We start from the raw sequence: 57671 nt of genomic DNA on the forward strand, positions 1-57671 counted from the left end.
CTCGGTGCAGCTCGGCGTGGACCTGGACACCGCGCTGCTGGACGAGCGGATAGCCCTGCGGGTGGACCGGATGTGGGCCGACGGGCTGGTCGCCGAGACCCGGGACCTGGTGGGGCGCGGCCTGCCCGAGGGACGTACGGCCAGCCGCGCGCTCGGCTACCAGCAGGTGCTGCGCTTCCTCGCCGGGGAGCTGACCGAGGCCGAGGCGCACGACGAGACCGTCCGGGCCACCCGGCGCTTCGTCCGGCGGCAGCGGTCCTGGTTCCGCCGCGACCCCCGGATCCACTGGCTGGACTCGTCGACGCCGGAGCTGGTCCCGGCCGCCCTGCGCCTGCTGCCCGCCGCTGCGCGATGATGGGGGCGTGCAGTTCACCAAGGGCCACGGCACCGGCAACGACTTCGTCATCCTCCCCGATCCGGACAACCGGCTCGACCTGACACCGGGGCTGGTCGCGGCCCTCTGCGACCGGCGGCGCGGCCTCGGCGGCGACGGCGTGCTGCGGGTGGTCCGGGCGGCCGCGCACCCGGAGGGCGCCGCGACGGCCGGCGAGGCCGAGTGGTTCATGGACTACTGGAACGCCGACGGGTCGTTCGCGGAGATGTGCGGCAACGGCGCCCGGGTCTTCGTGCGCTACCTGGTCGCCTCCGGGCTGGCCGAGCCGGCGGAAGGGGCGCTGCCGGTGGCCACCCGGGCCGGCGTCGTGCGCGCGCTGGTCACGGCCGACGCCATCGCCGTCGAGATGCGCCGCCCCCGGCTGTACGACACCGCGACCGCCACCCTCGGCGGGCTGACCCTGCCCGGCACGGCAGTGGACGTGGGCAACCCGCACCTGGTCTGTGCGCTGCCGGCCGGGCTGGAGCTGACCGCGCTCGACCTCACCCGGGCCCCCGACGTCGACCCGGCGGTCTTCCCCGCCGGGGTGAACGTGGAGTTCACGGCCCCCGGCGAGCCCGTCGACGACACCGACGGCCACGTGCTCATGCGCGTCTACGAGCGCGGCTCCGCCGAGACGCTCTCCTGCGGTACGGGCGCCTGCGCGGTGGCTGCGGTGGCCCTGCGCGACGCCGGCCGGGACACCGGCGTGCTGGCGGTGGACGTCCCCGGCGGACGCCTCTCGGTCACGGTGACGGAGGACTCCTGCTGGCTGGCCGGCCCGGCCACCCTGGTAGCCACCGGCACCCTGGACCCCACCACCCTCACCACGTCCCCCTGACCCGCCCCACCTCGGCCCCCGCCCTCGCCCCCCTGCGCCGCCCCGCCCTCGGCCCGCCCCGCCCTCGCCCCGGGGCCGACTGGCCCCCTGACCCTGTTGATCATGAAGTTATTGCCGGGGAGGACGCTTTCCTGGGGCAATAACTTCATGATCAACGCGCTCGGGGCGCTCGGGGCGGGTGAGAGGTCGGGGCGGGGTGGGGTGAGGGGTCAGGGGGTGGCGCTGGCTTCGGCGGCGATCTCGGGGAGGTCGGCGGGGCCCGGGTCGGCGGCCGGGGCCGGAGCCGGGTTCTGGGCGGCGGCGCGGACCGCCGCGGCGACCGCCGGGGAGACCCGGGAGTCGAAGACGCTGGGCACGATCACCGTCGGGTTGATCTTGTCCTCGCCGACCACGTCCGCGATGGCCCGGGCCGCCGCGATCGCCATCTCCTCGGTGAACTCCTCGGCGTGCGCGTCCAGCATGCCCCGGAAGACACCCGGGAAGGCGAGCACGTTGTTGATCTGGTTCGGCTGGTCGGAGCGGCCGGTGGCGACCACGGCGGCGTACTTGCGCGCCTCCCGCGGGTCGACCTCCGGGTCCGGGTTGGCCAGCGCGAAGACGATCGAGTCCTTGGCCATCGTGGCGATGTCGTCGCCGGTGAGCAGGTTCGGCGCGCTCACCCCGATGAAGACGTCCGCGCCGCGTACCGCCCCGGCCAGGTCGCCGGAGTAGTTCTCCTTGTTCGTGTTCTCGGCCAGCCACTGCCAGGCCGGGTTGAGCCCGCTCTGGCCGCGGTGCAGGGCGCCCTGCCGGTCGTACGCGATGATGTCGCCGACGCCCTGGCGCAGCAGCAGCTTCATGATCGCGGTGCCGGCCGCGCCCGCGCCGGAGACCACGACCCGGACGTCCGCGAGCTGCTTGCCCACGACGCGCAGCGCGTTGGTCAGCGCGGCCAGCACGCAGATCGCGGTGCCGTGCTGGTCGTCGTGGAAGACCGGGATGTCCAGCGCCTCGCGCAGCCGCGCCTCGATCTCGAAGCAGCGCGGCGCGGCGATGTCCTCCAGGTTGATCCCGCCGTACGCCGGGGCGATCGCCTTGACGATCTGCACGATCTCGTCGGTGTCCTGGGTGTCGAGCACCACCGGCCAGGCGTCCACCCCGCCGAAGCGCTTGAACAGCGCGGCCTTGCCCTCCATCACGGGCAGCGACGCCGCCGGCCCTAGGTTGCCCAGGCCCAGCACGGCGGAGCCGTCGCTGACCACGGCCACGGTGTTGCGCTTGATGGTCAGCCGGCGGGCGTCGGCCGGGTTCTCCGCGATCGCCATGCAGACCCGCGCCACCCCCGGGGTGTACGCCCGGGACAGCTCGTCGCGGTTGCGCAGCGCCACCTTCGAGCTGACCTCGATCTTGCCGCCGAGGTGCAGGAGGAAGGTCCGGTCGGAGACCTTGCGCACGTCCACGCCGTCCAGCGCCGTCAACGCGTCGACCACCTGGTCGGCGTGGCTGGCGTCAGCGGTGTCGCAGGTCAGGTCGACGAGCACGTGGGTCGGGTCGGAGTCCACCACGTCGAGCGCGGTGACGATCGCCCCGGCCTCACCCACGGAGGTGGTCAGCCGGCCGATCGAGGACGCGTCCGCCGGCACGGCGATCCGAATCGTGATCGAGAATCCGGCACTTGGAAGTCGGGTGATGGCCACGGGGTCCCTCCGTCGACGCTGAACGGCTGCCCCGCATTTCTACTCGCCCCGGCGGGCCCCTCCGGCATCCGCCCCCACTTTTGTGGCCCGTTCGAGCGGGCATATAGCGGGTGCGTTCCGCGTTGGCACATGTCAGGATTGCTCGGTACGTGACAGAACGGACAGGAGACCGGCTTGCACAACCAGGAGACCCTTCTTCCCTACGAGGACGACGAGCTCGACGCCACCACCGGTGAGTTCGAGCTGTCGGAGCGGCAGGCGCTGCGGCGGGTCCCCGGCCTCTCCACCGAGCTCGCGGACATCACCGAGGTCGAGTACCGCCAGCTGCGCCTGGAGCGCGTGGTCCTCGTCGGCGTCTGGACCGAGGGCTCGCAGAGCGACGCCGAGAACTCCCTCACCGAGCTGGCCGCGCTGGCGGAGACCGCCGGCTCGCAGGTGCTCGAGGGGCTGATCCAGCGGCGCAACCGCCCCGACCCCGCCACCTACGTCGGCCGGGGCAAGGTCGACGACCTCGGCTCGGTGGTGCTCTCCACCGGCGCCGACACGGTGATCTGCGACGGTGAGCTGTCGCCGTCCCAGCTGCGCAACCTGGAGCAGCGCACCAAGGTCAAGGTGGTCGACCGCACCGCGCTGATCCTCGACATCTTCGCCCAGCACGCCAAGAGCAAGGAGGGCAAGGCGCAGGTCGAGCTGGCCCAGCTCGAATACCTGCTGCCGCGCCTGCGCGGTTGGGGTGAGACCCTCTCGCGGCAGACCGGTGGTAGCGGTCGTGGCGGCGGCGCCGGCGGCGGCGTGGGTCTGCGTGGCCCCGGTGAGACGAAGCTGGAGACCGACCGGCGCCGGATCCGCCACCGCATCTCCCGGCTGCGCCGAGAGATCAAGGGCATGCGGACCGTACGCCAGACCAAGCGCGCCCGGCGTTCCCGCAACGCCGTGCCGGCCGTGGCCATCGCCGGCTACACCAACGCTGGCAAGTCGAGCCTGCTCAACCGGCTCACCGGGGCGGGCGTGCTGGTGGAGAACGCGCTCTTCGCCACCCTCGACCCGACCACCCGCAAGGCCACCACGGCCGACGGACGGCTCTACACCCTCTCCGACACGGTCGGGTTCGTCCGGCACCTGCCCCACCAGATCGTCGAGGCGTTCCGCTCGACCCTGGAGGAGGTCGCCGAGGCCGACCTGGTGGTGCACGTCGTCGACGGCACCCACCCGGACCCGGAGGAGCAGGTCCGGGCGGTCCACGAGGTGCTCGCCGAGGTGGGCGCCGACCGGCTGCCCGAGCTGCTGGTGGTCAACAAGACCGACGCGGCCGACGAGGAGACGCTGCTGCGGCTCAAGCGGCTCTGGCCGGAGGCGGTCTTCGTCTCCGCGCACTCGGGTCGCGGGATCGACGGGCTGCGCGAGGCCGTCGAGGCGCGGCTGCCCCGCCCGGCCGTGGAGGTCCGCGCGGTGCTGCCGTACGACCGGGGCGACCTGGTGGCCCGGGTGCACCGTCAGGGCGAGGTGCTGAGCACCTCCCACCTGCCGGAGGGCACCCTGGTGCACGTGCGGGTCGGTGAGGCGCTCGCCGCCGAGTTGGCGCCGTTCCGGGCGGACGAGGACCAGGCGGTCGCGGGCGCCCGGTGATGCCCTCCCGGCGTCACGCGTCGGAAACGCCCGGCATGCGACACTGATTCAATGCGCCGCGCTGTTTCTTCGGTCACGGTCGCCCTCGGCTTGCTGGGGGCGACCGTGGCGTGTACCGGAGTCGCCCTGGCGGCGGCGCCCGCCTCGGCCGCGTCCCCACTCGCGGCAGCTCCCGGCAAGAAGCGGTGCACGGTCACCGACGAGCGGCTGCGGGAGCTGTCGGGCCTGGTGGCCACCAAGAGCGGCTACATCGTGATCAACGACGGCACCGACGTGGAGAGCCGCAAGCGGGTCTTCTTCCTCGACACCAAGTGCGGGATCGCGAAGGAGCCGGTCCGCTACTCGGGTCAGGGGCCGTTTGACACCGAGGACCTGGCGCTCTCCCCGGACGGCACGACGATCTGGATCGCCGACACCGGTGACAACGTCACCAGCCGGGAGCGTCGCCCGCGGGTGGCGCTGTGGAGCATGCCGGTCAACGGGTCGAAGCGGCCGGTGCTGCACCGCCTCTCCTACCCGGAGGGCAAGCCGCACGACGCCGAGGCGCTGCTGATCGGCGACGACGGCAACCCGTTGATCATCACCAAGGTGATGTCCGGCAAGGCCCAGATCTTCACCCCCGCCGAGAAGATGAAGAGCGGGGACACCCCGGCCGTACCGATGAAACAGGTCGGCGAGATCAGCCTGCCGGAGACGGACACGGACAACCGGCTCGGCGCCCCCGGCCGCGTCGCGATCACCGGCGCGGCCCGGTCCCCCGACGGCTCCCGGGTGGTGGTGCGCACCTACGCCGACGCCTTCGAGTACGACGTGACCGACGGCAACGTCGTGGCGGCCCTGACCAGCGGCAAGCCCCGGGTGACAGCGCTCGCCGACCCGTTCGGTGAGGCGATCACCTACAGCCCCGACGGCAAGACCTTCCTGACCGTCTCCGACGGCGGCCAGCTCGACGAGGACGCGCCGATCGACATCCTCGGCTACACACCCTCCGCGGAGGGCGCGAAGCCGGTGGCCGGCGGTGGCGGCGCGCCGAAGAAGGCCGGCCAGTCCTGGGTCGACGGCCTGAGCCTGAGCGACATCACGTACCTGATCGCGGCCGTGGGGGTGATCGGCGCGCTGATGGTGGCGGCGGGTGTCTTCGGCATCCTCCGGTCCCGGCGCAAGCCGGCGCCTCCCCGCGACGACGACGGTGCCGACCGCGACGACGTCCCCGCCGACGACCGGCGTGGGCCGGCGGACGACGGCTTCCTTCCGCCGGGCGACCGGGGCCGGGGCGGCGTCTACGGCGGTGCACCGGCGGCCGGGGTCTACGGCGGCCCGGCCGGTGGGCGCGGCGGTCCCCCGCCGGCCGGCGGGGGACCCGGTGGCGCCCGCCCGGCCGGCGGGGGCGTCTACGGTGGCGCCCGTCCGGCTGCTGGCGGCGGGGTCTACGGCGGCGGTCGTCCGCCTGTGGACGGGCCGCCCGGCCTGGGTGGGCCGCCGCCAGGCGGCGGCGGGCGTCAGGGTGGCGGTGGTGGCCGTCAGGGCGGTGGCCGTCAGGGCGGCGGCGGGCGCCAGGGTGGTGGCGGACGCCAGGGTGGCGGTGGTCGCCAGGGCGACGGTCGTCCCGGTGGCGGTGTCTACGGGGGCGGCGGGCAGCCGGGCGGTGGCGTCTACGGCGCTGGCCGGGCGGAGCCGCCGCGTCGGGGCGACGAATCGGACCCCCTTGGCCAGCGGCCGGTCCGCCGGCGCGACGACGGCCCCGACGACGGTCGCGGTTACGGTCACGTGCCAGGTGGTGGCCGGGGCTACCGGGGCGACCGCTACCGAGGCGACCGCTACTGAGGCTGGGCCTGCCGGAACGACGGCTAGTGAGACTGGGCCTGCCGGGGCGACCGCTACCGGGGCGCTGGGCCCTGCCGGAGACGGCAAGGGACGCTCAGGGCCCGCAGCCGAGCGGCACGGCGCCCGGGTGACCGCCGACGGCGGCCACCCGGCGCGGTGGCGGATCAGATGCGGCGCAGCACCGCGACGACCCGGCCCATGATCGTGGCGTCGTCGCCGGGGATCGGGTCGAAGGCCGGGTTCTGCGGCATGAGCCAGACGTGCCCGTCGCGGCGGCGGTAGGTCTTCACGGTCGCCTCGCCGTCGAGCATGGCGGCGACGATGTCGCCGGCCTCGGCGGTCGGCTGCTGCCGGACCACGACCCAGTCGCCGTCGCAGATCGCCGCGTCCAGCATCGAGTCGCCCTTGACCTGGAGCATGAAGACCTCCCCCTCACCCACCAGCTCGCGGGGGAGGGGGAAGATGTCCTCCACGGCCTGCTCGGCCAGGATCGGGCCACCGGCCGCGATCCGGCCCAGCATCGGCACGTAGGCCGGGGTGGGACGCTGCGAGCGGGCCAGCTCGTCGTCGACCTCGGCGGGCGCCCGGACGTCCACGGCGCGCGGCCGGTTGGGGTCGCGGCGCAGGAAGCCCTTCTTCTCCAGCTCCTTGAGCTGGTAGGCGACGCTGGACGGCGAGACCAGGCCGACGGCCTCGCCGATCTCGCGCACGCTCGGCGGGTAGCCGTGCCGCTCGACCCAGCTGCGGATGAACTCCAGGATCCGGCGCTGCCGGGCGGTGAGATCCACCGTCGCGGGGTCGGGGAAGGCACTGACCACCGGGGTGACCGGGCGCACGGCGGGCTGCCCGGTCCGGCTGCGCGCGGCGCCCCGGCGTCGGGTGGCCGGCGGTCCCGCCTCGGTGATCTGCTGCGGGCTCTTCGGCCGGCTGGCCCGATCCTCGGTCACGTCCGTCCTCCCTGGTCGGCGCTGGGTGCCTTGGCGGCTCGTGGTGCGTGCGGGGGTGCTGGTGTGCGGTGATGCTGGTGCGTGCGGTGGTGCGAGGTGACCGGTGGACGGAGGATTCCGCGCCCGGCTGTTCAAGACCGTATAGGTGAGATCGGTCATTTTCAAACATCTGTACGACCTTGCTCGGCGTGTCGGGGTGAAAAACCGCTCCGCTCGTACTCGTGTTCTGATAAATGGTACGCCGGGTCGAACGGGTGTTCGACTTTCGTCCGATCGTCGGCCGTTTCGCACCGGCCGGACCGGTAACCCGCGGGGGCGTCGGACGGTTGGTCCTGCGGCGGGCGGCGGTGCCGGTCGATCCCGGAGTCGGGTGACGCGCCGGACACGCCGGCCAACTTGACCTCCGATCCGCAGCGGCCTACGGTCAACCCCTAGATGTAGTAGTCACACGGGCGTAAGTCGCCTACAGGTTGGGTTCGACTACCCACCGCACTCCGGCACCGTCGACACGGCGAAGACCATCGGCAGATGGCTCCGTCGCGCTGACGCGTGCCCGGCGAGCGGTCGGCGGACCCGCGATCGACGAAGGAGGTCGGGTGCGATGCGGTGTCCGTACTGCCGGCACGCCGACTCCCGGGTGGTCGACTCGCGGGAGGCCGACGACGGCCAGTTGATCCGCCGGCGGCGATCCTGCCCGGAGTGCGGCAAGCGGTTCACCACCGTCGAGGAGGCGGTCCTCGCGGTCGTCAAGCGCAGCGGGGTGACCGAGCCGTTCAGCCGTACGAAGATCGTCGGCGGGGTGCGCAAGGCGTGCCAGGGCCGGCCCGTGGACGACGACTCGCTCGCGCTGCTCGCGCAGAAGGTCGAGGAGACCGTCCGGGCCAAGGGAGCCGCCGAGATCCCCAGCCACGAGGTGGGGCTGGCCATCCTGGGCCCGCTACGGGACCTGGACGAGGTCGCCTACATGCGGTTCGCCAGCGTCTACCGGTCGTTCGACTCGCTCGCCGACTTCGAGCGCGAGATCGAGACGCTGCGAGCCGCCGCGCGCGCCCGGGAGGGCGCCGGGGCCGACGCGGCCGAGGCCGCCGGCCGTACCAGTTGAATTCTTCGCAGTTTGTTGACAGTCGGATCGGGCGGCGGGTGGCCGTGCGGACGAGGGGGCGGATGAGATGTCGGGGGACGGTGTGACAACCAGCAGGGCACGCAACAAGGCCGGCGCGGGGCTCAAGATCGAGCGGGTCTGGACGACCGAGGGGGTGCACCCCTACGACGAGGTCGCCTGGGAGCGCCGCGACATCGTCATGACCAACTGGCGGGACGGCTCGGTCAACTTCGAGCAGCGCGGCGTCGAGTTCCCGGAGTCGTGGAGCGTCAACGCGGCGAACATCGTGACCACCAAGTACTTCCGGGGCGCCGTGGGCACCCCGGAGCGGGAGTGGTCGCTGCGGCAGTTGATCGACCGGGTGGTCACCACCTACCGCACGGCGGGTGAGGAGTACGGCTACTTCGCCGGCCCGGCCGACGCCGAGATCTTCGCCCACGAGCTGACCTGGATGCTGCTGCACCAGGTGTTCAGCTTCAACTCGCCCGTCTGGTTCAACGTCGGCACGCCCTCGCCGCAGCAGGTCAGCGCCTGCTTCATCCTGGCCGTCGACGACTCGATGGACTCCATCCTGGACTGGTACAAGGAGGAGGGGCTGATCTTCAAGGGCGGCTCCGGCTCCGGCGTGAACCTGTCCCGGATCCGTTCCTCCCGCGAGCTGCTCTCCTCCGGCGGCAACGCCTCCGGCCCGGTCAGCTTCATGCGCGGCGCGGACGCCTCCGCCGGCACCATCAAGTCCGGCGGCGCCACCCGGCGCGCGGCGAAGATGGTCATCCTCGACGTGGACCACCCGGACATCCAGGAGTTCGTGGTCACCAAGGCGCGCGAGGAGGACAAGATCCGCGCGCTGCGCGACGCCGGGTTCGACATGGACCTCGGCGGCGCCGACATCGTCAGCGTGCAGTACCAGAACGCCAACAACTCCGTCCGGGTCTCCGACGAGTTCATGACCGCGGTGGAGAACGGCGGCGGCTTCGACCTGCGCGGCCGGCTCGACGGCGCGGTGATCGAGACCATCGACGCCAAGAACCTGTTCCGCGCCATCTCCCAGGCCGCCTGGGAGTGCGCCGACCCCGGCCTCCAGTACGACGACACCATCAACGACTGGCACACCTGCCCGGAGACCGGGCGGATCACCGCGTCGAACCCGTGCTCGGAGTACCTGCACCTGGACAACTCCTCGTGCAACCTGGCCTCGCTCAACCTGATGAAGTTCCTCCGCGCCGACGGCGGCTTCGAGGTGGAGAAGTTCGTCCGGTCCGTCGAGTTCGTCATCACCGCGATGGACATCTCGATCTGCTTCGCCGACTTCCCGACCGAGAAGATCGGCGAGACCACCCGCGCCTACCGGCAGCTCGGCATCGGCTACGCCAACCTCGGCGCCCTGCTGATGGCCTCCGGCCTGCCCTACGACTCGGAGCAGGGCCGCTCGGTCGCCGCGGCGATCACCTCGCTGATGACCGGCACCGCGTACCGCCGCTCGGCCGAGCTGGCCGGCGTCGTCGGCGCGTACGACGGCTACGCCCGCAACGCCGAGCCGCACAAGCGGGTCATGCGCAAGCACGCCGCCGCCAACGACGAGATCAAGCCCTCGGGCACGGTGGCCACCGCGATCGTCCGTGAGGCGACGAAGCAGTGGACCCAGGGCAACAAGATCGGTGACAAGTTCGGCTGGCGCAACTCCCAGGCCAGCGTGCTCGCGCCGACCGGCACCATCGGCCTGATGATGGACTGCGACACCACCGGCGTGGAGCCGGACCTGGCGCTGGTCAAGTTCAAGAAGCTGGTCGGCGGCGGCTCGATGCAGATCGTCAACCAGACGGTGCCGCGCGCCCTGCGCAGCCTCGGCTACCCCGAGGAGCAGGTCGAGGCGATCGTGGAGCACATCGCCGACCACGGCCACGTGGTCGACGCCCCGGGCCTCAAGCCGGAGCACTACCCGGTCTTCGACTGCGCGATGGGCGAGCGGTCCATCGCCCCGATGGGCCACGTGCGGATGATGGCGGCCGTCCAGCCGTTCATCTCCGGCGCCATCTCCAAGACGGTCAACATGCCGGAGCAGGCCACCGTCGAGGACGTCGAGAAGATCTACTTCGAGGGCTGGAAGCTCGGCCTCAAGGCGCTGGCGATCTACCGCGACAACTGCAAGGTCGGCCAGCCCCTGTCGGTCGCCAAGCCGAACAAGGCCGCCGCGACCATCCAGGCCCCGGCCGCCGAGGTGGAGAAGGTCGTCGAGAAGGTCGTCGAGTACCGCCCGGTGCGCAAGCGGCTGCCGAAGAAGCGTCCGTCCCAGACGGTCAGCTTCTCCGTCGGCGGCGCCGAGGGCTACCTCACCGCGTCGTCCTACCCGGACGACGGCCTCGGCGAGGTCTTCCTCAAGATGTCGAAGCAGGGCTCGACCCTGGCCGGCGTGATGGACGCCTTCTCGGTGGCCATCTCCATCGGTCTCCAGTACGGCGTCCCGCTGGAGACGTACGTCAGCAAGTTCACCAACATGCGCTTCGAGCCGGCCGGCATGACCGACGACCCGGACGTGCGGATGGCCGCCTCGGTGATGGACTACATCTTCCGTCGCCTGGCGCTGGACTTCCTGCCGTACGAGCGCCGCGCGGAACTGGGCATCTTCACCGCCAGCGAGCGGGCCGCCCAGCTCCGGGCCGAGGCGGAGGCGGAGGCGAGCGGTGCGGACCTCACCGCGATGGCCGCCTCCGCCCCGGTCGAGGCGCCGACCGAGCCGAAGACCGGCCCGATCGCCCAGCCGGCGCAGGAGACCGCCGACGTCGCCGCCGCCAAGCCGGCGCCGTCGGTCGGTTCCAGCACCGAACTGCTGGAGGCCGTGATCGGCAAGGCCGCCGACGCGCCGCTCTGCTTCACCTGCGGTACGAAGATGCGCCCGGCCGGTAGCTGCTACGTCTGCGAGGGCTGCGGCTCCACCAGCGGCTGCAGCTGACGTACGAGTGACAAGGTGGGCCGGTGGACATCCGCCGGCCCACCTTGCTTGCTCCGCGACAAGCAGGCCCAGCCATAAGGCCGACGCGTCGGCGGCACGGCGTTAGCATCGAGTCCCATGATCGTATGGATCAATGGCACCCACGGCGCAGGCAAGACAACGACCAGTGCCCTCGTGCAGCAACTGATCCCGGACTCGCGGGTGTTCGACGCCGAGAAGGTCGGCGAAACACTCATGGACATCACGCCGGGGCTGCCCGAAACGGACAATTTCCAGCACTGGCCGCCGTGGCGGCAGTTGGTCGTCGAGACCGCTCGACGCGTCCTCGACTACACCGGCGGCACTCTGGTGGTGCCCATGACTGTCCTGGTCGAGCAGTACTGGCGTGAGATCAGCGCTGGCCTCGCCCAACATGCCATCCCGGTGAGGCACTTCGTGCTCCATGCCGACCGCGACACACTTCGCGGGCGCATCGAGGGGGAACATCCCGTCCCTTCACCATTTCGTCTCAGGTACCTCGATGCCTATTCGGAGGCGGCCCGCACGTGGTTGCACGCCGAGGCCGAGGTCGTCGACACCACGCACCTCACCCCCGCACAGGCCGCCCTACACATCGCAGTGGCCGTGGGGAGTGAGAGTTGAGCGTGATCGAGGGCGCGCCGGTGTCGTTGTGCGTCCACACGTGGTCCTACCTGGCGTGGCGGCCGAGGACCTGACCCATATCCCCGCTGGGCTGTTGCACCGGCATTTCCTGGGGGTGGCTCCGGTCGTGAGGCATCGACTGCGATCATCGGAGCATGACGATTGCCGAGAGCTACGTCGAGTTCGCCATCCGGGAGGCGCGCGGCGTGTCGCCGGCGTACGAGCGCCTGTCCCTCGCCGTCTCCCGCGACGACGAACTGCTGGCCCTGCTCGCCGCGCTCCCGCCGGCCAGGCGGCAGCCGAACCTGCTGTTCGGCGTCGTACGACTGCTCGGCGGGCCGGTCGACGACCCGGCGGCCTTCCGCGACTTCGCGCTGGCGAACTGGCCGGCGATCGAGGCGGAACTGCGCACCCGCGCGACCCAGACGAACGAGCCCGGGCGGTGTGCGGTACTGCTGCCCGTGCTCGCCGCGTTGCCGCAGCCGCTGGCGTTGCTGGAGGTCGGCGCGTCCGCCGGGCTCTGCCTCTACCCCGACCGGTACGCCTACCGCTACGGCGACCACGCGCTCGGCGCGGGCGAACCGGTCCTCGGTTGCGCGGCCTCCGGCCTGGCCCCGCCGGACCGGTTACCGGAGGTGGTGTGGCGGGCCGGCCTGGACCTCAATCCGCTGCGGGTGACCGAGCCGGCGGACGTGGCCTGGCTCGACGCCCTCATCTGGCCGGAGCACACGCACCGCCGCGCCCGGCTGCGGGCCGCCGCGGCCGTCGCCGCGGCCGACCCGCCGCTGCTCACCCGCGGCGACCTGGCGGACGACCTGCCCGCACTGGCCGCGCGGGCGCCGGCCGGCGCGACGCTGGTGGTGTTCCACACCAGCGTGCTCTACCAGGTGCCGGCGCCGCGCCGGGCGGCGTTCGCCGACGCGGTACGCGGCCTGCCCGGCCACTGGATCTCCAACGAGTCCCCGGACGTGCTGCCCCACGACGCGTTGCCGGAGCCGCCGGACGAGGCGCTGTACAACGTGCTCGCGCTGGACGGCCGACCACTCGCCTGGACGAGCCCGCACGGGCAGGCGATGACCTGGTTCGGGTGACCCGACGGGCTGCCGTGCCGTGCGCCGGCACGGCAGCCCGCGTACGTCACTGCTGCTTCTGCTGGCAGGGCACGCAGAAGCGGGCGTGCGGTAGCACCTCCAGGCGCTCCCGGGGGATCGCGGCGGAGCAGCGCTCGCAGATGCCGTAGCGGCCCTCGGCGAGGCGGCGCAGCGCCCCGCTGACCTGCTCGATGCTCCGCCGGGTGGCGGCGATCAGCGCGCTCTGGGTGTGCGCCTCGCCCGGGTCGCCGGTGTCGGCGGTGAGCTGCGTCAGCCGGACGGTCTGCGCCTCGAAGTCGTTGGTCAGTGTCGTACGCAGGTCGTCGAGCCACTTCTGCTCGCTGGACTGGGTGGGCGTGGTCATGGCGTAGCTCCTCGGGAAAAAGAAAAAAGGCCGAAGCTGGATAGCTTCGCCCTGGTGGCCGTTCGCAAGAGTTGCAATCGGTTCACGGAGGGCCACGTCCGGCGGGGCTCGGCAGTCGGGAGGCGACCGAGCCGGCGCACGACGGCGCGACCGCGGATCGCACCACCCGGGTCGCCACGTTCACCCGCAGGGCACACCGGCAGGCAGCAGCGGGCGTCGCCGTCACCACGACGGCGGTGCTGTTCTGCTGACCGGTCGAACACATGCAGCCACCATAGGCCGGGCGGGGCGGAAAGCCAACGTGCTTCCGTGCGCACGGGGGACGGCCCGGTGCCCCGGGGCCACCCGGCGGGGCGTGCGGCCTGATCGGCCGGCGTCAGGTTCCGCCCGGAGCCGGTGCTGGCATCGACCGGTCAGGCCGCCGGCATGTCCCGCATCCGCCGCAGCGGGGAGAGGACGACGAAGAGCGCGGCGCTCCACGTGCCGAGGACGCAGATCCACAGCGCCGGCCGCAGCCCGAGCTGGCTGGCGAGCGCGCCGCCGGTGAGCGCGCCGAGCGGGATCACGCCGAAACAGACCCAGAGGAACGCCGCGTTCACCCGGCCCAGCAGGGCGGGCGGTGTGATCCGCTGCCGGTACGTCAGGGTGGCCACGTTGTAGAGCACCGCGTTGGCGGAGAACGCGGCCAGGCCGATGCCGTAGAGCAGCATCCCCCAGCCGGGCCGAGCCAGGGGCATGAGCAGGTAGAGCGGGCCCGGGGCGGCCATCGCCACCCAGATCACCCGGGCCGAGCCGAGCCACGCGGTCAACCGACCGGCGAACGCGCCGACCACCAGGCCGCCCACCGCGCTGACCGAGAAGACGAGCCCGACCAGCGCCGGCGTGGCGTGCAGCTCCTCGAGCAGGAAGACCACCTCGATGGAGCCGGACGCCATGACGAAGAAGTTCGAGGCGGTGGTGCAGGCGAGGATGCTGCGCAGGATCGGCTGGCGGCGGATGAAGCCCAGCCCTTCGGTCATCTCCACCCGCAGGGGCACCCGGTCGCGCCGGGGCGCGGGCTCGCTCGGGGCCTCCCGGATCAGCAGCAGGGTCAACCCGCTCACGGCGAAGGCGAGGCCGGTGACGACGAAGGTCCTCGCGGCGCCGACGAGCCCGACGAGCACGCCGCCGATCGTCGGACCGACGAGCTCGGCGGAGTCCTGGCTGACGGTGAGCTTCGCGTTGGCGTCCACGAGCCGGTCCGGCGGCACCAGCCTCGGCAGCATGCTCTTGTGGGCCACGGTGAACAGGACGGTGAGCACGCCGGAGATCCCGACCACCGCGTACAGGAAGCCGAGGGTGAGCAGGTCGGCCAGGGCGACCACCGGCACCGACAGCAGCAACGCCGCGCGGCCCAGGTCGCAGGCCACCATCAGCCGCCGCTGGTCGACCCGGTCGGCGAGGATCCCGGCGGGCAGGGAGAAGATCAGGTACGGCAGCCAGGCGAGCGCGGTCAGCAGCGCGACCTGGAAGACGCTGGCGTCGAGCGTGCCGACGGCGAGCAGCGGCACCGCCACGTTGGAGACCCGGGTGCCCAGCTCGCTGACCGTCTGCCCGGCCAGGAGCAGCCCGAAGTTGCGGCTGCGCAGCAGCGAGGGCCGTCTCGGGGCGGCACCTCCGATGGGTGTGGCGGCCTGCTGCGTCACGTCGGATTCCCGGCGTGGGTCGGTGACTGCCGTGGGGAGGCCGCCGACCTCGCGGGGGCCGACGCGGCTCGCGGGCGCCCGGCCCGTCCGTGGTCCATCCGGCCAGCCTGCCGACCCCGCCCGGATCGACGCCACTGGTTATCCGATCCCACCCGGCCGGCGCGCCGCGCTGCGTGCACGTGGTCGCGTCGGCCATCCGCAGCGCCGCGACCTGCGGGATCCGGCGGTGGCCCGACGCCTCGCCCGGGCAGGTGCCGACGAGCGGGTCTCTAGACTGCGCCGGTGACCGGAGAGCGACGACCGCTGGCGGACCGGCCGCTGACCGAGCCGCACCCGTCCCGGCTGCCGGCGGAGCACCCGGACCGGGAGCGGATCCTGGCCGCGCACGCCGCCGCCCTGGCCGCCGGCGAGGCCGGCTACCTCGACCCGGCCAGCGGTCTCTTCGTGCTCAGCGCGGGTTTCCTGGCCCGGCGCGGCACCTGCTGCGGGCGCGGCTGCCGGCACTGCCCGTACGTTGACGACTGACCAGCCGTAGGGGTCTTCCACCGGGTAGGGGATTACCTACGGCCACCAGGGGTGGGCCTTTGTCCGCGCCTGAGGCTTTGGTGGCAGCAGTTTGTAGTCGGGTATTTACTTGCCGGGTAGAGGATCTCTAAAGTTCGCTCGCTATTGTGCGGGTGATCGGGGGACCTCGTGGTCGTGTCGTGGAAGCGTCGTGCCTTCATCTGGCTGACTTCCGTCAGTGTCGGCGTCTCGGGCAGCGGGCTCGTGGTGGCTCCGTCAGCCGTCGCCGCTCCCACTCCGGCGGCGCAGCGGGAGTGTGGCAGCGCCGAGGCGCCGGACGAGGCGGCGGCAGCCAGGCTGGCGGCGGCCTGCGGCCGGCCGGTCGAGGCGCTCAGCGAGCGCACGGAGTACGCGCACGTGACCGTCGCCCCGGACGGCGTCCGCAAGCTGGTCGCGGCGGTCGCACCCCAGCGGGTACGCCGCGCGGACGGCTCCTGGGCGGCCATCGACCCCGGCCTGCGTCAGCGGGGCGACAGGTTGGTTCCGACCGCGACCCTGGCCGACGTGTCGTTCTCCACCGGCGGTGCGGGTCCGCTCGTGACGTGGCGGGAGGCCGGGTCGACCTTCACCCTCGGCTGGCCGCTGGGATCGTTGCCGAAGCCTCAGGTGAACGGCCCCACCGCCACGTACCCGTCCGTGCTGAAGGGCGTCAACCTGCACGTCACCGCGACCGCCGAGGGCTACACGCACGTGGTGGAGGTGCTCACCCCTGAGGCCGCCGCACAGCCGGCGATCAAGGCGTTGCGCTACCGCACCGGCGGTGACATGAGGATCGCCCAGGCCGCCGATGGCGCCATGCGGTTGGTGACCGCCGCAGGGGTCACCGTCGCCACCTCGGCGCCAGCGCGGATGTGGGACTCCTCCGACGACCCGGCCCGGGCTGGCGAGGTGCTGCCTGCCCAGGCGGCAGCACGGCTGAAGACCCCGCGGGGCGAATGGGCCACCGCCACCGAACCGGCGGTGACCTCGCGAAGCGCGAAGGTGCGCGTCGCCGCGTCGGGCGCCCAGTTCACCGTCACCCCCGACGCCGAACTGATGGCCGACCCTGGGCTCACCTACCCGATCTACATCGATCCGCAGTTCGAGAAGCTGCGGACGAAGTGGGCGTACTCCACCAGCAACGGCGAGAACAACGACACCACCGTGGCCCGGGTGGGGCGCCAGCCGTACCCGGAGGGCGGCAACGGGGAGCGCTACCGCTCCTACTACGACTTCAACGTGTCGGGCCTCAAGGGCAAGCAGATCCTGGGCGGGACGATCCGGGTCACGCTCGACCACTCGTACTCCTGCGACCCGACCTGGGTCTACGCCTACCGGACGAACGCCATCACGGTGGCGAGCGGCGGCCGGATGGCCTGGACGACCCGGCCGCTGCCCGCCACCTACCTCGACTCGTGGGAGGGCAACGCGAACGAGGCGGGTGGCTGCGGTGCGATCCAGCCCGACGACGACGCCGAGTTCTCCAGCACCGCCGTGGTCACGGACCTCCAGCAGGCCGCCACCAACGCATGGTCCGTCTACACGGTCGGCCTGTGCGCGTGCAATCCGTCCGGGGTGGGGGAGGACTTCGAGAGCCGGTGGAAGAAGTTCTACACCAACAAGGCGTGGCTCGAGGTCACCTACAACTCCAAGCCGGCCGTGCCGACCGGCCTCACCACGTCCGGCCAGGCGTGCGGTGCGACGATCGGTACCGCCTCGCCGGTGCTCAAGGCGTTCTACGGCGACGCGGACGGCGCCACGGACAGCCTGGTGGGCTACTTCCAGTACCGGCTGAAGGGCACCACGACGGTTACGGCGAAGACGGGGCAGACCAAGCCGGGCAACAACTACGGGGAGTCCGGCGTCATCAGCCTCGGGGCCGGCTCGGAGGGCAAGACGTACGAGTGGCAGGTGCAGACCAGGGACAGGGCGGGCCAGTACTCGGGATGGACGGCCTGGTGCAGCTTCACGGTGGACGTCTCCAAGCCGCTGCCCCCGACAGTGACCTCGACGGCGTACCCGGACGACGGCTCGGCCCACGGCGGACCCGGAGTCTCGGGGGCCTTCACCTTCGGCGCCGGCTCGCAGGACGCCGTGAAGTACGTCTACGGCTGGGCAGGCCAGACGACCCCTCTGACGACGGTGACCGTGGCCGCCGGCGCGTCCTACACGGTGACCCTGACGCCGCGGCGCTTCGGCTACAACGTGTTGGAGGTCTACAGCGTCGACAGTGCCAGCAAGCGCAGTGACACCACGGGACACCGGTTCCTCGTGAACGGCCCCTCCGCGCCGGTCGCGCACTGGCCACTCGACTCCGTCGACTCTCACTACCTCAAGAACGTGCAGGGCGGACCCGAACTCTCGTGGACCGGGAACAGCGCGTGGGCGGCCGACAGCCGGCTCTACGGCGAGTCGACCGCGTCGTTCGACAGGAGTTCGCACCTGTCGGGTGACGTGGCCCTGGACACGAGCAAGTCGTTCAGCGTCGCGGCCTGGGTGAATCTGGCCGACGCCGACACGACCGATCCCGACCCGGACCTCCCGACCGGCAACTGGACCGCCGTGAGCAAGTCCGGTGCCAACGTGGGCGCCTTCTACCTGGGCGCCCGCCTGGACTCCGGCCAGCCCAGGTGGAGCTTCATGCTCACGACGGCCGACGCCGGCCAGGGCAACTCCGTCACGACGGTCTTCTCGTCCGGAAGCCTGACCACTCGGGACGTGGGTAGGTGGACTCATCTCGCCGGCGCCTACGACGCCGGGACCGGCAGCGTGACGTTGTACGTCAACGGTGTCGTCGTCGGCTCCGGCACTCGCACCTCGGCCGGATGGAACGCCAGCGGTCCCGCGGTCATCGGCGGCGCTATGTGGACCGCCGCCAGTGGTGCCCCGTACATCACCGACCGGTGGCGCGGTCAGATCACCGATGTGCGGATGTGGAATCGCGTCCTCACGTCCGACGACCTGAACGGGACGGACGAGGACGCAGAGGCAGGGACCCAGGCGGTGTCCGGCATCATGGCACCGATCGAAGTCGCCAACTGGGACTTCAACGGTGCGCTCTCGTCCGGCTGCCAGTCAGCCATGAGCGTCTCCTACTGGCAGCAGTACCTGGACCTCTACGGCTGCACCGACCCGTACTCCGCCGCGCAGAACGTCGGGTACACGGGCGACGGCTACGACGACAACGATGCCCTCTGGTTGAACGGCCCTCAGCCCGACGGATGGGGGAGCGCGTCCACGAGGAGCGGCTACGCCGGCACCTCTGACGCGGTCGTCAACACCGGTCAGTCGCTCACGGTTTCCGCCGCCGTGCGGATCAACGCGCTCGCGGACGAGGACCAGGTCATGGTTCGACAGGGCCTGGCCGCCGACCAGGAGGGCGCCTTCAAGCTCTACATGAACCGTTACGGCGAGTTGTCGTTCACCATCGCCTCGCCGGACGGCGCTGGCGGTGTCACCTGGGCCTCGACCAAGTCCGACGTCCGGGTGACCGCCGACGCGCTCGGCGCGTGGATCCACCTCGTCGGCGTCTTCGACGCCGGTTCCGGCGAGGTCCGGCTCTACGTGAACGGCGTACGGCAGGCGGCCGTCGCGACAGGCGCGACGGGCGGGGTCTCCCGGCAGCCCCTGTACGTCGGCGCGAACGGGAGCTGGAACGGCCCTCTACTCGGTGACATCGACCAGATCAAGGTGTACGCCGGCGCGATGTCGGACCGCGAGGCACGCGCCCTCCACCGCAACTCCTGACACCAGCCGGCCCTGGAGCAGCGCCGAAGCTGCTCCGGGCCGGCCCTGCCTGCCTGCTGTTCCGCTTTCCGGCCCCCCACCCCTCACGGCGGAGGTTGTTCATGTCTGCTCGTCCGTCGCCGGCCACCGTGGCGCGGCGCGATTCCCGGTCCTCGTTCTGGCGCCCCGAGAGCCGGTTGCGGATGGGTCTGGCCGGGAGCCTGGCTCTCGTCATGCTGGCCTCCACGCTGACCGCCCAGCCTCGGCCGGCGGTCGCCGCACCGCCGGTCGGCCTCGGCGTCACGCAGCCGAAGCCGGTCTCCGCGAAGCCGGTCAGGTCGAAGCCGCGTCCGGCCGACCTGTCACAGGGCGCGAACAGGCGGCCCGCCGGGAAGGTCACCTGGCCCTCGGCCGGCGTGGCGGAGGCGGGCGTCGCACCGGCCGCCGGAAACCGGGCCGCGACGGCACCCCCGGTCACGGCGCCGTCCGCGGCAACTCGGGTCGGTGCCCTGCCGGTGTACGTCGGTCCGGGGGTGTCGAAGGACGCGGGAGCGCGGACGACCGCCGCCACCGCCGTGAGCCGGGCCCGGGTCGAGGTCCTCGACCGCGCCAAGGTGCCGGCGGGGTGGCGTGACGGCGTGGTGCTGCGGGTCGCCCGCGCCGACGGTCGGACGGGTGCGGGCCGGATGAGCCTGGGGGTGGACTACTCCGGATTCGCCTCGGCGTTCGGGGCGGACTGGTCGACCCGACTCCGCCTGGTGGCGCTGCCGGAGTGCGCGCTGACCACGCCGGAAAAGGCGGGATGCGGCGGTCGTCCGCTCGCCTCGCGTAACGACGGGGCGACCAACCGCGTGTCCGCCGAGGTGGAGATCTCCTCCGCCGGTGCGACGTCGCTGGTCGCCCTGGCCGCCGCCGCATCCGGGTCGGCCGGTGACTACGGCGCGACGCCGCTGCAGGCGTCGTCGAGCTGGAGCGCCGGTGGGTCGAGCGGCGACTTCTCCTGGTCCTACCCCGTACGGGTGCCGCCCGCCACGGGTCCGACGCCCACGGTGTCGCTGGCGTACTCGTCGAGCGCGGTCGACGGTCGCAGCGACGCCTCGAACAACCAGCCGTCGTGGGTCGGGGAGGGCTTCGACTACAACCCGGGCTTCATCGAGCGCCGGTACGTGCCCTGCTTCGACGACACGGCCAACGGCGCCACGAACGACGACCAGGTCGGCGACCAGTGCTGGGGCACCGACAACGCGGTGCTCTCGCTCAACGGACGGTCGACCGAGCTCGTCAGGGACACGGCGACCGGCGTGTGGCGTCCGAAGAACGACGACGCGGCGAAGGTCGAGAAGCTGGCGGGCGCGGCGAACGGCGACAACAACGGGGAGCACTGGAAGGTGACCGCCGCCGACGGCACCCAGTACTTCTTCGGGCTCGACGACCTGCCCGGTCACACGACGGGCACGGCCTCCACCAACACCGTCCGCGTCTACGGCAACCACGAGAACGAGCCATGCTGGAACACCAGCTTCGCCGCCGCCCACTGCGAGCAGGCGTGGCGCTGGAACCTCGACTACGTGGTGGACACCCACGGCGGCACCATGTCGCTCTGGTACAGCCGGGAGACCAACAAGTACGCCGCGAACGCCACGGACAGCGACGAGGTCTCCTACGTCCGGGCCTCGAACGTCACCCGCATCGACTACGGCACCTGGGACCGGGGTGCGACCGACCGTTCCGTCACCCCGACGGCGCAGGTCTTCTTCGCCACGTCCGACCGGTGCCTGTCGGACTGCACCGACCACGACGATCCGGCCCGCTGGCCGGACACGCCCTGGGACCAGGAGTGCACCGGTACCCAGTGCCCCGGCAAGTACTCGCCGACGTTCTGGAGCACCCGCCGTCTGTCGAAGATCACCACGAAGGTCGCCGGCGTCGCCGGCGACGTGGAGAGCTGGGACCTGAGGCACACCTTCCCGCCGAACGGTGACGCCTCCCGCGACGGCATGTGGCTGGAGTCGATCCAGCACACCGGGCACATCGGCGAGCCGGTGACGCTGCCGGAGATCAATTTCGATTTCGTGCAGCGTCCCAACCGGGTCGACAAGACCGACGACGGTAAGCCCCCGATGCACTGGCTGCGGATGAACACCGTCTGGACCGAGGCCGGCGGCAAGATCACGGTGGTCTACTCCCAACCGGAGTGCGACACCGACGGGCCCATGCCGTCCTCGCCGCAGAGCAACACCCTGCGGTGCTATCCCGTGCTCAGCGAGAACCCGTTCACGGACCTCATCGAGACCGACTACTTCCACAAGTACGTCGTCGAGGAGATCCACGAGTCGGACGGCACCGTCGGCGGCACGGACGTCGTCACGACGTACGACTATCTCGGCGGCGCGGCCTGGCGGCACGCCACGGACGACGGCATGACCAAGGACAAGTTCCGTACCTGGTCCGACTACCGGGGCTACGGGCGGGTCCAGGTCCGCAAGGGCACCGACGGTCAGGAGACGCTGGCCGAGACCCGCTACTACCGGGGCATGCACGGCGACCGGGCGGCGCCGAGCGGCGGTACCCGCACCGCGACGCTCGCCGCGCTCGACCTCAACGGCGACGGCGACGTCTCGGATGCCGCCGACGCGCCCCAGGTCAACGACGAGGACGCGCTCGCCGGGCAGGTCCGCGAGCAGATCACCTACAACGGCGTCGAGACCGATGTGGTGTCGCGGGGGGCCAGCCAGGCGTGGCAGTCGGCGGCCACCGCGACCCGGGACATGGGCCAGACCACCACCTACGCCCGCTACACCGGCGTCCAGGCGAGCTGGAACGCCGTCAAGCTGGACGCGGGCCGCGGGTGGCGGGTGACGAAGAAGACCAACGGCTTCGACGAGTACGGCATGGAGGCCACCGCCAGCGACCTCGGCGACGTAGCCCAGACCGGCGACGAGCAGTGCATGCGGACGACGTACGCGCGCAACGCCGGCAGGAACATCCTCGCCACCTCCGTCCGGGTCGAGACCTTCGCCCTGCCGTGCGGCACCGCGCCCACCAGCAGGGACGACATCGTCAACGACGTCCGCACGTCCTACGACGGCGAGGCGTACGGCGTGGCGCCCACCAAGGGCGACCCCACGAAGGTCGAAACGCTGAAGGACTGGTCCCCGTCTGGCGGGACGGTCTGGCTGACCACGGGCACCTCGACCTACGACGCCCACGGCCGGGTGAAGGACGCCTACGACATCCGCGGGAACAAGACGACCACGACCTACACCCCGGCGGCCGGCGGCCCCGTCACGAAGGTGGAGACCAGGAACCACCTGGACTGGACGACGAGCCAGGACATGATCCCGGGCTGGGGCCTCGCCAAGCGGTCCACCGACGCCAACGGCAAGGTGACCGACCTGCAGTACGACGGGCTCGGCCGGCTGCGGAAGGTCTGGCTGCCGAACCGGCCGATGGGCACCGACCCGGCCAACCCGGCCACCCCCTCCTACGAGTACACCTACACCATCCGCAACAGCGGGGGCGCCAACGCCGTCACGACCCGGGTACTGAACGCCGAGGGCAAGTACGTCACCAGCCACGCGCTCTCCGACGGTCTGCTCCGCCCGCGACAGACCCAGACTGCCGCCGTCGCCGGTGGCGGCACCGTGTTCAGCGAGACCGTCTACGACGCCGCCGGGCGGGTGGCGTACACCAACGGCCGACACCACGACCCGGACCTGACGGCCGGCACCAACCTGAAGTCGATCGCGGCGTGGGAGGCGAACAGCCAGACGGTGAACCTGTACGACCGGGCGGGCCGCACCACGGCCAGCATCCTGACCACCAGCGGCCAGGAGAAGTGGCGTACCACCACCGCGTACGGCGGTGACCGGGTCTACGTCACTCCGCCCGACGGCGGGACGCCGACCACCACGATCACCAACGCCGCCGGCAAGACGGTCGAGGTGCGCCGGCACTCGGGCGGTTCCGTCGCCGGGCCGCACGACGCCAGCACCTACACCTACAACCGGAAGCAGCAGCTCACCGGGGTCGCCGACGCCGCGGGCAACGAGTGGACGTACGAGTACGACATCCGCGGCCGGCAGACCGCGACGGAAGACCCCGACCGGGGCCGTACGGAGTCGACGTACAACGACTACGGCGACCTCGAGCACACGGTCGACGCGCGTGGCAAGAAGCTCGTCTACCACTACGACAGCCTCGGCCGTAAGGACGCCGTCTACGACACCTCGATCGCGACGGCGAACAAGCGCGCCACCTGGGCGTACGACCCCACGGGCGCGAAGGGCCAGTTGGCGTCGACCAGCCGCTGGACGGACCTCGGCGTCAACGAGTACAAGATGCGCATCCGGGGCTACACGGCCCTCTACAAGTCGTTGGGCGAGGACTACGTCATCCCCGCCTCCGAGGCCAACCTGAACGGCACCTACACCTTCACCCGCTCGTACAAGGCGGACGGGGTCAGCGTCGCGACCGCCACGTACCCGAACGCGGGAAGTCTCGGCGGCGAGCAGCTCACCTTCACCTACGACGAGGTGACCGGCCTCGCCGAGCAGGTGAAGACGAACTGGCCGAACGCCGGCCAGTACGTCACCAACACCGACTACAACGCCTTCGCCGAGCTGGGCCTCGTCCGCTACCAGCAGACCGCCCAGAACTACCTCGACCGCTCCTGGACGTACGAGGACAGCACCGGCCGGCTGTCACAGGCGACCACGAGCCGGCAGGTCACGCCGCAGCCCGTCGCCGACCTCAAGTACGACTACGACGAGGCCGGCAACATCACCAGGATCGCCGACGCCCCGACCGGCGGCACCGCCGACGTGCAGTGCTTCGAACACGACTACGCGCAGCGGCTGACGTCGGCCTGGACGCCCTCGTCCGGCGACTGCGCCCCCGCCGCGACGGCGACCGGCCTGGGCGGGCCTGCGCCGTACTGGCACTCCTGGACCTTCGATCCGGTCGGCACGTCGGTCGGCAACCGGGCCAAGGAGACCAGGCACGGCACCACGACCACCGAATCCACCTACACGTACCCCGCGCCCGGTGCGGCCCAGCCCCACGGGGCTCAGCAGGTCGTCACGACCGGGGTCGGCGCGGGTACCCGCAACTACCGTTTCGACGCGGCGGGCAACATGACCTGCCGGCCGAGCGCGACCGCCGTCAACAACACCTGCCCGGCCGGGACCGGCAGCCAGGCACTGACCTGGGACAGCGAGAGCAGGCTCGTCGGCCTCACCGACGGCGGAAAGAACCACAGCTACCTGTACGACGCCGACGGCGCCCGCCTGATCGCGCGCGATCCGACGGGCAAGACCCTCTATTTGCCGGGTCTGGAGATCCGCTACACCACCAGCAGCGGCACCAAGTCGGCGACGCGCTACTACAGCCATCTCGGCCAGATGTACGCCATGCGTCAGCCCGGCACCGGCGTCACCTGGCTCGTCACCGACCACCAGGGCACCCAGCAGTACGCCATCGCCTCGGGCAACCAGGCGATCACCCCGCAGCGCCAGACGCCGTACGGCGGGGTGCGCGGCGCGGCGCCCGCCGCCTGGCCGAACCAGCTCGGCTTCGTGGGCGGGACGATCGACGGCGGCCCCGACACCACCGGCCTGACCAACATCGGCGCACGCCCCTACGACCCGGCCATCGGCAAGTTCGTCGCGGTCGACCCGATCATGGACCTCGCCGATCCCGAGCAGTGGAACGGCTACGCGTACGCCAACAACACCCCGGTCACCAGCAGCGACCCGACGGGCCTGATCCCGGACGACTGCGCCAAGTTCGACTGCTCCGGCTACGTCCCCGGCAACGAGGACGCAAACCAGGACGCGAAGGAAAACAACCCGTGCTGGCCCGTCGCCTGCGAGAAGGATGAACCTGACGGTCCCGGCGGTACCGGCGGTTGGACCGGCAAGCACGACGACGACGGGCGAGCCATGCCGGCACCCGGCAAGATGACCATCGAGAACGGTGCTCAGTTCCGATACTACACCCACATCACCAACCTGGACATGTTCCAGCGCGAGGTGGTCGAGGACTATGTCTTCTGTTACAACAACCCGGAGATCTGCGCCGAACTGAAGAAAGCGAAGTCCAAGGCTTCAGAGCAGGCGCTGAAAGACCTGCTCGGCATCACAGACGCCCAGAATTGTTTGAAGGGCCAGATCTCGGGATGCGCCTGGACTGCGGTCGGCTTTGTGCCGATCGGGAAGCTGAAGGCAGCCGGACCGATTGGGAAAGCGCTGCTCGAAGGTGCTGACGCGGCATGTAGTTTCGCTGGCGAAACCGAAGTGCTGATGGCCGACGGCAGCACGAAGCCCATCAGTCAGATCAGTGTCGGGGACTTCGTTGTCGCGGCGAATCCGGAGACCGGTGAACGGGGTGATCGCGAGGTCACCCACGTCTGGTCGCACGAGGACGACCTTTATGCACTAACCGTCGCCGGTGCTGCGCTGGTCACCACCGAGGATCACCCGTTCTGGAACGCCACGGACCGTCGGTGGGAACGGGCGGACGCCCTCAACCGCAGCGCCGCGTTGCAGACAGTTTCTGGTGATTCGGTGGCGGTCGGCAGCTTGAGCGAGACGTCGATCGGTAGGGGTGCCGCGTATAACCTCACAGTTCGCGACATTCATACGTACTACGTGCTCGCAGGCAATACGTCGCTCCTCGTGCACAACTCGTGTCCTGTTGCTGCCCGTCTCACCAGCAGCCCCGACGCCCCGGTAATTAACAGCAAGACCGTACACTTGGACAAGAACGGTCGGTTCCGGATCGATCTCGAGAATCAGAATCCCGGACGGCCGGGTGCAAATATTCATCTACAGCCTATGGGGCGGGGTGCATCAGGCAAGTACTACTACCATCAGGAAACGGGGAAGTGGATTTCGGCGAGCGGAGAAGAGTTGGCGCCGAAACTCGCAAAGCAGGTGCCGCAAAGTGCCATTAATAGAGCCTATCAATACCTGAGGATCACGCCGCCGTGAAGATGAATTCACGCATGTTCGACGTTCTTGTGCAGGGGGTTGTGGACCCAAGCCGCGACCTGCCACCTGAATTGGATGAAGTCGCGAGGGCCGGCTGGGTGCTCGGCCCTGGCGGCGCCATCTTGCTCAAGTCTTTGTCGGGACCTGGATGGCGTAACGACATAGACGCCTCAGAAGTGGGGCTGTATGAGTATGAAGTGAACGACGTCTACGTTTCCCTGTTCGACCTTGCGGACAACAGGGAAACTTATTTGAGTAGGGCGGCGGTGAGAGGTATCTCTTTTGCTGCTCGCATGCTGAAAGATGCCGCCGCTCTTCCTGAGGCTGATAGCCTGCTAGCGGTAGTGGGCATATCGGTGGATGAGGGAGACGAAGATTTTTTGCTCCAGGGAGCTACTGTCAGATTTTTTAGTCGTCGCGGCGATTATCCGACCTGGTTCGAAGATCTGGAGCGGTATCAGAAGGAAGCGATTGCTGTAATTGGTATGGCGGACCTTGCCGTGCCTGGCCCGCTAACTCAATTTCGCCGTCGGGGGTGATTCCAGGATGCGCGGTGAGCGCCAACTCGGTCCGGCACGTGTTGCCAGGCGCTGGCAGCGAAGACTGAGGCCAGGTGCATGATGGCCTTACCGCAAGTGGAGCTAGGACGAAAGGTGCCTGCCGTCCGGCATCGAAGGCCGCCACGGACTGTGCCTGTAAGTGCGCTCGGTGTGCATGAGGAAGTCGGTGGTCCAAGTTGCTGCGGGACAGCGCGATCGCCAAGAGGTAGGACAGGGCAGCAAAACTCCCGGTGCAGGCATCGGATCTGTGGTCGATCGCTGTCTTTCCGGGACTCTCGTCCTATGTCGAAACAGCCCCTACGCGCTTATCGTGGTTAGCGCATCAAGATGAAGTTTCAATAACAGGAGGTTGCGGTGAGCGGGCGGGTCCGGCTTGCCAGTGTGACCCTGCTGCTGGCGACGGGCTGCGGCGCGGAGGCAGAACCGGTGGCCCTACCGCCTGCCGCGCCGGTCACGGTCGACGTGGCCGCCGCCTCGTCCGGCGGGGCGTGCCGGCTGCTGGACTTCGGCGTGATCGAGCAGCACGCCGGCGTCCGCTTCGACGTAGCCGCAGCGAGCGCCACAGGCGACAGCCACACCTGCGTGGTGCGCGCGGGACAGGAGACCCTGCCGGAGTTGACGCTGACCGTCACCCGGACGTCGATCGACGCGGCGACCTTCACCGCGGACGTGGTGCCGGAGAAGGCGACCAAGGTCTCCGGGCTCGGCCAGAAGGCGTACCGGCGGACCGCCTCCTCCAAGGGCGCCCTCGGGCCGGTCGCGGAGGTGGGCTGGCTGGCCGCCGAGGGCCGCCTCGCCACCCTGCGCTACGCCACCCCACGCGACGCCGACAAGGCGGAGGCCGAGAAGCTCACCACCGCTCTCGTCGCCCTGGCCCAGGGACTCGACACCCGCGCCATCTGACCTCGGCCAGGGTGACGAAGCCCCCGGCACAGCGTGAACTGCCTCGCCTCAAGATCCTGCGCCTGCTGCCCACAGGCGTGGGGCCGGGTGGGTCAGTGGGCGGCGACGAAGACCCGGGAGGCTACCTCACGGGGCAACCTGATGCGGTCGCCCGAGCGGTCGATCGAGACCCCGTCGCGCTCCTGCGCCACCGTCACCGTCGCGCCCGGGTCGACGCCGGCGGCGTGCAGCTGCCGGAGCACGTCCGCGTCGGTCTGCACGCTCTCGCAGATGCGTCGCACCACGACCGGCCCCGACAGCCCGGGGAACGCCAGGTTGCGCTCGCCCTCGATCGGGGCGGCGGTCGCCTGCTCCGGCGTGCCCAGCTCGTCCAGCCCCGGGATCGGGTTGCCGTACGGCGAGCGGGTCGGCCGGTTCAGCAGGTCGTAGACCCGCTTCTCGACCGCGTCGCTCATCACGTGCTCCCACCGGCAGGCCTCCTCGTGGGCCTCCTCGTAGGGCATCCCGATCACGTTGACCAGCAGCAGCTCGGCGAGGCGGTGCTTGCGCATCACGGAGACCGCGTTGCTGCGGCCGTGCGCGGTGAGCGCCAGGTGGCGGTCGCCCTCGACGGTCAGCAGGCCGTCGCGCTCCATCCGGGCGACGGTCTGGCTGACGGTCGGCCCGCTCTGCCCCAACCGCTCGGCGATGCGGGCACGCAGCGGCGGAACCCCCTCCTCCTCCAGCTCGAGGATGGTCTTGAGGTACATCTCGGTCGTGTCGACCAGATCATGCTTCACGTCAGCGGACCTCCGGCCAACGATGCTACCTCGGTGTTCACCGAACGACCCACGGCGAACCGCCAGGTCCGCGCCGGGATGGTGTTGACTGGATGCCATGTCCGCCTCCGATGATCTCCTTGTCGAGGCCGGTCGGCTCGCGGTCGAACTCGGCCAGGCCGACCCGCCCACGCTGCTCGACGTGCGCTGGCGGCTCGTCGGCGCGCCGGGTCGGGAGGACTACGCCGCCGGTCACCTGCCCGGCGCGGTCTTCGTCGACCTGGACACCGCGCTCTGCGGGCCGCCCGGACCCGCCGGCCGCCACCCGTTGCCCGACGCCGCCGCCCTCCAGGCCGCGCTGCGGGCCGCCGGCGTGCGCGCCGGTCGTTCCGTCGTGGTGTACGACGGCGGCGACGGCATGGCCGCCGCCCGCGCCTGGTGGACCCTGCGCTGGGCGGGCCACCGGCCGGTACGGCTGCTGCACGGCGGCTTCCCGGCGTGGCTGGCCGCTGGGCTGCCCGTCAGCACGGCGGTGCCGACCCCGGAGCCGGGCGACGTGGAGGTGCGCCCCGGAGCGTTGCCGGTGCTCGACGCGGGGGAGGCGGCCCGGCTGGCCGCGGCAGACGACGGTGTCCTGCTCGACGTGCGCGCCGCACCCCGCTACCGGGGCGAGACCGAGCCGATCGACCCGGTCGCCGGTCACGTTCCCGGCGCGGTGAACCTGCCCGCCGGCGAGTACGTCGCCGAGGGCCGGTTCCCCGCCGCCGAGGCGCTGCGCGAGCGCTTCGCCGCCGCCGGGGTGGGCGCGGACCGGCCGGTGGGGGCGTACTGCGGGTCGGGGGTGACCGCCGCGCAGGCCGTGTTCGCGCTGCACCTGGCCGGCCGGCCGGACGCCGCCCTCTACGTCGGCTCGTGGAGCAACTGGGTCGCCGACCCGGCCCGCCCGGTGGCCACCGGAGCGACCCCGGCCGGCTGAACGGGCAACGGGCGCCGGCGGCACCCGACGGCCGAGGGCGCCAGCGGCACCCGACCGGCCGAGCGGGCAACGGGGATCGGGCGACACCCGGCGGCTGAGCAGCGCCTGCGCGGGCGTGCCGGGGCGCGCGTGCGACGATGGGGCCATGTCCGACGACACGGTGGTGGTGTGGGACGAGTCGCTGCTCGCCTACGACATGGGGGACCATCCCCTCGACCCGGTACGGCTGGAGTTGACCTTCGCCCTCGCCCGGGAGTTGGGCGTCCTCGCGCGTCCCGGGGTGCGGCTGGTGAAGCCGGAGCCGGCCGACGACGCGCTGCTGAGCCGGGTGCACGACCCGCGCTACCTCGCCGCGGTGAAGGTCGCCCCCCGCGATCCGCTCTTCGCCGGCTTCGGGCTGGGCACCTCCGACAACCCGGTCTTCGAGGGGATGCACGAGTCCAGCGCGCTCGTCGCCGGCGCCACGGTGGCGGCGGCCGAGGCGGTCTGGCGGGGCGAGGCCCGGCGGGCGGTCAACGTGGCCGGCGGCCTGCACCACGCCATGCCGGCCCGGGCCGCCGGGTTCTGCGTCTACAACGACCCGGCGGTGGCCATCGCCCGCCTGCTCGACCTGGGCGCCGAGCGAATCGCGTACGTGGACGTGGACGTGCACCACGGCGACGGGGTGCAGCAGGTCTTCTGGAACGACCCCCGGGTGCTCACGGTCAGCGTGCACGAGACGCCGCTGGCGCTCTTCCCGGGCACCGGCTTTCCCGACGAGACGGGCGGGCCGGGCGCCGAGGGCAGCGCCGTCAACGTCCCGCTGCCGCCCGGGTTGGACGACGCGGGCTGGCAGCGCGCCTTCCACGCGGTGGTGCCGTCGGTGCTGCGCGCGTTCCGGCCGCAGGTGCTGGTCACCCAGTGCGGCGCCGACGCACATCGGCTCGACCCGCTCGCCGATCTGAACCTCTCCGTGGACGGGCAGCGCGCCACCTACCTGGCCCTGCGGGCGCTCGCCGACGAGCTGTGCGAGGGCCGCTGGGTGGCCACGGGTGGCGGCGGGTACGCGCTGGTCGAGGTGGTGCCCCGGGCCTGGACGCACCTGCTCGCGGTGGCGGCCGGGGAGCCCATCGATCCGGCGACGCTGACCCCGCCGGCGTGGCGGGAGCTGGCCGCCGGGCGCCGGCCGGGCCGGCAGATCCCGCTGCGGATGACCGACGACGTGGACCCGGCGTACGAGCCGTGGCAGCCGACCGGCGAGCCGAGCGCCGTGGACCGGGCGATCGCGGCGGCCCGCAAGACCGCCTTCCCGCTGTTCGGGCTCGATCCGCACGACCCGCGCGACTGATCCGGCGGGCGGAGGGGACCGCACAGGTGACCACTGTGGAACAACCGGTGGACGTGCTGCTCAGCGACGGCAGCACCGTGCAGTTGCGGCCGATCCGTCCGTCGGACGGGCCGGGCATCGTGGCGATGCACTCGCGCTTCTCCGAGCGCACCCGCTACCTGCGCTACTTCTCGCCGTACCCGCGCATCCCCGAGCGCGACCTGCAACGCTTCGTCAACGTCGACCACCGCGACCGGGAGGCGTTCGTGGTGCTGGTCGGCGACCGGATCGTCGCCGTCGGCCGCTACGAGCGGCTCGGCCCGCAGGCCCCCGAGGCCGAGGTGGCGTTCGTGGTCGAGGACGCCTACCAGGGCCGGGGCATCGGCTCGGTGCTGCTGGAGCACCTGGCCGACGCGGCCCGCCGCAACGACATCGCCAACTTCGTGGCGGAGGTGCTCCCGGCCAACGGCGCGATGCTGCGGGTCTTCTCCGACTTCGGCTACCAGGTGCAGCGGCAGTTCGCCGACGGCGTGGTGCACCTGAGCTTCCCGATCGCCCCCACCGACGCGACGCTGGAGGTGCAGCGCGGCCGGGAGCACCGCACGGAGGCCCGCTCCGTCGCCCGGCTGCTCGCGCCACGGGGCGTCGCCGTCTACGGCGCCAGCGCCACCGGGCAGGGCGTCGGCGCGGCGGTGCTCGGGCACCTGCGCGACGGCGGTTACACCGGCGCGGTGGTCCCGGTGCATCCGGGCGCGACGACGGTCGCCGGGCTGCCCGCGTACTCCTCGGCGGCCGATGCCGGCGTGCCGGTCGACCTGGCCGTGGTGGCGGTCCCGCCGGAGGCGGCGACGGAGGTGGTGGCCGACGCGGCCGCCGCGGGCGCGCACGGCCTGGTGGTCATCTCGGCGGGCTTCGCCGAGGCCGGCGGCGAGGGCGCGGCCGCGCAGCGCGCGCTGGTCCGCGCGGCGTACGCGGCGGGCATGCGCGTGGTCGGCCCGAACTGCCTGGGGGTGGCCAACACCGATCCGGCGGTACGCCTCAACGCCACCCTCGCCCCCCGGCTGCCGGTGCCCGGCCGGGTGGGCATCTTCAGCCAGTCCGGCGCGTTCGGGGTGGCGCTGCTGGCCGAGGCCGACCGGCGGGGGCTGGGCCTGTCGAGCTTCGTCTCGGCCGGCAACCGGGCCGACGTCTCGGGCAACGACCTGCTCCAGTACTGGCAGGACGATCCCGGCACCGACGTGATCATGTTGTACCTGGAGACCTTCGGCAACCCGCGCAAGTTCGCCCGGCTGGCGCGCCGGATCGGCCGGGACAAGCCCGTCGTGGCGCTCGCCTCGCCGGCCCGGCCGCCCGGGGTGGGCGACTCCGCCGGCCCGGACGAGGTGGCGGTCGCCGCGCTGTTCGCCCACTCCGGCGTGATCCGGGTGGACACCGTCGCCGAGCTGCTCGACGTCGGGGTGCTGCTGGCCCACCAGCCGCTGCCCGCCGGCCGTCGGGTCGGCGTGGTCGGCAACTCCTCGGCGCTGACGGGGCTGGCGGCCACCGCCTGCGCCGGGCAGGGGCTCACCGTCGCCCGGGGCTACCCGCGCGACGTCGGCCCGCGCGCCGGGGTGGCCGAGTTGACCGCCGCGCTCGCCGAGGCGGGCGCCGACGGCGAGGTGGACGCGCTGGTGGTGGTGTTCGCCCCGCCGCTGCCCGGCCAGCTCACCGACACGGAGTCGGACTTCACCGCCGCGCTGCCGAGCGCGTTCGCCGCCGGCAAGCCGGCCGTGGCGACGTTCCTGGTCGGCCGTACGCCCGCCGGGGTGCCCGCCTACCCGAGCGTGGAGGAGGCCGTGCGCGCCCTCGCCCGGGTCACCGCGTACGCCGACTGGCTGCGCCGGCCCGCCGGGGTGCCGCCGGAGCTGCCCCGGGTGGACCGGGAGGCGGCCCATGCCGCCCTGCGCCCGGAGGCCCTCGACCCGGCGGAACTGCTCGCGGCGTACGGGATCGAGGTGGTCGAGTCGGTGCCGGCGCGCTCCGCCGCGGAGGCCGTCGACGCGGCGACCCGGCTGGGTTTCCCGGTGGCCCTCAAGGCCGCCGCCCCCGGTCTGCGGCACCGCCTCGACCTCGGCGCGGTCCGGCTCGACCTGCCCGACCCGGCCACGGTGCACCGCGCGTACGCGGAGATGTCGGCGGTCTTCGGCGCGGACGTCCTGGTGCAGCCGATGGTCCCGCCCGGTGTGGCCTGCGTGGTCGAGCTGGTGGAGGACCCGGCGTTCGGCCCGGTGGTCGGCTTCGGGCTGGGCGGCGTCGCCACGGAGCTGCTCGGCGACCGGGCCTGGCGGGCGGTGCCGCTGACCGACCTGGACGCGGCCGAGCTGGTCGACGAGCCCCGGGCGGCGCCGTTGCTGCGCGGGCACCGCGGCGCGGCGCCGGTGGACCGGGCGGCCCTGGCGGACCTGCTGCTGCGGGTCGGCCGGCTCGCCGACGAGCAGCCCCGGGTCCGCGCGCTGAGCCTCAACCCGGTGCTCGCCCGCCCCGACGGCATCTCGGTGCTGCACGCCACCGTGCGGGTCGGCTCCGCCGTGGCCCGCCCCGACACCGGCCCCCGCCGCCTGTAAGGAAGGTGCCCTTCCTGACACTTCGCGGTGCGGCGGCCGAACCGGTCAGGCCGCCCGGTCGGAGATCTGCTGCACCGACCAGGCGTTGCCGTCGGGGTCGGCGAAGTGGACGAAGCCGACGTTGTCCAACGGGTCCGGCACCGGGCGCGGATTCTCGCCGAGCACCTGGATCTCGCTGACCTCGACGCCGCGCTCGACCAGCTCCGCCCGCGCCCGGCGCAGGTCGGGCACGACGAGCTGGAGGCCCCTGAGCGAGCCGGGTGGCATCTCGGGCAGCGGCCCCCTGCCGATCACGATCGAGCAGCCTGAGCCGGGCGGGGTCAACTGCACGATCCGCGCGTCGTCGCCGAACGTCGTGTCGTGGTCGACGGCGAAGCCGAGCCGGTCGGCGTAGAACGCCTTGGCCCGGTCCACGTCGGAGACCGGCACGACCACCACTTCCAGGGTCCAGTTCATGGCTATTGGTAGCCCGTCGGGCAGCCGGGATCAAGGACCACGGTCCGGACGGACGCGAGGCCCCGGCGAACCGCCGGGGCCTCGCGTGGTCCAGGAAACGTCAGCAGGCGTACGCCTCCAGGCGCTGCGCCCGCTCCGGGTCACGCAGCTTCAGCAGGGTCACCTTCTCGATCTGCCGGATCCGCTCCCGGGACAGGCCGAACTCCCGGCCGACCTCGTCGAGGGTGCGCTGCCGGCCGTCGTCGAGGCCGAAGCGGAGCCGGATCACGGCCTGCTCCCGCTGCGACAGGGTGGACAGCACGATGCTGACCTCGTTGCGCAGCTCGCCCTGCGCGGCGGCGTCGCCCGGCTCGGCGCTCGGGTCGACGGCGGCGACGAAGTCGCCGAGCGCGCTCTCGCCGTCCTCACCGACCGCCTGGTCGAGGCTCACCGGCTCCCGGTCGTACGAGATCAGCTCGATGACCTGGAACTCCGGGATGTCCATGGCCCGGGCGACCTCGGCGACGGTGGGCTCGCGGCCCAGCGAGACGGAGAGCTCGCGGCGGGCCCGGACCATGCGGTTGACCTGCTCGACCATGTGCACCGGGATGCGGATCGTGCGGGCCTGGTCGGCCATGGCCCGGGTGATCGCCTGCCGGATCCACCAGGTGGCGTACGTGGAGAACTTGTAGCCCTTGGCGTAGTCGAACTTCTCGACCGCGCGGATCAGGCCGAGGTTGCCCTCCTGGATCAGGTCGAGGAACGCCATGCCGCGACCGGTGTACCGCTTGGCGATGCTGACCACCAGGCGCAGGTTCGCCTCCAGCAGGTGGTCCTTCGCGGCGCGGCCCTGCGCGACGATCAGCCCCAGGTCGGCCCGGAACTCCGCCGAGACGGGGGTGCAGGTCGCGAGTTTCTCCTCGGCGAACAGCCCGGCCTCGATCCGCTTGGCGAGGTCGACCTCCTGGGCGGCGGTCAGCAACTTCGTCCGGCCGATCCCGTTCAGGTATGCCCGGACCAGGTCCGTGGAGACGCCGCGCTCGTCGGTGGCGTCGAGGTCGGTCAGGGTGTCGGTGGCGCTCGCGGCCTCGGTGGTGCCGGCAGGGCGCGTCCGGTGCTCCGTCATCTGCAGGGCCATCTCAGTTTCTCCCCGTGTCCACGTCTGTGCCGTTGGATCCGGCCCAGTGGTGCCGGTGTGACACACAGCTTGGCGGGCGGGGCGTGAAACGGGAGTGAGGCGATCGGGGAACCGACACGAATTCCGTCGATGCCCTGCTCAGCGTGGGCGGCTCGTCGCCGAGCGCTGGTTGCCGCCGGCGGTTACCGTGCCAGCGGTCGGCCCGCACGGCCGGCCCGCCGGCGACGTCGGCGTACCGAACAGGTTGTGGAGGGTGTCGTGGTCTTCAAGCGGCTCATGCAGGCGATGGGTGTGGGTGGCCCGTCCGTGGAAACCGTGCTGACGAATCCGAACTGCCGCCCCGGCGGCCAGCTGGAGGGCGTCATCCACGTGGCTGGCGGCGACCACCTCGTCGACGTGTCGTACGTCGCCCTGGGCCTGGTCACCCGGGTCGAGGTCGAGAGCGGCGACAACGACTACGAGACCACGCAGGAGTTCCACCGGCAGGCCGCGACGGGCGCCTTCCAGCTCGCCCCGGGGCAGCGCCACGACATCCCGTTCCGCTTCGCCGTGCCGTGGGAGACGCCGCTCACCGAGCTGTACGGGCAGCACCTGCACGGCATGACGATGGGGCTGCGTACGGAGCTGGAGGTGGCCCGCGCGGTGGACAAGGGCGACCTGGACGCGGTGGCGGTGCACCCGCTGCCGTCCCAGCAGAAGATCCTGGAGGCGTTCCTGCGGCTGGGCTTCCGGTTCGCCCGGGCCGACGTGGAGCGGGGCCACATCTACGGCGTACGGCAGACCCTGCCCTTCTACCAGGAGATCGAGTTCTACCCGGCGCCGCAGTACGCCGGGGCGATCAACCAGCTGGAGGTCACCCTCGTCACCGACCCGCAGCAGATCCAGGTGGTGCTGGAGCTGGACAAGCGCGGCGGTCTGTTCACCGAGGGCCGGGACGCCTTCGGCCGCTTCACCGTCGACCACGCCACCGCCGAACGCACCGACTTCACCCCCCAGCTCGACGGCTGGATCCGTCAGTCGCTGCAACGCCGCGGCCTCTTCTCCTGACGCCACGGTGTGCGCCGGCCCTGCCGCGGGCTCGCCGGGCCCGCGGCCCCGTCAGGCCCAGCCGTGCCGCGCGGCGTGCCAGCCGAGCTGCATCCGGGTCTGCACCCCCGCGAGGTCCATGAGGTGGCGCAGGCGCCGCTGGAGGGTCCGCAACGACAGGTCGAGCTGGGCGGCGACGACCGGGTCGGTGAGCCCGGCCAGCAGCAGCGCCATGATCTTCCGGTCGAGTTCGGTGGGACCGTCGGCGGCCTGGCTGTCGGCGTCGTCGCCGGCGGGGGCGGTCAGCGCCGAGGAGTCGAGCGGGTGGGCGTGCCGCCAGACGATCTCGAACAGCGCGTCCATCGCCGCCAGCAGCCCGGTGCGGTGTAGCAGCACCGCGCCGGGCTCGCCGCCGGGCGTGGCGGTCAACGGCACCAGGGCCAGTTCCGCGTCGGCCAGGACCAGCTTGATCGGCAGGTGGTCGACCACCCGCACCTCGACGCCGTCGCGCAGCGACTCCAGCGTCTCGGTGACCACCCCCGGTTCGGCCAGTGTCGGCCGGTCGATCACGACGCGGAAGCGCACCCCCTGGCCGACCGCCGTCGACTCCACCGCGTTGGCGCCCGGCGGTACGGCGATGAACGGGGTGGTGACGAAGCTGCGCACCTGCGTGCGGGCGGCGTGCTGCACCTGCGCGAACCGGTGCCGGACGGCGTCGACGCCGCTGACCACCTCGATCAGCTCGTCGATGGTGCGCCCCGCGATCGACGAGCGGTACTCCTCGGCGAGCCTGACCAGCGCGAGTTCCGCGTTGTGCAGGGCGCCCCGTTGCTCGCTGATCAGCGCCCCGAGCGCGACGGCGGGCGGCGCCACCGAGAACTGCCCGTCCGGGCCGCGCTTCACCAGGCCGTACGCGGTCAGTTGCGAGAGCACCGCCTCGACCGCCGCGGCGGGCCTCCGCAGGGCGTCGCCCAACTCGGCCGGGCCGGACTGGCCCCGCCGGACCAGCAGGCCGTAGACCGCCTCGTCCTCGGGGCTCAGCCCCAACGCGCCCAGCATCGGTGGCTGCCTCCCTCTGCCCGCTGCGGCAGGCAGAGTATGGGACACCGGCACCGGTCCTGACCAGCCCGGGAAGGCCGACGGGTCGTCGGGAAGGGCCCCGGAACGCTGCGTGTCCCGGGGCCCCGCCAACCAGCTCACCGCAGGCCGTACGCCCGGATGAGTTCCTGCCGGATGCCGAAGCCGGCGTCCGTCTTGGCGCCGGCCCGCACCGACACGAAGCCACCCGGCTGCCTCGGCAGGGCGAGCGAGCCGGTCCAGCGGTCACCCGCGCCCTTGCTCAGGGTGACCTTCCGCCAGGTGGCGCCGTCGTCGTACGAGACGTCCAGCGTGACCGACGTGACCGTGCCGGTGCCGGTGCCGCCCGGCTGCGGCCCGGCCTTGACGCTGATCCGCTGGGTGGTGCCCGCCTTCACGTCGCCGCGCAGGTCGGTCTCCAGCGCGTAGTCGAGCTGGAGCAGCGCGAACGGGACGAAGTTGTCGGCGGTGTTCGAGCCGGAGACGAAGTCCCACTCGGTGTGCGTGCGGGTGGACAGCCGCCACCGGTCGGCCGGCCGCGAGGCGTCCAGCACCAGGCGGTACGGCAGCGTGCCGGCGGGCACCGGCGTCCACTGCAGGTCCGAGCTCCAGGTGTTCTCGTCCACCAGCTTGTCGCCCTGGTAGAGCTTGAGGTGGGTCGGCACCGAGCCCCACTCCAGGTTGCCGCCGTGCTCCAACACGTCGTCCGACGGGCTCCAGGCCTGCACGTTCAGGGTCATGTAGTCCCCGTAGCGGCTGTTGCGCACCCCGAACGCCCGGCTGAAGGCCGGTCGGACGGCCGGCGCGAACCAGTCCAGCCTGGTCGTGCTGCCCTTGGCGTACGTGTTGAGGTAGGCCGTGTCGGTCCAGCCGCCCTGGTCGTGCACCTCGTGCCAGACCACGTCGGGCGTGACCCACTCGGTGCGGGTGCCCGGGTGCGACTCGCTCTCCGGGAAGCCGAACGAGGGGCTGAAGACCATGTCGTAGCGGTAGCCGGAGCCGGGGGAGTCGACGGCCGCGTGGTAGCGGGCGTCAATCCGGCCCAGGTCCCGCTGCCGGGGGTGGTAGGCGAGCGACCGGTCCGGCACCTGTCCGGGCCAGACCCGGGCCAGGTCGTAGACGTAGCCGGCGTACGGGACCCGGGTGACGGTCAGCTTGCGCGGCCCGCCCCGGGTCGCGGCGATCAGCTGCTTGCCGGCGTCGCGGTGCACGGTGGCGACGGGGATGGCGGACTCGCCGACCCACTCGTTGAGGATGCCGGCGCCGTCGTTGACGACCAGCAGCAGCTTCGCCCCGGCGGCCGCCGCGGCGGCGGCCCGGGCGGTCGGGTCGACCGCGTCGCTGCGGGTCACCACCACGGCCCGGCCCTTGACGTCGAGACCGGCGTACGCCTCCGGAGCGCCGGTGCCCGCGTAGACGGGTCGCAGCGTCTCGGTGCCGGCGGTGATGGTGCTGCCCGGCTGGACCGTGGCGTCGACCGGGGACCGGCCGGGGATGCGCAGGCTCAGCATCGGCTCGCCCTTGCGCCACCGCGCCGCCATGGTGAACGACACCGTGCTGACCCGCTCGGTCGGCAGGACGTACAGGTCGTCGTAGCGGATCGGCAGCTGGTACGCCGCGCGGAAGTCGCTGCCGTCGGCGTACCCGACGGTGTAGTCCAGCTTGCGCTGCCGGTCCTCGGTCCGCTCCGGTGCGGCGGTGTCGAGCAGCCGTGCCCGGCGCGCGTCCAGCACCACCTCGGCGCCGCGGTCGAGCACTGTCTCCGGGTCCACCAGCAGGGCGAAGCCGAGCCGGTCGGACCGCTCGCCGGGAACGTCCAGCACGGCCTCCACCGTGTAGGTCCCCTTCGGCAGGCGCAGCGTCCGCTCGCCGGCGACCGGGTACTGCCCGGGGTTGGGCTCGCCGGCCCGGTTCACCACGACCGTCGCGCTGGCCGGCTTGCCGTCGCGGCCGACCAGCTTGACCTTCAGGTCGTACCGCTCGTTCTCCTTGAGCAGCCCCAGCGCGGTACGGGTGACCGCCGTGCCGGTGGCGGCGTCGGTGCCGACCAGGTAGCCGGTCAGCTCGCCGTGGGCGTCGCCGCGCGGGTCGCCGGTGACCGCGACGTCGGCGCTGCCGCCCGCCGGCACGGTCACCGTGGAGGCGCCCAGCGTGAACGGGCCGCCGCCGGTCAGGGCGAGGTCGAGGGTCACGGCGGCGGTGCCGGAGTTGGTGAAGGTGACCGACCGGGTGACCGGGGCGTCGGTCGGCTCGTGCGGCCAGTCGAAGGTGCCGAAGAACGCCGAGCCGGTGGCGCGTACGGTGCCGCGCACCGCCGCCGCCACGTCCAGCCGGCCGGTGCCGACCTGGTACGGCCGGTAGTCGTCGGACAACCCCTTGGCGCTGCTCATCAGCGCGTCCTTGAGCTGCTGCCCGGTCCAGTCGGGGTGCCGCTGGGCGAGGATCGCGGCGGCCCCGGCGACGTGCGGCGTGGCCATCGAGGTGCCGTCCATGCCCTGGTACGCGCCCTCACCGGCGGCCTGCTGCGAGCGGGCCGCGACGATCCCGACGCCGGGTGCGGCGAGGTCCGGCTTGAGCGCGCCGGTGCGGGCCAGCGGGCCGGTGCTGGAGAAGCCCGCCAGCGCGTCCTGCTTGTCGACCGCGCCGACCGTCAGCGCGCTCGGCGCGGTGCCGGGCGACCCGATGGTCTGCGGGCCGGAGTTGCCGGAGGCGACGACGAAGAGCGTGCCGTGCCGCGCGGAGAGCGTCTCCACGGCGGCGGTCATCGGGTCGGTGCCGTCGGTCAGCGAGCCGTCGCCGAGGCTCATGTTGACCACGTCGGCCCCGGACTCGGCCGCCCACTGCATGCCGGCGATGATCCAGGAGTCCAGGCCGTACCCGCCGTTGTCGAGCACCTTGCCGACGATCAGGTCCGCGCCCGGGGCGACGCCCCGGTTGCCGCCGCCGGAGGCCGCGCCGGTGCCGGCGATCGTCGAGGCGACGTGGGTGCCGTGCCCGTTGACGTCGGAGGTGTCCTCGCCCGGCACGAAGCTGACCTTGTCGTCGACCTGGTCGACCAGGTCGGGGTGGCTGGGGTCGACCCCGGTGTCGAGCACCGCGACCCGTACCCCGCTGCCGTCGTACCCGGCGGCCCACGCGGCGGGCGCGCCGACCTGGGGCACGCTCTCCTTCAGCGCCGCCGTCACCCGGCCGTCGAGCCAGAGCTTCGTGACCCCGCCGCTGAGGGCCCGGGCCGGTGCCGTCGCCGTGGCGGGCGCGAGGGTGGACCAGAGGGTGCGGGCCTGCTTCTTCTCGGTGGACAGCGCCGCGCCCTGGATGCTGGGCAGGTCGCGGACCAGCTTCGCGCCGCGCGGTGGCGCCGGCTTCGCCGTGCGGGCCTTCGCCGGGGTGTACGCCGCGATCAGCGGCAGCGTGGGGGTCTTCGCGTCGTCGTACCCCATCTCGATGAGGTCCGTGACGTTGAACAGCCGCCGGTCGAGCTTGTCGCTGTCCAGCAGCGGCAGGGCCTCGTCGGGCAGGACGTACAGGTCGTCGCCGCTTTGGCGGAAGCGCACGCCGCCGGTGGCGTCATCGGGCCGGTCGACCTCGGCGGTGGCCTTGCCGTCGGCGGAGGTGGTCACCGTGACCACGTCGCCGGTGATCAGGGTGACCGTGTGGGTGTCCCGGGTGGCGGCGGGGGCGGCCGGCGACGGGCCGGCCGCCGTCGCCGGGGCCTGGATCGCGGCGAGGCCGGCCGCGACCATTCCGGTCGCCGCCGCGGCGGCGGTGAGCCGCCGTCTCGTGCGACCCCAGGTGAAGGGCTGTGAGGGGGATGACATGCGATGGTTCTACCGTCGTCGGCCGACCCCCGTGAACAGTTGGCGGCGGCGGTGTTGCGCCACGACGGGACTCCGCCACCGGGATCCGGCGCCGGCCGCCGGCCCGGCCGGTCAGATGTCGAGCAGCACCGTGCGGGGGCCGACGTTGACGCTCTCGACCAGCATGTGGGCGCGGAAGCGGCCGGTCTCCACCTTGGCGCCCCGGGTGCGCAGCGCCGTCACGACCTCCGTCACCAGGGGCTCCGCGACCTCGGCCGGTGCCGCCGCGGTCCAGCTCGGACGGCGACCCTTGCGGGCGTCGCCGTAGAGGGTGAACTGGCTGACCACCAGGACCGGCGCGCCGGTGTCCGCAGCGGACCGTTCCTCGTCGAGGATTCGCAGCTCGTACACCTTGCGGGCCATGGTCCGGGCGGTCTCGACGGTGTCGGTGTGGGTCACCCCGAGCAGCACCAGCAGCCCGTCGTCGATCGCGCCGACCACCTCGCCGTCGACCGTCACGGCGGCCCGGCCGACGGTCTGCACCACGGCCCGCATCAGTCGGTGACCGGCTCGATGAAGCCGCGCTCGACGAGGTGCGCGACGATCGGCCCGGCCGCCTCGGCCAGCTCCCCGGGGGTGACGTCGTGTGCGGCGGCGAGCAGGGCGAGCTGGTCGCGCAACGCCAGCCGCCCGTCGGCCCCGCCGACCAGGGCCAGGACGAGCGGGTCGATCTCCTCGGTCCAGCGCAGGCCGTGCGGCATGGCCAGCACCTGCCGGTCCACCGCCCAGCCCTCGTCGCCCATGGTGGCCTCCTGCCGCAGCTGGAGGCCCTCGGCGGCCCGGAAGCGGGCGGCGAGCAGCCCGTCGGTGTCGCGGGCGCGCAGCCAGTCCTGGCGGTCGAACCACGTGTCGACCCGGTCGCCGAGCGGCGCCTCCACCCGCTGGCGCAGGTCCTCCACCCGCACGATCGGGTCGTCGTGGCCCGAGCGGCGCAGCGAGACGATGCCGAAGCCGACCGCCTCCACCTTGTGCGCGTCGAACCAGTCCAGCCAGTCCGCCATCCGGCGCGGGTCGGCCGCCTCGCCGACATCGGTGAGCCACAGGTTGACGTACGCCATCGGGTCGGCCACCTCACGCTGGATGACCCAGGCGTCCAGCCCCGTGCCGGCGAACCAGCCGGTCACCCGCTCGCCCCAGTCCTCCCCGGCGACGTGCACCCAGTTGGCCAGGTACTGCATGGTGCCGCCCTCGGTGAGCAGGCCCGGCGCGGCGGCGGCCAGTTCCGCGCCGATCGCGTCGCCGACCCGCCCCGAGTCGCGGTAGACGTGCGTGGTGGTGCCGGGGCCCACCACGAACGGCGGGTTGCTCACCACCAGGTCGAAGCGCCGCCCGGCGACGGGGGCGACCATGTCACCGCGGAGGAGTTCCCAGTCCTGGCCGTTGAGCGCGGCGGTGGTGGCGGCGAAGCGCAGCGCCCGCGCCGACAGGTCGGTGGCGGTGACCCGCCGCGCGTGGCTGGCCAGGTGCAGGGCCTGCACGCCGGACCCGGTGCCCAGGTCCAGCGCGGCCTCGACGGGCCGGCGGACGGTCGCGCCGATCAGCGTCTGCGTCGCCCCGCCGATGCCGAGCACGTGCTCGGCGTGCAGCGGGCGGCCGGGCCGGGCACTGGCGGGCACGTCGGCGAGCACCCACCACTCGTCCCCGTACGGCTCCAGGTCCACGCCCATCCGCAACCCGTCGCCGTGCCGCTCGACCAGGCCCCCGGCGAGCGCCTCGGCCAGCGACAGCGGCGCCAGCGCGGCGGCCACGGCGGCCTCCGGCTCGGTCTGCTCGCAGACGAACACCCGGATCAGGGTGCCGAGCGGGTCGCGGTCCTCGGTGGCGCGCAGCGCGGCCCGGAAGTCGTTGCGGGCCACCCCGCCGGTGGCCTGCGGGCCGAGCCGGGTGGCGATGCCGTTCGAGGTGAACCCGGCCCGCGTCAACGCGGTCCGTAGCGCCTCGACGCCGGCGGGGGAGAGCAACATGTCGTGTCCGTCCACGTCGCCATCCTGCCTGGTGCCCGGCAGCGGGGTCCGGCCACCCGGCGGATCAGAGCCGGGCCCCGGCCGCACGCAGCCGGGTCACCTGCGCTCCGGTGCTGGCCCGCAGGCCGACACGTGCCCTGCCAACTGCGGCCTACGCACCTCCGCCGGTCGCCGGTCAGGGCAGGATGGCGCCATGACGCTCGCACTGCCCATCGACCCCGAGGCCAACGAACTCGTCAACCGGGATCCGCTGGCCCTGTTGCTGGGGATGGTCCTCGACCAGCAGGTGCCGATGGAGAAGGCGTTCTCCTCGCCGTACGTGCTGGCGCAGCGCCTCGGGCGCGACCTGGACGCCCGGGAGTTGGCCGACCACGACCCGGAGGCGCTGGTCGCCCTGTTCGCCCGGCCACCGGCGCTGCACCGGTTCCCGAAGGCGATGGCGGCCCGGGTGCAGGAGGTGTGCCGGGCCCTCGTCGACCGGTACGACGGCGACGCCGCCGGGCTCTGGTCGGACGTGGGCGACGGCCGGGAGCTGCTGCGCCGGGTCGGTGAGCTGCCCGGCTTCGGCAGGCAGAAGGCGCAGATCTTCGTCGCGCTGCTCGGCAAGCGGTTCGGGGTCACGCCGAAGGACTGGCGGGAGGCGGCCGGCGACTACGGCGACCCGGACGCCCACCGGTCGGTGGCCGACGTCACCGACGCGGACTCGCTGCGCCGGGTGCGCGAGTACAAGCAGCAGATGAAGGCGGCGGCGAAGGCGAAGTCCACCGGGGGCTGACGCAACCGCGCCGTCGTGGCGGTCGTTGTAGCCAGGATGGCGACGACGGGCAGCCGATGACGGACGAACGCGGCGGGCGGTTGCTGCGGCCGGAGGACAGCTCGCCCCGGGCCACCTTCCTGGAGCTCTTCTTCGACCTGGTCTTCGTCTTCGCGCTGACCCGGGTCTCGCTGCGCCTGGTCGAGGGCACCGGAGGCTCCGGCGGGATGCTGCTGGCCGAGATCGGGCGCACGGGCGTGCTCTTCCTGGCCCTGTGGCTGCTCTGGTCGATCACCACCTGGGTCACCAGCCGGTACGAGCCGGAGCAGCCGGTGATCCAGTTCGTCGTGGTCGGGACGATGTTCGGCGCCATGGTGATGGCCGTGGCGTTGCCCCGGGCGTTCGAGGACCGGGCTGCCTCGTTCGTGTTGGCGTACCTGGCGGTGATGCTCGTCCGGCCTCTGATCATCGCCACGGCCCTGCGCCGCCATCCGCGCCGCACGGTCCCGCTGCGGCTCTTCGCCTGGGCCGCCGCGGGGGCCGTGCCGTGGCTGACCGGGGCGGTCGGGCCGGAGGAGCTGCGCCTGCCGCTCTGGGCGCTCGCCGTGGTCGTCGACTTCGCCGGCCTGCTGCTCGGCTGGCCGCTGCCCCGGCTGGGCCCGGCGCGCACCGCCGGCTGGCTGATCGCCGGTGAGCACCTGGCCGACCGGTACCAGCAGATCTTCCTCATCTCGCTGGGGGAGACCATCCTGGTCATCGGGCTGACGTACAGCGGCACGGAGTTCAGCGCCGACCGGGCCGGCGCCTTCGCGACCGCCTTCGCCACCACGGCGCTGCTCTGGCGGATCTACTTCCACCGGGCGGGGCACCTGCTCGCCGAGGCGCTGCGGGTGGCCCGGTCGCCCGGGCGGCTGGGCACCTCCGCCAGCAGCACCCATCTGGTCATCGTGGTCGGCGTGCTGAGCACCGCCGTCGGTTACGAACTGGTGATCGTGCACCCGCACGGCCGGACCGACCCGACCTGGCTGGTCTTCGTCGTCGGCGGCCCGGCGATCTTCCTGGCGGCCCGGGCCCGCTTCGAGTACGAGATATTCGGCCGGGTGTCCCGGTCCCGGGTGGCGGGCCTGCTGGTGTTGCTCCTGCTGGGCCCGGCGCTCACCCTGGTGTCACCGATGGTGGCCCTGGCGCTGGTCGCCGTGGTGTTGGCGGGGGTGGCGTCCGCCGACGCGCGGCGCAGCAGGGGCCGCCCGCCCGAGCCGGCCGCGTCGCCGCTCGGGCACGGCGGGACCGGTGGCGGCGAGTTTCCCGCGCCGTGACGGGGTGGGTCAGGCGGCGGTCGGCCGGGAGAGGGCGGCCAGCGCCCGCCGGACGTCGGCGAGGGAGACCGTGGCCGAGTCGTCCAGGTCGGCCAGGCCGGCCTCGATCCACTGCCGCATGAGCGTGGTGACCCCGATGCCGCGCGCGTCGGCGGCGGCGCGGACCTGCTCGTACGTCTCCAGCGGCAGGCGCACCGAGCGGCTGACCATGGGGGTGTCGGTGTCGGGGGTGGGAAGCTCCACCTGCTGGCTCCCGTCGATCAGCTCCGCGAGCCGGTCACCGCCGCTGTGGAACTGCTTGGTCGCGTCGTTACGGTTCATCGTCACCGCCTCCTCATCGGCGAGATCTCCGCACGGCCTCGTCGTAGCGTTTCGCCTCGACGTCGCTCAGCTCGCGGGCGGAGAGGATGTCCCAGTCGTTGTCGGTGCCGTCGGCCTCGGCGAGCAGCACGGCCAGCCGGCGCCCCCGGCGGGCGGCGGCGTAGACGACCATCACGTCGTCGCCGAGGTGTCGGATCACCCGGCGGGTGCTGTGCAGCGCCTCCCAGACTTCCCCGGGCGTGACGTCGTAGACCCTCAGGTTGGCCAACGCCTCGTCGGTGAAGCTGAACCTGCTGCCCACGGCGCGAGCGTACCACGCAGGTAACACGGGGCCGGGTCGAGCGATTTTCGCTGATCACGCGCCGCAGGTGACAGGATGGGGCGTAACCCCCTCGAGGAGGTCCGTGGTGAAGCGTCAGGCGTACCAGCCGATCCTGATCACCGACGCCTCGCGCAGCCAGGACGACCAGCTCACCAGCCGTCAGAAGCGTTACGTGCTGATGATGGGCATCCGGGTGGCCTGCGTGATCGTCGGTGCCGTCCTGGTCGGCGTGCAGGCCCCACTGCTCTGGCTCTGGCTGCCGATGGTGGCCCTGGGCATGGTGCTCATTCCGTGGCTGGCCGTGCTGCTGGCCAACGACCGCCCGCCCAAGGAGGAGCACCGGCTGGCCAACCGCTTCCAGCCGCGGCACCGGGACGAGACCCCGCCGATGAGCCTCACCGCCGAGGAACGTCCGCACAAGATCATCGACGTCGAGCCCTGATCCACCCCACCCGCCGGCCCACAGGTCAGGGGGAGGGGCGGGCGCCGATCTGGGAGACCGCGAGGGCGCCGAGATCGCCGGCGCGGCCCAGCGCCACCGCCGGCTGCGCGCCGTCGAGCCAGGCGGCCAGCAGCCCGGCCGCGAACGCATCCCCGGCCCCCGTGACGTCGACCACCGACACCCGGCGGGCCGGCGCCACCGCCACCGAGGCGTCCCGGTCCACCCAGACCGCCCCGGCCTCGCCCTGCTTGACGACGATCCGCCGGGCGGAGGCCGACAGCGCCCGCCCCTGCGCCGCCGGGTCCAGCCCGCCGGCCAGCACCGTCGCCTCGTCGGCGTTGACCAGGAGCAGGTCGACCCCGCGTACCCAGGACAGGAAGGCCGCCGCGCCGACCCGCCGCAGCGGGGCCGCGGAGGCCGCGTCGACACTGGTGGTTAGCCCGCGCTCGCGGGCGGCGGCCAACGCCCGCAGCCCCGCCGGTCGGGACTCGGCGTCCAGCAGGGTGTACCCGGACAGGTGCAGGTGCCGCGCGTCCGGCGTCGCCGTCAGGGCCGCGTCGACGTCCCCCGGGTTCAGCCGCAGGTTCGCGCCCCGCTCGGTGATCATCGACCGCTCCTCGGCAGTCGCCAGCACGATGACCGTCCCGGTGGCGCGGTCCGGGCACACCCGCGTCGCGCAGTCGACCCCCGCCCGCTCCAGCTCGGCCACCCGGTCCCGCCCGGCGTCGTCGTCGCCGACGGCGCCGACCAGCGTGACAGGTACGCCCTGCGCGGCGAGCCAGGCCGCGGTGTTGGCGGCCTGCCCGCCGCCGCTGAACCGGATCGCCGCCGGCGTGTCCGACCCGGTGGCCACCGGCCCCGCCAGCACCGCCACCACGTCGGTGATCAGGTCACCGACGACGAGGACGCGGCCTGCGGTCATGCCCCGGCGCGGCGGGCGGCCGCGGCGACGGCGATCCGGGCCGCGAGGTCGGCGTTGCGCAGGATGATCCGGACGTTCACCGCCAGGCTCGCCCCCTCGGTCGCCGAGTGGAAGTGCGCGAGCAGGTAGGGCGTCACGGCCTTGCCGGTCACCCCGTCGCGCTCCAGCAGGGCCAGCCCGTCGGCGAGGGTCCGGTCGTGCAGCTCCGGGTCGAGCTGCTCGTCGGTCGGCAGCGGGTTGGCCACGATCAGGCCGCCGTGGTGTGCGCCCTGCTGCTCGCGAGCCACCAGCACGTCCGCGACCTGCTCCGGGGAGTCCAGCGACCAGTCCAGGTCGAAGCCGCCGTCGGTGATGAAGAAACCGGGGAAGCGCCGGGTCCGGTAGCCGACCACGCCGACGCCGAGGGTCTCCAGCCGCTCCAGGGTCGCGCCCACGTCGAGGATCGACTTGACCCCGGCGCAGACCACCGCGATCGGCGTACGGGCCAGGGTGACCAGGTCGGCGGACTCGTCGAAGGTCTGCGCCGCCTCCCGGTGCACCCCGCCGAGGCCGCCGGTGGCGAACACGCCGATCCCGGCGGCGTCGGCCACCGCGCTGGTCGCGGCCACGGTCGTGGCGCCGTCCGCGCCGGTCGCGGCGGCGACGGCGAGATCGCGTACGGAGAGCTTGGCGACCCCGTCGACGGTGGCGAGCCGGGTCAGCTCCGCGTCGTCCAGGCCCACCACCAGCCGCCCGCCGACCATGCCGATGGTCGCCGGGACCGCGCCCGCGTCCCGGACGGCCTGCTCGATCTCGCGGGCCACCCGCAGGTTGTCCGGCCGGGGCAGGCCGTGCGAGACGATGGTGCTCTCCAGGGCGACGACGGGACGCCCGTCGCGCAGGGCGTCGGCAACCTCGCTGCCGTAGCGGATGTGAAAGTCGGTCACGTCACCACCGTACGGCCCCCGTCCGGGCGACCTGAAGTGGACCGGAGCGGGGGTGACCTGCCAGACTTGACGGTCGGAGGTGCAGAAGTGAGCACAGAGGTTCTCGAGCGTCCGGAGCTGAAGGACGCCGACACCGGTCCCGAGATGTTCCACTACGTGCGCAAGGAGAAGATCGCCGAGAGCGCCGTCATGGGCACTTTCGTCGTCGCGCTGTGCGGGGAGACCTTCCCGGTCACCAAGGCCGCCAAGCCCGGCTCGCCGGTCTGCCCGAAGTGCAAGGAGATCTACGACTCCTGGGGCGAGTGAGCGTGGGCGACCCTCCCGGTCGCGCACGTAACCTTCGCCGGTGACCACCTCCACCGCCCTGCTCCTCGCCGACCTCACCGGGGTGGCGGTCTTCGCCGCCTCCGGGGCCTCCGCGGCGGTGGCCAAACGGCTCGACCTCTTCGGCGTCGTCTTCGTCGGCTTCGTGGCCGCGCTCGGTGGCGGGATCTTCCGGGACCTGGCGATCGACGAGGCGCCGCCGCTGGCCTTCGGCGACTGGCGGTACGCCGCCACGGCCGCCGTGACCGCCGCGGCCGTCTTCTGGCTGCATCCCCAGTTCGCCCGGCTGCGCACCACCGTGCTGGTGCTGGACGCGGCCGGGCTGGCGCTGTTCACGGTCACCGGCACGGTCAAGGCCCTCGACGCCCAGGTGCCGGCGGTGGGGGCCTGCGTGATCGGCATGCTCACCGCGATCGGCGGCGGTCTCGGGCGGGACCTGCTCACCGCCGAGATCCCGGTGGTGCTGCGGCGGGAGATCTACGCCGTCGCCGCGCTCGCCGGCTCGATCCTCGTGGTGCTGCTGGACGCCCTCGGGCACGCCAACGCCGGCTGGCTCATGGCCGCGGCGGTCTTCGTCTTCCTGCTGCGCCTGGTGTCGCTGCGCCGCCGGTGGTCCGCGCCGGTGCCGACCACGCGGCCGTCCAGGACGGGCATGCGCGGCCGGCGGGAGTGACCCAGGGCGGCGCTCGTAACCGGGCGGGGGCGGTGGGACCGGCGTGGCCCGTATGTCGCGTGGGCCCGGCGGGGCGGCGCTGGTTATGCTGGGTCGGCCTTCGCGGCACCCACTGCGCGGAGGCGTTTTCATGGGCGGCGGTACCCGTGGCCCTCGCCCGGGGTCCGCCGTCAGGCGGTCGGAGAGGAGCTTCCCGTGGCGGCCCGGTTGCCGGCGATCGAGACGTTTCCGGCACTGCGCGCATGGCAGCGCAAGGCACTCGTGGAGTACCTGCGTCGGCGGGACCCCGACTTCACGGCGGTCGCCACCCCCGGCGCCGGAAAGACCACCTTCGCCCTGCGGATCGCCGCCGAGCTGCTCGCCGACGGCACCGTCGAGGCGGTGACCGTGGTGGCGCCGACCGAGCACCTGAAGACCCAGTGGGCGCAGGCGGCGGCCCGGGTCGGCATCCAGCTCGACGCCGCCTTCCGCAACGCCGACCTGCACTCCTCCGCCGACTTCCACGGCGCGGTCGTGACGTACGCGCAGGTGGGCATGGCGCCGCACGTGCACAAGCGGCGCACCCTCACCCGGCGCACCCTGGTCGTCCTCGACGAGATCCACCACGCCGGGGACAGCCGCTCCTGGGGCGACGGGGTGAAGGCGGCCTTCGAGGGCGCCGAGCGCCGGTTGATGCTCACCGGGACCCCGTTCCGCTCCGACGACAACCCGATCCCGTTCGTCGAGTACGAGCGGGGCGGCGACGGCCTGCTGCGATCCCGCGCCGACTCGGTCTACGGCTACGCCGACGCGCTGCGCGACGGCGTCGTGCGGCCGGTGCTCTTCCTGGCGTACTCGGGGGAGACGCGGTGGCGCACCAACGCCGGGGAGGAGCTGGCGGCGCGGCTCGGCGAGCCGATGACCCAGGACCTCGTGGCGCAGGCGTGGCGGACCGCGCTGGACCCGGCCGGCGACTGGATGCCGCAGGTGCTGCGAGCCGCCGACGCCCGGCTGACCGTGCTGCGCAACGCGGGGATGCCCGACGCCGGCGGGCTGATCATCGCCAGCGACCAGCAGACCGCCCGCTCGTACGCGAAACTCATCGCGCAGGTGACCGGCGAGCGCGCGGCGGTGGTGCTCTCCGACGACGTGGGCGCCTCGGCGCGGATCGCGACGTTCGCGGCGTCCGAGCAGCGCTGGCTGGTGGCGGTCCGGATGGTCTCCGAGGGCGTCGACATCCCCCGGCTGGCGGTCGGCGTGTACGCGACCAGCGCCAGCACCCCGCTCTACTTCGCGCAGGCGATCGGCCGGTTCGTCCGCGCCCGCCGCCCCGGTGAGACCGCCTCGGTCTTCCTGCCCAGCGTGCCGCACCTGCTCGGGCTGGCCAGCGAGATGGAGGTCGAGCGGGACCACGTGCTCGGCAAGCCCAAGGAGCGCGAGGGCTTCGACGACGACCTGCTGGAGCGCGCCCAGCGCGACGACCAGGCCAGCGGCGAGCTGGAGAAGCGCTTCGCCGCGCTCTCCGCCACGGCCGAGCTGGACCAGGTGATCTTCGACGGCGCCTCGTTCGGCACCGCCGCCCAGGCCGGCACCCCCGAGGAGGAGGAGTACCTGGGCCTGCCCGGGCTGCTCACCGCCGACCAGGTGGCCCTGCTGCTGACCAAGCGGCAGCAGGAACAGCTCGCGGCCCAGCGCCGTCGGGCCGCCAGGCCGGCTGAGGCGGCCGCTGCGGCGCCCACGGCGCCGCCGGCACCAATGAGTGCCGCCCAGCGTCGGGTCGCCCTACGCCGCCAACTGAACGGCCTCGTGGCCGCCCGGCACCACCGCACGGGGCAGCCGCACGGGAAGATCCATGCGGAGCTGCGCCGCCTCTGCGGCGGCCCGCCGAGCGCCCAGGCCACCATCGAGCAGCTCGAGGAACGCATCGCCACCGTCCAGACCCTCTGACGGCTGTCGACCGGCCCGCCACCGGTGCCCGGGATCGGTCGTGCCGGGCGGATCGGGCGTGCCGGGCGGGGGAGACGCAAAAGCCGGCCGGAGGCCCCCTCAGGGGGCCTCCGGCCGGCTATGTCGTGGGTTTGCGGATCTCAGTTCGCCATCAGATCGGCGCCACGCCAGCTGAACTCCGGGTCCGTCGCGAACCGCACGGTGATCTTCACGAGATCCTCCGCGTACTTGTTCGCGTGGTGCCCACAGAACACCAGCTCGCTCCCACCCGCCAGAGTGATCCGGAGCTTGCCGGCAGCATTGCAGCGGTCGCACCGTTCATCGGCGGCTGGGGGAGCCACCGTCTCGGGCGGCGGCGTGAGGGTCGGGGTCATCGCCTTCCTCCTCTGGTCGTCACCGATGAACACTCTCTTCGGTCTTTGCTCACCTATCGTGCAACACCCTGTCCCGGCGCTGCCTTCCCTGTGTGCCCGCGGGGGACCGAGGTCACACATGGCAGGGACAGTGTGCCGTGCACCAAGGGTGCCACGTCAACGATCACAATCGTGCAACCGAACGATCACCTTCCGACGTTGCACGCCAGGTGGTCAAAACGACACGTTCGGTTGACGATCGCGATCAGTCCAGGTAGTCCCGGAGCACCTGCGAACGCGACGGGTGACGCAACTTGGACATCGTCTTGGACTCGATCTGCCGGATGCGTTCCCGGGTCACCCCGTAGACCTGGCCGATCTCGTCCAGCGTGCGCGGCTGGCCGTCGGTCAGCCCGAAGCGCAGGCGTACCACCCCCGCCTCACGCTCGGACAACGTCTGCAGCACCTGCTGGAGCTGATCCTGCAGGAGCGAGAACGAGACCGCGTCGACCGCGACCACGGCCTCGGAGTCCTCGATGAAGTCACCGAGCTGGCTGTCGCCCTCGTCGCCGATGGTCTGGTCCAGCGAGATGGGCTCCCGGGCGTACTGCTGGATCTCCAGCACCTTCTCCGGTGTGATGTCCATCTCCTTGGCGAGCTCCTCCGGGGTGGGCTCGCGGCCCAGGTCCTGGAGCAGCTCGCGCTGGATGCGGCCGAGCTTGTTGATGACCTCGACCATGTGCACCGGGATGCGGATGGTGCGGGCCTGGTCGGCCATGGCCCGGGTGATCGCCTGCCGGATCCACCAGGTGGCGTACGTGGAGAACTTGTAGCCCTTGGTGTAGTCGAACTTCTCGACCGCGCGGATCAGGCCGAGGTTGCCCTCCTGGATCAGGTCGAGGAAGGCCATGCCGCGACCGGTGTAACGCTTGGCCAGCGAGACCACCAGCCGGAGGTTGGCCTCCAGCAGGTGGTTCTTGGCGCGCTCGCCGTCGCGCGAGATCCAGCCCAGGTCCCGCTGCATCTCGCGGGTGAGCTTCTCCTCGCCCTCGTCGGCAGCCCGCAGCCGCTCCGCGGCGTAGAGCCCGGCCTCGATCCGCTTGGCCAGCTCCACCTCCTGCTCGGCGTTGAGCAGCGGGACCTTGCCGATCTGCTTGAGGTAGGCCCGGACCGAGTCGGCGGAGGCGGTCAGCTCCGCGTCGCGACGCGCCTGCTTGAGCGCCTCGGACTCCTCGTCGTCCCACTCGAAGTCGTTGTCGCTGGCCGAGTTGGCGGCGTCGGTCTCGGCGGCGCGGGTCAGCTCCGCCGGCTCCTCGACGACCACGTCCTCGATCGCGGCGGCCAGCTCCTCCGGGTCGATGTCGCCCTCGGCGCCCTCGCCCTTGGCCTTGCCGCCGGCCTTGGCCGGCTTGGCGCCGGCCGCGGCGACCGTCGCCTTGGTGGCCCGGGTCGCCTTGGTCGCCTTCGCGGGCGCGGCGGCCTTGGCCGCCACCTCGGCGGTCGTGCCGGTGGCCTTGCGTGGGGCGGCCTTGCGCGGGGCGGGCGCCGGGGCCTCGTCCGCGGCGGGCGCCTGCTTCGGGGCGGGCGCGACGGCCTTCTTGGTGGTCTTGGCGGTGGTGGCCCGGGACGCGGGAGTGGCCGATCGGGCGGCGGCGACGCGGCGGCGGGTGCTCGCCGAGCCGTCGACCACCACGGTCACTCCCGCCTCGGAGAGCGCCCGCAGGATCTTCTTGGCCTGGGCCGGAGTCACCTCGGCGGACTCGACGGTGCGCGCGAGCTGAGCCGACGTGAGCTGGCCGCCCGCGCTCTGCGCGTGGGCGATCAGAGTGTCGGTGAGCGAGCGAACGTCGGCGCCGGTCTGGCGGGGTTCTGTCACGAATGACCTTCCGGAGGCGAAGAGCGAGCACGGCCGGGTCGTCCGACGCAGAGCGGGGCACCTTGCCGGGCGATGTGGTTGAGGGACCCCCGTGTCCCGGGCCGGCCGGTCGTTGGCGGTCCGTCGCAGCGTGGGCAGGGGTGAATTGTAACGCCGTCTGCGGCGATCATCCCGCGCCGCACGGCGGACCGGCGGCGGGGACCGCCGATTCGACGTAGATGTGGACTTTGTAAGGATGGTACAGCGCGTGACCCGGAACACCCCGGCCGTGCGGGAAGGGGACGAACGATGGATCGCTCGGCGCCGGCGGAACTGCTGGACATCGCGGTCGAGGTGGCCCGGGACGCGGCCGCCACCGCGTACCGGATGAGGGTCGAGGGCGTGTCGGTGGCGGCCACCAAGAGCACGGTCACCGACGTGGTGACCGCCGCCGACCGGGCGGTCGAGCGGCAGGTGATCGACGCGCTGCGCCGGCTGCGGCCGGGCGACGCCGTCCTCGGCGAGGAGTACGGGGCGGGGGAGACCGGCCCGGTCGCCCCCGGCGGCGTCCGCTGGATCGTGGACCCGATCGACGGCACGGTCAACTACCTCTACGGGATCCCGCACTGTGCGGTGTCGCTCGCCGCCGAGGTCGACGGCGAGGTGGTCGCCGGGGTGGTGCGCAACGTCAGCACCGGCGAGGAGTGGACGGCCACCGCCGGCGGGGGCGCCTGGCGCGACGGCGAGCGGCTGCGCTGCTCCACCGAGACCGATCTCGGCCAGGCGCTGGTCGCCACGGGATTCGGCTACGACCCGGGGCGCCGGGCGCACCAGGCTCGGGTGGTCGCCGAGCTGATCCCGCACATCCGGGACATCCGCCGGTTCGGCGCCGCGGCGCTGGATCTCTGCCTGGCGGCGGAGGGGCGGGTGGACGCCTACTACGAGAAGGGGCTCGCGGCCTGGGACCAGGCCGCCGGTGCCCTGGTGGCGACCGAGGCCGGGCTGCTGGTCGCCGGGCTGGGCGGGCTGCCGGCCGGCCCGGACCTGGTGATCGCCGCGCCGGCGGCGCTGTTCAAGCCGCTGCACGACCGCCTCGCGGACCTGGACGCCTCGGGCGGTCCCTGACCGGCCGGCGCCGTGCCCCCGGGGGGGACCGGGGGCACGGCGTGGTCAGTCGTCCTCGGACATCGGGCAGGACTCGGCCGGTGCGACCGGCGCGCCGAGGTCGCCCAGGGACTGGTTGACCTCGGTGGTGGTGGCGAGCTGCTGGAAGCCGCCGCCGAGCACCACGTCGACGACGTCGTCGGTGCGCTTGGCGTCGTAGTCCCACTCGGCGTTGTCGAGGAAGTACGCCCGCAGCAGGTGCGCCGAGCCGACGCCCTTCGGGCCGTAGCGCAGGACCGCGATGTCGTCGATGTGCTTCTTCTCGTTGCCGACCTTCTTGACCTGGAACTTACGGTTGCGGAAGTCGTCCGCGACGGTGCTGGCCCGACCCGCTTCGTCGGTCGCGTTGTAGACGTTGATCTTGACGTCCTTGGGTTCCCGCAGGGTCACGTCGGCCATCGGCCAGCCCTCGGGGCAGCCTCCGGCGAGGCCGGCGCTGCTCTGGGTGTCGCGGACCAGTGCGACGACCACGAAGACGAGGGCCAGCACCGCCAGCAGGCCGACGACAACGAGTGCTCGCACTCGTGCAAAGCTCATCAGGGTGCTCCCCGGACAGTGGGTGGGTGGTGGCGGCCGCCGGTGGTCGGGCCGCCCCGCCGGCCGTCGAGTACGCCGCTGAGGTTAACGGTTGTCCGGCCGTCGCGTGGAAACAGCCGGACATGCCGGCGCGCCATCCGGGAACCGGGTAGTACTACCCCTATCTTCGTGTCGCCTGAGTCACATTGGGAACAACTTCGCGTGCGGGGGCGTACATCTCAGCCACGAGGGCGGTATACATGCCTCGCCAAATGGGGGGGTATGGTTCCGCGCTCGTCGGGTGTTCCTTGGGGATGCCTCCGTCCGTGCTGTCTTCGGGTCGGGTGACCGACACAAGTGGTGGCCGGCCAGCGGAACCGAAACAGCGTCGTCCGGCGTTACAACCGGAAGCGACAACATCGATATGGGAGAGTGAAACCGATGGCCACCGACTACGACGCCCCGCGTCGCGACGAGGTCGACCTCGGCGAGGACAGCCTGGAAGAGCTCAAGGCCCGACGCGTCGACTCACAGTCGGGCGCCGTTGACGTCGACGAGGCCGAGGTGGCCGAGAGCTTCGAGCTGCCCGGCGCCGACCTGGCGGACGAGGAACTCACGGTCAAGGTGCTGCCGATGCAGCAGGACGAGTTCCGGTGCGCCCGCTGCTTCCTGGTGCACCACCGCAGCCAGTTGGCGGTCGAGCGCAACGGCGACCTGATCTGCCGCGAGTGCGTCTGACACCGTGCGTCCGCACCAGCGGCGGCTCCCTCGTCGGGGCCGCCGCTGCCCGAGCCGCCGTGCGGCATTCCCGGGGACCTGCTTGACTCGTTGACGGGTGACCGTCATGACGACGTCGGTCCATTCGGGAGGTCGGACCATGAGCGAGCGGAGCGAGTCCGGCGGCACGCGTGGCGCGGACCAGGGCCGGGCCGACGGGGCGGACGCCCCCGTCGCGCGGGACGACCACGCCGACGCGGTGCCCGCGCGCGGCACGGACGAGCTGGGTGCCACCGTCGCGGCCCTGACCGCCGACGACGTCGAGCCGGCGCGCCGGCGGCAACTGCTCGGCCGGCTCGTCGGGCAGGCGCGGGCGCGTGGGCTGACCGACCTGTTCAAGCCGAAGAGCGCGGTGCGCTGGATGGTCGACACGGTCGCCGAGGTCGCCCCGCACGTGCCCGTACGCGACCTGGCCACCCTGCGCCGGCACTTCGACGGCCTGGACGGCGAGGCGTTGGCCGAGCGGCTGGTCCGCAACGCCGCGCGGACGACGGCCGGCATCGGCGCCGCCGGCGGGGGAGTGGCGGCGGTCGAGTGGGCGGTCGCCCCGACCCTGCTCTCCGCGCCGGTCCTGCTGGCCGCCGAGACGGTCGCCGTGGTGGCGGTCGAGCTGAAGCTGATCGGCGAACTGCACGAGGTCTACGGGGTCCCGGTGCCGAGCGGCGGCACCCAGCGGGCCGTCGCCCTGGTGCAGTCCTGGGCCGGCCAGCGGGGGATCAACCCGATGATGCCCGGTGTCGGGGTGGGCGCCGTGCTGGGCACCGCCGCGCGCAAGGAGCTTCGGGACACGCTGCTCAAGCGCTTCGGCCGCAACCTGACCACCCTCGGGCCCTTCCTCACCGGGGCGGCGGTGGCCAGCTACCTCAACCGCCGGGCCACCCGGACCATGGCGGACCAGCTCCGCAGCGACCTGCGTCGCCAGGCCAAGGCCCTGCCGGACGCCCCGCCGGCCCTCCCCGGCGCCCGCTGAGCGGGCAACCGGCACCGAGCACGGGCAGGGTCCCGAACGGCGCCGGACAGCGTCGGAGCGAACGGGCAGCGGCCGGACGGACGGACAGCGCCCGGGCAGCCGGGGCCCGAGCGGAGGGACCGGCGTCGGGCAGCGGGACGGCGCGACCGGGCGCCGGACGAACTCAGGTCCGGGCGGCGTCGCGGGCGGCGAGGAGCGCCTCGGCCAGCTCGACCGGGTGCCGGGTGCTGACCACCCAGAACGGGGTGGGGTCGGCCGGGTCGTCGAGGACCACCTGCACGGCGCCGGGGATCCACGGCCGCTGCACCACGAACGCCAGCGGGTCGGCGCCGACCCCGAGCACCTCACGCCGGCCGGCGGCGTCCAGCGGGACGACGTCGGCGACGAACCGGACCGGCAGCCGGGCGTCGTCCACCCGCAGCTCGTCGTCGCGTACGGCGATCCGGATCCGGCCCAGCCAGGCCAGGCCGGCGACGGTCGCCGGGAGCAGCACGACGAAGGGCAGCCAGGCGCGGACGCCGGGGGCGCCCATCCAGACCTCGAGGGCCAGCAGCGTGGCCGCAGCCAGGCCACCCAGCCACAGCCACCAGGGCAGACCGAGCCGCTCGGCGTGCTGCGGGGGCACCGCCGCGGGCGGCGCCGGGGACGGCGAGGATGGTGACAGGCTCACTCCTGCGAGGGTACGGCGCACGACGGGCGACGGAACCGGCAGGATGGCAGGGTCACCCCAGGAAACGGACGGAAGAGGAGAACCGTGACCGACGTCGTACCCGTGCCCGTACGGCAGCTCGACCCCGAGCTGCCGCTGCCGGCGTACGCCCATCCCGGCGATGCCGGCGCGGACCTGGTGGCCGCGACGGACGTCGAGTTGCCACCCGGCGGCCGGGCCCTGGTCCCGACCGGCGTGGCGATCGCGTTGCCCGAGGGGTACGTGGGCCTGGTCCACCCCCGTTCGGGGCTCGCCGCCAGACTCGGCGTGACGGTGCTCAACGCGCCCGGTACGGTCGACGCCGGCTACCGGGGTGAGATCCTGGTCAACCTGATCAACCATGATCGGGAGACACCGGCGAAGATCTCCCGTGGTGACCGCATCGCGCAGCTCGTCGTGCAGCGGGTGGCGCGGGC

46 protein-coding genes (2 of these 46 running past the window's edge) are annotated in these 57671 nt (G+C 72.6%); 27 read left to right on the forward strand and 19 right to left on the reverse strand.

Translation table 11 applies throughout. The features are described 5' to 3' along the window. Both miaA and dapF read left to right on the forward strand, forming a co-directional pair. Positions 1 to 355 carry the end of a tRNA (adenosine(37)-N6)-dimethylallyltransferase MiaA gene (miaA, locus tag OG989_RS15205; RefSeq protein WP_327030859.1) on the forward strand. The gene continues 572 nt to the left of window position 1, outside the view, so 355 of the gene's 927 nt are visible here — the last part of the coding sequence; its start codon lies beyond the left edge, outside the window; the stop codon is at positions 353 to 355. Positions 356 to 362: 7 nt separating this feature from the next. After that, positions 363 to 1214, forward strand: a complete 852-nt coding sequence (dapF, locus tag OG989_RS15210; RefSeq protein ID WP_327030860.1) for a diaminopimelate epimerase — start codon at positions 363 to 365, stop codon at positions 1212 to 1214. Between the two features lie 209 nt (positions 1215 to 1423). Here dapF and OG989_RS15215 read toward each other — a convergent pair whose 3' ends face one another. Further along, on the reverse strand, positions 1424 to 2890 hold the full coding sequence (locus OG989_RS15215) for an NAD-dependent malic enzyme (RefSeq protein ID WP_089001418.1): 1467 nt from the start codon (positions 2888 to 2890) through the stop codon (positions 1424 to 1426). A 174-nt stretch (positions 2891 to 3064) separates the two neighbouring features. Between OG989_RS15215 and hflX the strand changes: the two genes are divergently transcribed. Next, positions 3065 to 4516 (forward strand): GTPase HflX, encoded by a 1452-nt coding sequence (gene hflX, locus OG989_RS15220; protein ID WP_327030861.1) that lies wholly within the window; start codon positions 3065 to 3067, stop codon positions 4514 to 4516. Positions 4517 to 4567: 51 nt separating this feature from the next. Then, positions 4568 to 6340: a hypothetical protein gene (locus OG989_RS15225; RefSeq protein WP_327030862.1), complete on the forward strand. Its 1773-nt coding sequence runs from the start codon at positions 4568 to 4570 to the stop codon at positions 6338 to 6340. Positions 6341 to 6504: 164 nt separating this feature from the next. Here OG989_RS15225 and lexA read toward each other — a convergent pair whose 3' ends face one another. Further along, positions 6505 to 7287, reverse strand: coding sequence for a transcriptional repressor LexA (gene lexA, locus OG989_RS15230; RefSeq protein ID WP_327030863.1), 783 nt, complete (start codon positions 7285 to 7287; stop codon positions 6505 to 6507). Between the two features lie 601 nt (positions 7288 to 7888). Between lexA and nrdR the strand changes: the two genes are divergently transcribed. From nrdR to OG989_RS15250, 4 genes are all read left to right on the forward strand, one after another. Continuing rightward, on the forward strand, positions 7889 to 8389 hold the full coding sequence (gene nrdR / locus OG989_RS15235; protein ID WP_132232964.1) for a transcriptional regulator NrdR: 501 nt from the start codon (positions 7889 to 7891) through the stop codon (positions 8387 to 8389). A 67-nt stretch (positions 8390 to 8456) separates the two neighbouring features. Then, positions 8457 to 11339 (forward strand): vitamin B12-dependent ribonucleotide reductase, encoded by a 2883-nt coding sequence (locus OG989_RS15240; RefSeq protein ID WP_327030864.1) that lies wholly within the window; start codon positions 8457 to 8459, stop codon positions 11337 to 11339. A 117-nt stretch (positions 11340 to 11456) separates the two neighbouring features. Beyond that, positions 11457 to 11981, forward strand: coding sequence for an AAA family ATPase (locus tag OG989_RS15245; RefSeq protein ID WP_151452424.1), 525 nt, complete (start codon positions 11457 to 11459; stop codon positions 11979 to 11981). Between the two features lie 155 nt (positions 11982 to 12136). After that, positions 12137 to 13072, forward strand: coding sequence for a DUF2332 domain-containing protein (locus OG989_RS15250; RefSeq protein ID WP_327030865.1), 936 nt, complete (start codon positions 12137 to 12139; stop codon positions 13070 to 13072). Between the two features lie 46 nt (positions 13073 to 13118). Here the strand turns inward: OG989_RS15250 and OG989_RS15255 are convergent, their stop codons facing one another. After that, a complete protein-coding gene (locus OG989_RS15255) occupies positions 13119 to 13436 on the reverse strand; it encodes a TraR/DksA family transcriptional regulator (protein ID WP_151452426.1) in 318 nt (105 codons plus the stop codon). Positions 13437 to 13849: 413 nt separating this feature from the next. After that, a complete protein-coding gene (locus OG989_RS15260) occupies positions 13850 to 15121 on the reverse strand; it encodes an MFS transporter (protein WP_327030866.1) in 1272 nt (423 codons plus the stop codon). A 282-nt stretch (positions 15122 to 15403) separates the two neighbouring features. Here OG989_RS15260 and OG989_RS15265 point away from each other — a divergent pair, with 282 nt between their 5' ends. The 5 genes from OG989_RS15265 (at position 15404) to OG989_RS15285 (ending at position 27845) form a co-directional block, all read left to right on the forward strand. Further along, a complete protein-coding gene (locus tag OG989_RS15265; protein ID WP_311413468.1) occupies positions 15404 to 15646 on the forward strand; it encodes a DUF5522 domain-containing protein in 243 nt (80 codons plus the stop codon). 243 nt (positions 15647 to 15889) lie between these two features. Continuing rightward, a complete protein-coding gene (locus OG989_RS15270; protein ID WP_327030867.1) occupies positions 15890 to 19411 on the forward strand; it encodes a LamG domain-containing protein in 3522 nt (1173 codons plus the stop codon). A 101-nt stretch (positions 19412 to 19512) separates the two neighbouring features. Then, positions 19513 to 26382 carry an RHS repeat-associated core domain-containing protein gene (locus tag OG989_RS15275; RefSeq protein WP_327030868.1) on the forward strand — a complete coding sequence of 2290 codons (6870 nt, stop codon included), beginning with the start codon at positions 19513 to 19515 and terminating at the stop codon, positions 26380 to 26382. Positions 26383 to 26396: 14 nt separating this feature from the next. Then, positions 26397 to 26921 (forward strand): hypothetical protein, encoded by a 525-nt coding sequence (locus tag OG989_RS15280; protein ID WP_327030869.1) that lies wholly within the window; start codon positions 26397 to 26399, stop codon positions 26919 to 26921. Between the two features lie 375 nt (positions 26922 to 27296). Next, positions 27297 to 27845, forward strand: coding sequence for a hypothetical protein (locus OG989_RS15285; protein ID WP_327030870.1), 549 nt, complete (start codon positions 27297 to 27299; stop codon positions 27843 to 27845). Positions 27846 to 27937: 92 nt separating this feature from the next. On the opposite strand, the gene OG989_RS15290 is transcribed toward OG989_RS15285, so the two are convergent. Next, positions 27938 to 28624, reverse strand: coding sequence for a metal-dependent transcriptional regulator (locus tag OG989_RS15290; RefSeq protein ID WP_327030871.1), 687 nt, complete (start codon positions 28622 to 28624; stop codon positions 27938 to 27940). Positions 28625 to 28721: 97 nt separating this feature from the next. Between OG989_RS15290 and OG989_RS15295 the strand changes: the two genes are divergently transcribed. The 3 genes from OG989_RS15295 (at position 28722) to OG989_RS15305 (ending at position 33488) form a co-directional block, all read left to right on the forward strand. Then, entirely contained in the window at positions 28722 to 29579 is an 858-nt protein-coding gene (locus OG989_RS15295; RefSeq protein WP_327030872.1) for a sulfurtransferase, read from the forward strand. 145 nt (positions 29580 to 29724) lie between these two features. Next, positions 29725 to 30906 (forward strand): acetoin utilization protein AcuC, encoded by a 1182-nt coding sequence (locus OG989_RS15300; RefSeq protein ID WP_327030873.1) that lies wholly within the window; start codon positions 29725 to 29727, stop codon positions 30904 to 30906. 26 nt (positions 30907 to 30932) lie between these two features. After that, positions 30933 to 33488: a bifunctional acetate--CoA ligase family protein/GNAT family N-acetyltransferase gene (locus OG989_RS15305; RefSeq protein WP_327030874.1), complete on the forward strand. Its 2556-nt coding sequence runs from the start codon at positions 30933 to 30935 to the stop codon at positions 33486 to 33488. A 45-nt stretch (positions 33489 to 33533) separates the two neighbouring features. On the opposite strand, the gene OG989_RS15310 is transcribed toward OG989_RS15305, so the two are convergent. After that, positions 33534 to 33944 (reverse strand): VOC family protein, encoded by a 411-nt coding sequence (locus OG989_RS15310; protein ID WP_327030875.1) that lies wholly within the window; start codon positions 33942 to 33944, stop codon positions 33534 to 33536. A gap of 100 nt (positions 33945 to 34044) precedes the next feature. Next, positions 34045 to 35061 carry an RNA polymerase sigma factor SigB gene (gene sigB, locus OG989_RS15315; protein ID WP_425857964.1) on the reverse strand — a complete coding sequence of 339 codons (1017 nt, stop codon included), beginning with the start codon at positions 35059 to 35061 and terminating at the stop codon, positions 34045 to 34047. Positions 35062 to 35319: 258 nt separating this feature from the next. Here sigB and OG989_RS15320 point away from each other — a divergent pair, with 258 nt between their 5' ends. Continuing rightward, complete coding sequence (locus OG989_RS15320; protein WP_327031171.1) at positions 35320 to 36108, forward strand: sporulation protein; 789 nt, start codon at positions 35320 to 35322, stop codon at positions 36106 to 36108. A gap of 51 nt (positions 36109 to 36159) precedes the next feature. Here the strand turns inward: OG989_RS15320 and OG989_RS15325 are convergent, their stop codons facing one another. The 4 genes from OG989_RS15325 to OG989_RS15340 all read right to left on the reverse strand — a co-directional run bounded on the left by OG989_RS15325 (position 36160) and on the right by OG989_RS15340 (position 43000). Then, on the reverse strand, positions 36160 to 37146 hold the full coding sequence (locus OG989_RS15325) for a TrmB family transcriptional regulator (RefSeq protein ID WP_327030876.1): 987 nt from the start codon (positions 37144 to 37146) through the stop codon (positions 36160 to 36162). Positions 37147 to 37283: 137 nt separating this feature from the next. Next, on the reverse strand, positions 37284 to 40982 hold the full coding sequence (locus OG989_RS15330; RefSeq protein WP_327030877.1) for a S8 family serine peptidase: 3699 nt from the start codon (positions 40980 to 40982) through the stop codon (positions 37284 to 37286). Positions 40983 to 41093: 111 nt separating this feature from the next. Continuing rightward, positions 41094 to 41516 carry a D-aminoacyl-tRNA deacylase gene (gene dtd / locus OG989_RS15335; RefSeq protein ID WP_151452438.1) on the reverse strand — a complete coding sequence of 141 codons (423 nt, stop codon included), beginning with the start codon at positions 41514 to 41516 and terminating at the stop codon, positions 41094 to 41096. Further along, on the reverse strand, positions 41516 to 43000 hold the full coding sequence (locus OG989_RS15340; RefSeq protein WP_327030878.1) for a DUF7782 domain-containing protein: 1485 nt from the start codon (positions 42998 to 43000) through the stop codon (positions 41516 to 41518). The genes dtd and OG989_RS15340 overlap by 1 nt, the downstream gene beginning before the upstream one ends. 178 nt (positions 43001 to 43178) lie before the next feature. Here OG989_RS15340 and OG989_RS15345 point away from each other — a divergent pair, with 178 nt between their 5' ends. Beyond that, positions 43179 to 43760, forward strand: coding sequence for an HhH-GPD-type base excision DNA repair protein (locus OG989_RS15345; RefSeq protein ID WP_327030879.1), 582 nt, complete (start codon positions 43179 to 43181; stop codon positions 43758 to 43760). 56 nt (positions 43761 to 43816) lie between these two features. Beyond that, positions 43817 to 45055 carry a low temperature requirement protein A gene (locus tag OG989_RS15350; protein WP_151452440.1) on the forward strand — a complete coding sequence of 413 codons (1239 nt, stop codon included), beginning with the start codon at positions 43817 to 43819 and terminating at the stop codon, positions 45053 to 45055. A 9-nt stretch (positions 45056 to 45064) separates the two neighbouring features. On the opposite strand, the gene OG989_RS15355 is transcribed toward OG989_RS15350, so the two are convergent. Together OG989_RS15355 and OG989_RS15360 are read right to left on the reverse strand one after the other, a co-directional pair. Beyond that, a complete protein-coding gene (locus tag OG989_RS15355) occupies positions 45065 to 45376 on the reverse strand; it encodes a hypothetical protein (RefSeq protein ID WP_132233013.1) in 312 nt (103 codons plus the stop codon). Between the two features lie 13 nt (positions 45377 to 45389). Then, complete coding sequence (locus OG989_RS15360) at positions 45390 to 45677, reverse strand: hypothetical protein (RefSeq protein ID WP_225851882.1); 288 nt, start codon at positions 45675 to 45677, stop codon at positions 45390 to 45392. 106 nt (positions 45678 to 45783) lie between these two features. On the opposite strand from OG989_RS15360, the gene OG989_RS15365 reads away from it, so the two are divergent. After that, positions 45784 to 46140 carry a DUF3099 domain-containing protein gene (locus OG989_RS15365; RefSeq protein WP_151452442.1) on the forward strand — a complete coding sequence of 119 codons (357 nt, stop codon included), beginning with the start codon at positions 45784 to 45786 and terminating at the stop codon, positions 46138 to 46140. A 25-nt stretch (positions 46141 to 46165) separates the two neighbouring features. On the opposite strand, the gene OG989_RS15370 is transcribed toward OG989_RS15365, so the two are convergent. Beyond that, on the reverse strand, positions 46166 to 47062 hold the full coding sequence (locus tag OG989_RS15370; RefSeq protein WP_151452443.1) for a carbohydrate kinase family protein: 897 nt from the start codon (positions 47060 to 47062) through the stop codon (positions 46166 to 46168). Beyond that, positions 47059 to 47988, reverse strand: coding sequence for a pseudouridine-5'-phosphate glycosidase (locus OG989_RS15375; protein WP_327030880.1), 930 nt, complete (start codon positions 47986 to 47988; stop codon positions 47059 to 47061). The genes OG989_RS15370 and OG989_RS15375 overlap by 4 nt, the downstream gene beginning before the upstream one ends. An 87-nt stretch (positions 47989 to 48075) precedes the next feature. Between OG989_RS15375 and OG989_RS15380 the strand changes: the two genes are divergently transcribed. The 3 genes from OG989_RS15380 (at position 48076) to OG989_RS15390 (ending at position 50911) form a co-directional block, all read left to right on the forward strand. Next, the gene (locus tag OG989_RS15380) at positions 48076 to 48294 is read left to right on the forward strand and encodes a DUF3039 domain-containing protein (RefSeq protein WP_089001394.1); all 219 of its coding nucleotides are present in this window, start codon (positions 48076 to 48078) and stop codon (positions 48292 to 48294) included. A gap of 40 nt (positions 48295 to 48334) precedes the next feature. Beyond that, a complete protein-coding gene (locus OG989_RS15385) occupies positions 48335 to 48985 on the forward strand; it encodes a trimeric intracellular cation channel family protein (RefSeq protein WP_327030881.1) in 651 nt (216 codons plus the stop codon). A 195-nt stretch (positions 48986 to 49180) separates the two neighbouring features. Beyond that, entirely contained in the window at positions 49181 to 50911 is a 1731-nt protein-coding gene (locus tag OG989_RS15390) for a DEAD/DEAH box helicase (protein WP_327030882.1), read from the forward strand. A gap of 140 nt (positions 50912 to 51051) precedes the next feature. Here OG989_RS15390 and OG989_RS15395 read toward each other — a convergent pair whose 3' ends face one another. Together OG989_RS15395 and OG989_RS15400 are read right to left on the reverse strand one after the other, a co-directional pair. Beyond that, positions 51052 to 51285, reverse strand: a complete 234-nt coding sequence (locus OG989_RS15395) for a DUF7455 domain-containing protein (RefSeq protein ID WP_074474066.1) — start codon at positions 51283 to 51285, stop codon at positions 51052 to 51054. A 244-nt stretch (positions 51286 to 51529) separates the two neighbouring features. Beyond that, positions 51530 to 53140 (reverse strand): RNA polymerase sigma factor, encoded by a 1611-nt coding sequence (locus tag OG989_RS15400; protein WP_151452447.1) that lies wholly within the window; start codon positions 53138 to 53140, stop codon positions 51530 to 51532. Positions 53141 to 53428: 288 nt separating this feature from the next. On the opposite strand from OG989_RS15400, the gene OG989_RS15405 reads away from it, so the two are divergent. After that, complete coding sequence (locus tag OG989_RS15405; protein ID WP_151452448.1) at positions 53429 to 54244, forward strand: inositol monophosphatase family protein; 816 nt, start codon at positions 53429 to 53431, stop codon at positions 54242 to 54244. A gap of 45 nt (positions 54245 to 54289) precedes the next feature. Here the strand turns inward: OG989_RS15405 and OG989_RS15410 are convergent, their stop codons facing one another. Then, on the reverse strand, positions 54290 to 54805 hold the full coding sequence (locus OG989_RS15410) for a LytR C-terminal domain-containing protein (RefSeq protein ID WP_192581217.1): 516 nt from the start codon (positions 54803 to 54805) through the stop codon (positions 54290 to 54292). A gap of 435 nt (positions 54806 to 55240) precedes the next feature. Here OG989_RS15410 and OG989_RS15415 point away from each other — a divergent pair, with 435 nt between their 5' ends. Beyond that, positions 55241 to 55537, forward strand: coding sequence for a DUF4193 domain-containing protein (locus OG989_RS15415; RefSeq protein WP_013284790.1), 297 nt, complete (start codon positions 55241 to 55243; stop codon positions 55535 to 55537). Positions 55538 to 55676: 139 nt separating this feature from the next. Then, positions 55677 to 56546, forward strand: coding sequence for a hypothetical protein (locus OG989_RS15420; RefSeq protein ID WP_327030883.1), 870 nt, complete (start codon positions 55677 to 55679; stop codon positions 56544 to 56546). A gap of 163 nt (positions 56547 to 56709) precedes the next feature. On the opposite strand, the gene OG989_RS15425 is transcribed toward OG989_RS15420, so the two are convergent. Next, a complete protein-coding gene (locus OG989_RS15425) occupies positions 56710 to 57210 on the reverse strand; it encodes a DUF3093 domain-containing protein (protein ID WP_327031172.1) in 501 nt (166 codons plus the stop codon). 90 nt (positions 57211 to 57300) lie between these two features. Between OG989_RS15425 and dut the strand changes: the two genes are divergently transcribed. Continuing rightward, positions 57301 to 57671: the 5' portion of a dUTP diphosphatase gene (gene dut / locus OG989_RS15430; protein WP_327030884.1), read on the forward strand. Its footprint extends 208 nt past the window's final position; the window shows 371 of its 579 coding nt (coding positions 1-371); it begins with the start codon at positions 57301 to 57303; the stop codon falls past the right edge of the window.

Source organism: Micromonospora sp. NBC_01740, from assembly GCF_035920365.1.
Classification (GTDB): Bacteria; Actinomycetota; Actinomycetes; order Mycobacteriales; family Micromonosporaceae; genus Micromonospora; species Micromonospora reichwaldensis.

Excerpts from the sequence above, each read along its gene's own strand:
- OG989_RS15225 (WP_327030862.1), top strand. The coding sequence starts at position 4,568 with ATGCGCCGCGCTGTTTCTTCGGTCACGGTCGCCCTCGGCTTGCTGGGG.
- nrdR (WP_132232964.1), top strand. The coding sequence starts at position 7,889 with ATGCGGTGTCCGTACTGCCGGCACGCCGACTCCCGGGTGGTCGACTCG.
- OG989_RS15240 (WP_327030864.1), top strand. The coding sequence starts at position 8,457 with ATGTCGGGGGACGGTGTGACAACCAGCAGGGCACGCAACAAGGCCGGC.
- OG989_RS15245 (WP_151452424.1), top strand. The coding sequence starts at position 11,457 with ATGATCGTATGGATCAATGGCACCCACGGCGCAGGCAAGACAACGACC.
- OG989_RS15250 (WP_327030865.1), top strand. The coding sequence starts at position 12,137 with ATGACGATTGCCGAGAGCTACGTCGAGTTCGCCATCCGGGAGGCGCGC.
- OG989_RS15255 (WP_151452426.1), bottom strand. The coding sequence starts at position 13,436 with ATGACCACGCCCACCCAGTCCAGCGAGCAGAAGTGGCTCGACGACCTG.
- OG989_RS15275 (WP_327030868.1), top strand. The coding sequence starts at position 19,513 with ATGTCTGCTCGTCCGTCGCCGGCCACCGTGGCGCGGCGCGATTCCCGG.
- OG989_RS15280 (WP_327030869.1), top strand. The coding sequence starts at position 26,397 with ATGTTCGACGTTCTTGTGCAGGGGGTTGTGGACCCAAGCCGCGACCTG.
- OG989_RS15295 (WP_327030872.1), top strand. The coding sequence starts at position 28,722 with ATGTCCGCCTCCGATGATCTCCTTGTCGAGGCCGGTCGGCTCGCGGTC.
- OG989_RS15300 (WP_327030873.1), top strand. The coding sequence starts at position 29,725 with ATGTCCGACGACACGGTGGTGGTGTGGGACGAGTCGCTGCTCGCCTAC.
- OG989_RS15310 (WP_327030875.1), bottom strand. The coding sequence starts at position 33,944 with ATGAACTGGACCCTGGAAGTGGTGGTCGTGCCGGTCTCCGACGTGGAC.
- sigB (WP_425857964.1), bottom strand. The coding sequence starts at position 35,061 with ATGGCCCTGCAGATGACGGAGCACCGGACGCGCCCTGCCGGCACCACC.
- OG989_RS15325 (WP_327030876.1), bottom strand. The coding sequence starts at position 37,146 with ATGCTGGGCGCGTTGGGGCTGAGCCCCGAGGACGAGGCGGTCTACGGC.
- OG989_RS15330 (WP_327030877.1), bottom strand. The coding sequence starts at position 40,982 with ATGTCATCCCCCTCACAGCCCTTCACCTGGGGTCGCACGAGACGGCGG.
- dtd (WP_151452438.1), bottom strand. The coding sequence starts at position 41,516 with ATGCGGGCCGTGGTGCAGACCGTCGGCCGGGCCGCCGTGACGGTCGAC.
- OG989_RS15345 (WP_327030879.1), top strand. The coding sequence starts at position 43,179 with ATGACGCTCGCACTGCCCATCGACCCCGAGGCCAACGAACTCGTCAAC.
- OG989_RS15350 (WP_151452440.1), top strand. The coding sequence starts at position 43,817 with ATGACGGACGAACGCGGCGGGCGGTTGCTGCGGCCGGAGGACAGCTCG.
- OG989_RS15355 (WP_132233013.1), bottom strand. The coding sequence starts at position 45,376 with ATGAACCGTAACGACGCGACCAAGCAGTTCCACAGCGGCGGTGACCGG.
- OG989_RS15370 (WP_151452443.1), bottom strand. The coding sequence starts at position 47,062 with ATGACCGCAGGCCGCGTCCTCGTCGTCGGTGACCTGATCACCGACGTG.
- OG989_RS15395 (WP_074474066.1), bottom strand. The coding sequence starts at position 51,285 with ATGACCCCGACCCTCACGCCGCCGCCCGAGACGGTGGCTCCCCCAGCC.
- OG989_RS15405 (WP_151452448.1), top strand. The coding sequence starts at position 53,429 with ATGGATCGCTCGGCGCCGGCGGAACTGCTGGACATCGCGGTCGAGGTG.
- OG989_RS15415 (WP_013284790.1), top strand. The coding sequence starts at position 55,241 with ATGGCCACCGACTACGACGCCCCGCGTCGCGACGAGGTCGACCTCGGC.
- OG989_RS15420 (WP_327030883.1), top strand. The coding sequence starts at position 55,677 with ATGAGCGAGCGGAGCGAGTCCGGCGGCACGCGTGGCGCGGACCAGGGC.